Here is a 57,671-nt window from a genome sequence, read left to right on the forward strand (position 1 = left end):
ATTTGTTAAAGAGCGTTTGAGCCGTTGCTCAATCAGGAGGCGTATTCTACATCGTCTCGCCACCTTGTCAACCGTTTAATTAAAGAAACTTGAAACTCGTTTTCTTCAATACTTTCAAACAGTTGCCCTTCTCGTTCCAACCCGCCTCAGCGGTGTGTCCCTCGAAGGAGATGCGCATTCTACAGACACACGCAGATCTGTCAACGGGCATTTTGAAATAAATTCAAAATGCCCTGAAATCGATCAAGCAGTGATCAAAACCCGGGCTATTTTCTTCTTTCCAGCCTGAATCACGCAATTGTCTCCCTCTACAAACGCCCGATCGCCCTCAAACTTCTCGCCATCTACAAAAACGGCTCCACGACCAAGAACGTCCCGCGCTGCCGCGCCATTCTTTACGAGACCAGCCAGGCGCAACACTGATGCCATCAAAATCTCCGGCTGACCCTCCAGTGAAACTTCGACAACAGGCACATTCTCTGGAATTGCACCAAGTGCAACTCTGTTACCTGCTGACTTATGTGCCGTCTTGGCATCCTCTTCACTATGGAAGCGCGTGATAATCTCTTCTGCCAGCAGCTTTTTGTAGTCTTGGGGATTGCCTCCTTCGCCTACCGCTGCCCGAAATTCACTTACCTCCGCAAGGGGGCGGAAGCTCAAAAGCTCAAAGTAGCGCCACAGCAATTCATCCGGCACCGACAGAAGCTTGGTGTACATTTCGCCGGGCGAATCGTTAACACCTATATAGTTACCCAAAGACTTAGACATTTTCTGCACGCCATCCAACCCCTCCAGGATTGGCATGGTGAGCACCACCTGGGGCGACTGCCCATATTGCCTCTGCAGAATACGTCCCATAAGGAGATTGAACTTCTGATCGGTACCGCCACATTCAACGTCGGCCTCCAAGGCAACCGAGTCGTAACCTTGTATCAATGGGTAGAGAAACTCGTGAATGGCTATCGGCTGCTCTGCCCGGTAACGCTTGGTGAAGTCGTCCCGCTCCAGCATTCGCGCAACCGTATACTGACCCGCCAAACGAACCATGTCGGACGCGGCCATTTTGCTCATCCACTCGGAGTTGAATGCAACCCTGGTTTTCGCAGGGTCCAGGATCTTGAACACCTGCTCTTTATAGGTAATCGCGTTCTGCGCAACCTGCTCATCCGTCAGGGGTGGCCGGGTAGCGCTTTTGCCCGTGGGATCGCCGATTTTCCCGGTAAAATCACCAATCAGAAAAATCACCTCATGACCCAGATCCTGAAACTGGCGCAGCTTGTTTATAAGAACAGTATGCCCAAGGTGGAGGTCGGGAGCAGTCGGATCAAAACCGGCCTTGATGCGCAGGGGACGACCTTCCTTTAGCTTTGCAATCAGGTCATCTTCCGGAATCAGCTCGTCTACGCCTCGCTTTATTACCGCCAGCGCTTCATCAATAGGTGCCATGAATTACTTGTCCCCAATCAGTTTCACGAAATTATCTGTTACAGACTTCAACAAAAGAAATCTGTGAGTTACCCGGCGCCCTGCTAGAGTGTAAGTGTTCAGTTTTTAAACAAAACCTGACCATTAGGGCCGGCGCATTATAACAATGACGCCACAAGAAATCCGGCGGACAGCGCAACAACCGTAATGTTATGCGCTGTTCCACATGCTTTTTATACGGTAATCTGTTGGTTTATACCTGAACAACAGCTTTAATTAGATAGCTCAAGCTACCGGAATACCGATTAAAAACGGATGCAACACGTGCTGAAAACATTCCCAAAGACCCACATTACCATTGCTGCCACTGCAACCGTGGTGGTTACTGCTGCTATTCTGATGAGCCCCAGCGCAGATGTTGAGGCAAAACGAATGTCTTATGCCCTTGATCTGGAACAGGGCAGCGCATCAGAAATTATCTCCCAAAAACAGCAGCAAGAGCCCGAAGCATCTCCAAATAAGAGTGTTGTCGTTGTCGCCGACCAGCTGGATGCCACCCCTCAAGCCGAGAAACTTGTAGCGCCTGATTCGAAGCCACACCTGAACTGGCAAACATTTGACATCAAGTCTGGCGACACCTTGTCCTCCCTCTTCAAGATGGCGGGATTCAACGACGGCATCATGCTTTCTGTTATCCACGGAGAAGGTGAAGCCGATAAATTACAGCGCCTCTACGCCGGCGAGACCATTCGCTTCGCAACCGATAGCGAAGGTGAGCTTGCTGCAATAGAGCTTCAGCGCAGCTTGCTGGAATCATTAAAGATCGAAAGACAGGAAAATTCTTACGAAGGCCTGACAGAAATACGAGAGCCCGAATCCAAGCCTGCATTTGCTTCCGGCACAATTGATGGCTCTCTTTACCTTGCCGCTCGTGATGCAGGCCTTAACGACCGGCTGACGATGGAACTCGCCGGAATTTTCGGTTGGGACATCGATTTTGTATACGATGTTCGCAAGGGCGATCAGTTCGAGGTGGTCTATGAGGAACTGTATCTTGACGGAGAAAAGTTCAACACCGGCCGTATCCTGTCTGCCCGCTTCATAAACCGGGGCGAAGAAAATATTGCTCTGCTTTATACAGATAGCAACGGCGACAGCGATTACTACACGCCAGATGGAAAAAGTATGCGCAAGGCTTTTTTGCGCACACCGATAAGCGCGAGGGTTTCTTCCCCATTTAACCTTCAGCGCCGCCACCCTGTTCTCGACGTTGTTCGCCCGCACGAAGGCACAGATTACGCTGCGCCCCCGGGTACGCCGATCAAAGCCGCGGGCAATGGCAGAGTTCAGTTTTCGGGCTGGAAGGGTGGTTATGGCCGCACAGTCGTCCTGAAACACGGCGATAACATCACCACCCTATACGCCCATATGAGCAGAATTGGCAAAGGAATGAAAAATGGAGCGCGGGTAAAGCAGGGCGAAACGATCGGTTATGTCGGATCCTCTGGCATGGTAACCGGCCCCCACCTGCATTATGAATTCCGACTTAACGGGTCACCGCGGAATTCCAGAACCGTAAAACTCCCGGACGCTCAGCCCATTCCAGCCTCTGAAATGGCGCGGTTCAAAATGGCTACCGATAGGCAGGTTGCACAGTTTGAAACTTTCAGAACCAACTATCAGCAACTTGCTCTCGCGTCGGACGACTAAACAGCAATGGATACCTGGATAGGGCTGATGTCCGGCACCAGCATGGATGGCATAGATGCCGTGCTGGTGTCCTTCCAGGGTGAAACTGTCCACATCCACGAAACGCATTCCACCCCCTATCCGGAAGAGCTCCGTCAACGCCTGGTTCTCGCGAGCCAGAATCATGCGACACCCGATGAAGTGGGCGAACTTGATACGCTGACAGGCGTGCTATTCGCTGAGACCGCAGAACACCTGATACACAAGTCCAACCTGGATAAGTCATCAATTCGAGCGATCGGTAGCCATGGCCAGACTCTGCGTCACCAACCTTCAGGCCCGGGCCGGTTTTCCCTGCAGATCGGGAACGCTGCCATCATTGCAGAAAGGACCGGGATTACAACGGTAGGAGACTTCCGGAGTCGGGATATGGCAGCGGGAGGACAGGGAGCCCCGCTGGTTCCCGCATTTCATCAACATTTCTTTGGCTCTGAAACCGAGGACAGGTGCATTCTGAACCTTGGTGGCATCGCGAATATAACCTGGATTCCTTCCACCCCCGGCACTCCAGTAACCGGATTTGACACCGGGCCCGCCAACGCCTTGATGGATGCCTGGTGCCAAGATCAAACCGGGCGACCCTTTGATGCAGACGGGCATTGGGCACAGGAAGGGATCGTTGATCAGGCTCTGCTAACCGACATGCTCTCCGACGCTTACTTCGACCGCCCCGCTCCGAAAAGCACCGGGAAAGAGAAGTTCAATATCGAATGGGTTAAAACCCAGGTGAAGCGGCACGAAGAAACCCGACCTGAAGACGTTCAGCGCACACTGCTGCAGCTGACAGTGATAACGGCGATCCGGCAGATGCCTCAATCGCCCGCCATGACGGTATACGCTTGCGGAGGGGGGACGCGTAATAGATTGCTGATGCGGGAGCTTTCTCAGGCCCTCAGCCCGATCCGCATACTCGATACTGCGGAGCTGGGCCTCGACCCCCAGTGGGTAGAGCCAACTGCGTTTGCGTGGCTGGCTCGCCAAACGATGAAGCGAAAGCCCGGAAATCTCGCGGAAGTGACAGGAGCAAAAGGCCCCAGAATACTGGGCGCTATCTATCCCGCCTGAGCCAACAGTTCTTTTCACGAACAGCTGGCCATAATTCTTCGAGTATTTTTAGATCGTGAACGAACTGCCGCAGCCGCAGGTGGAACTGGCATTCGGGTTCTGCACTACAAACTGGGATCCCTGGAGACCTTCCTGGTAGTCAATAGTGGCTCCCACAAGATACTGATAGCTCATAGGATCGACTAGAAGAACAGCACCGTCCCGCTCCACAGCCGTGTCATCTTCATCCTGACTTTCGTCAAATGAGAACCCGTACTGAAATCCGGAACAGCCACCGCCCGTTACGAACACGCGCAGCCTGAGGTCGGAGTTTCCCTCTTCCTCAATCAGCTCACGTACTTTTTTGACTGCGCTATCGCTGAAAAACAGCGGCGCTGCCACTTGTTGCTGAACTACACTCAAGTTCGCCTCCGGATTACCTGATACAACTGGAGTGATTATGGTATTCCTGAGTAAAACAATCAACTATTCGGATTTTCCACCATCGCCTTCTGGCAGCTCGTCAACCTCAGCGCTAACCAAAGTGTCAGCAGTCGCAGAAGCGGGCGCCTTGTCCTGCGTTAGTAACCCGGAGGGCTCTCGCTGGTGAACAAGGTTGCCATTTACGGACGACCCCATGGCCATCTGGATCAGGTTATAGTAAACACTGCCATTAATAGCGGCCTTCTCTGCCAGCTCCAGATGAGCAAACGCGTAGACGTCACCATGAACTGTCCCGTTAACAATAACGTGGGGTGCCGCAATATCACCAGTAATCTCGCCCACCTCCGATACTCGTAAAACGGCATCACTGCCCTCCTCGGCCAGCACTTTGCCGCGAATATGGCCGTCGACGTGCAAACCACCGGAAAAGTGCACATCGCCCTCGATCGTCGTGCGCGATGAGATCAGTGTGTCAAAGTTGCCAGCAGGCCGGCGGGGTTTCTGTTTCTTTTTGCCAAGCATTCTAATTCTCCGTTAAATCATCCCAGTCGAATGTGCGTTCAGCCTGTGAGGATTTGCGTCCTTCAGCCTGAGCAACCACCTGCACTTCAAGTGGTTCGAAATCATCAGGCAGGGCCAGCTTACCCTCCACGTCCTGGAAATACCGAAAGCGGAATTTCACGCCAAGATCTTCAATCTCCTGAGAAAGATCGCGCAATGCGATGACTTCTTTTTCGTCATCCCGCATACCAATAATGTTAACGGCCACGAGACCCGAAATATAACTCTTGTTGTTGCCAACCTGAGTCAGTACCAGCTTGAAGTTATAAGCGCCGGCCTGGCGGTCGCTGGCTAGGGTAAAGCGATCGACCTGCAAGCCCTTGCTGGTCTCCGAGGGCGCCATGATGTTCTTGTAAAAGGTCAGGTCAGACTTCAGATCACCGACCCGGGTCTCCAGGTCAACGATGATTTTACGAGCCTGATTCAGCGCCTGCTCGTCAATCAACTTACCGCGTTCAAGGTTGACCAACTGCTGACGAGCTTCACGATAGTTCGACTCGAGCGCTGCAACCTTCACCTCTAGCTGCTCATTGGAGGCCTCTGCACTGGTGAAACGAAAACCTCCCTGCGCCAGCCCGGCTGCATAGCCGGCGGCCGCTGCCGCGAGCGTAAACACAGCCAGAATTACCGCCCGTTTGACCCGATATCCCGGCCGGTGGCGGATAACCACATATTCTTCGGCCGGTTTGCGTTGTTCGCTCACTCAGGTTCCTCAGGGCAGTAATGCTGGTGCTTCAAGACCCAGTGTTTCTTTAAGGCCGAACATAATGTTCATATTCTGAACGGCCTGGCCAGCCGCACCTTTAACAAGGTTATCAATAACAGAAGAGACAATAACGATATTGCTCTGCTCCTGCCGGTGCAGCGCCATGCGGCATACGTTCGCCCCCCGCACGCTGCGGGTTTCCGGGTGGCTGCCAAAAGGCATCACATCCACGAACGGCTCATCACGATAGCGCGCCTCAAACAACCCCTGCAGACGTTCGAAGTCAGCCGGATCCTTCAGTTCCGCATAAAGCGTCGCCTCAATACCCCGGATCATCGGAACAAGATGGGGGACAAATGTCACACCAGTGCCGACGCCTGCCGCTGCCGACAAACCCTGACGAATTTCGGGTAAATGCCGATGTCCCGAAGCGCCGTAGGCTTTGAAACTTTCACTTACTTCGCCGTGCAGCATACCAATTTTCGCCTGCCGACCACCGCCACTCGCACCGGATTTTGCGTCTGCAATCAACCGGGAGGAATCTACCAGCCCGTGTTCCAACAGCGGCAGGAAGCCGAGCTGAACCGCCGTAGGATAGCACCCCGGGTTCGCTACCAGCTGCGCTTTGGAGATTTCGCTGCGCATCAGTTCGGGCAGTCCGTAAACTGCCTTCTCGGCCCACTCCGGCGCTTCGTGAGGCATACCATACCACTCAGACCAGACCTTCAGATCCTTGAGACGGAAGTCCGCCGATAGATCAACAACTCGCACACCAGTGGCCATCAACTCCGGAATCATCCGCATTGCGACGCCGTGTGGTGTCGCAAAAAAGACCAGATCACACTCCGCCAGCACACCGGGACCCGGCTCGGAGAACACGAGATCAAAGTGTCCGCGAAGGTTCGGATACATATCGGCCACAGGCATGCCCGCCTCCGACCTGGAAGTAATGCAGTTCACCGTAACCTCCGGGTGAACTGCGAGAATTCTAAGCAGCTCGACGCCGGTGTACCCGGTGCCGCCAACGATACCTACTTTAATCACCATTCTCTCCAGCGACGTCGTATCAGGATTTAAAAGTTTAATGTCGAAGTCTACCATGATAAACCAAGGACTTATTGCAGCTTACGGGGCGACAGTTACAATGTTGTCAGAATCCCTTTGGCGGGCCACCCCACTTGTTCCGGAACACCGGCATCCATGAAAAAACTCTGGCATCAGCTTGGCGAAAAACTGGCCAGCGCGTTTCCGCGCAGGATGTCCGGCGTTGATTCGCTGCCCCAGCTGGCGATTCTCGGCCTGCTATCAGGATTGGTGACCGGGGGAGTGATTCTGGTTTTCCGCCTGGCTATTGAATGGCCCCTGGGGTATTTCCTGCCCGGCGACGGCTCTGAGGCGTTTCCATCTGAAGCCTTCGAGAACCTGGATATACTTACAAGAGGAATCCTTCCTTTTGCCGGCGCGCTTGGCCTGGGGTTCTTTTTACACCAACTGGCCACTCATGACCGCAAAGTCGGTGTGGCCCATGTCATGGAACGCCTTAACTACCACCAGGGTTACATTACCGCCAAAAGTGCTTTTATTCAGTTCATTGTTGGCGTCACAACAGTCGTTACGGGGCAGTCCGCTGGCCGAGAAGGCCCGGCAGTGCATCTGGGTGCAGCATTCTCCAGCCTGATGGGACAATGGATGAGGCTGCCGAATAACAGTATCCGTACTCTCGTCGCCTGCGGCTGCGCCGCTGCGATATCGGCTTCATTCAACACCCCTATATCCGGGGTCATTTTCGCTATGGAAGTGGTGATGATGGAATACACCATAGCGGGCTTTACCCCAATCATTCTTGCCTCGGTCAGCGCCGCTTTCGTAACGCAGTTTGTGTACGGTCCGGAGCCTGCTTTCAGTGTGCCGGCATTGACCATGAACTCATTGCTAGAGATACCCTGGATTCTGGTTATTGCCGTTATTATCGGCATCTCGGCAGCACTGTTTATCCACCTGGTCGACTCCATGGGCCGATTCAATCACCGGCCGATTCTACTTCGGGTGATCACAGCCGGGGCATTGATGGTGCCTGTTGCCATATTGGTACCTCAGACCATGGGAATCGGCTACGACACTGTTAACGAAACCATTAATGGAGAACTGGGCTTCTGGCTGCTCCTCAGTGTTGGGGTGGCTAAACTTGTAATTACCGCCCTGACCGTTGGACTGGGGATGCCCAGTAGCATTATCGGCCCAACGCTGTTCATGGGCGCAACGCTTGGCGGAGCCATGGGGCTGATCGGTGCCGAGATCATACCGAACCATGCATCATCCGTTGGTTTTTATGCGATGCTCGGCATGGGCGCCATGATGGGCGCAGTATTGCAAGCACCGCTGGCTGCGCTCATGGCACTCATGGAACTGACCCGAAACCCTCACATCATTCTCCCGGGCATGCTTATCATCACCATCTCGACCCTCATCACCAGCGAGGCTTTCGGAAAAAAATCCCTGTTCCTGACCGTGTTGAAAAGCCAGGGGCTGAGTTATCAGAGTTCACCGGTTATTCAGGCCTTGCGCAGGGTCTCTGTGGCCGCGATCATGGACAAGAGTATTCTGCGTATCGAGAGACACCTGACAGCCGAAGAAGCACGAAAAGCGCTTACTGCAGAACCGAAATGGCTGGTGGTTGAAGGCAGTAACGGACCAACTTCTCTGCTGCCGGCCGTCGACCTCGCGCGATATCTGGAAGACTCCGAGAAAACTCCGAGCGATGAGGAGACTGAGGCACCGAAATCCATTGATCTGATGGATATCCCTGCCAACCGGCGTGACATTGCGCCGGTGCAGTATCAGGCCACACTCGAAGAAGCACTGAATGAGTTTGAAACAACCAGCGCCGAAGCTCTTTACGTACAACGCCACGTGGCGCCAATGATTCAACGGATTTATGGCGTAGTGCTTAAATCCGACATCGAAAGCTATTATCAATATCGACGGAGCTGATCAATGCTGTGGGTTAAAGCCTTCCACATTATTTCCATGGTGTGCTGGTTCGCCGGCATCTTTTATCTACCGAGACTGTTTGTATATCATGCCGCCTGCGAGGATGAGCCGGGGCGTGAACGTTTCAAAGTCATGGAACGGAAACTCTATCGGGGCATTACGACACCTTCGATGATTGCCACTGTGATCTTTGGCCTGTGGCTACTTAGTTATAATGTAACCGGCTACTTCAGCCAGGGCTGGCTACACGCGAAACTGGTGCTTGTGGCCTTACTGATCGTTTATCACTTTTATTGCGGACACCTGGTAAAAGTGTTTCGTGATGATCTCAACACACGCGGCCATGTATTCTACCGCTGGTTCAATGAGTTGCCGGTATTCGTCTTGCTGGCAGTTGTTATTCTCGCCGTCGTCAGACCTTTCTAGGGAGTTTTAGCCATCAGATACTACACCCGCCCTCAGGTACTTGTTCTTTCGGGCCTGGACCCTTCCGGCGGCGCCGGCATCCAGGCGGACATTCAGGCCATTACTTCACTGGGGTGCCACCCGCTACCGGTGCTCAGCTGCCTGACTGTCCAGGACACCAGAAACGTGTACGGTGCCGAAGCTGTGGACCCCGAGCTGATTCGCCAGCAACTCCAATGCATTTCCAACGACGCCCCCATACACGCCATCAAAACCGGCGCCCTGGGAAACGCTGCGGTTGTTGATGTACTCGTAGAGTTCCTTGAAAAACACCCGGAAATTCCGGTTATTACCGACCCGGTAGTCAAGGCAGCTGGGGGAGGTGATCTTGCGGATGAAGATATTCTTGCCCGCATGAAAGGGCGGCTTTTCCCATTGGCCGAGATGATCACCCCGAACGGTGAAGAGCTTGCTCTGCTGGGCGAAAGCGCCAATCCGGACGAGGCTGCACGCAAATTGCTCGAGAAAGGCTGCGTGTCAGTACTTGCGACGGGCGGCCACGGCACCGGCATTCGCATTACAAATACCCTTTACAACCATTCACCGACGCCCATGACGTGGCATATCGAGCGCATTGGCGGCGAATACCACGGTACCGGTTGCACGCTTGCAGCCGCCATTGCAGCCGGGCGAGCTCAGGGGCTCTCACCCCGTGCAGCCATCTCTCAAGCCCAGAACTATGTGCACCGTACTATTTTGCACGCACTTGAGGTAGGCAAAGGCCAGCCGGTTCCCGACCGGGGCATTCTGTGGGAACGATGAATACACCCGTACCAATCGGCCTTTACGCGATTACCGACAGCCAGCTGACCTCGTCGGAAACGTTGATTGCTTCCGTGGAGGCGGCAATTCGCGGCGGCACAGTGATGGTCCAATACCGCGAGAAGTCCGCTTCGATGGCCGAACGCCTGGCACAAGCCAGAAATCTCCAATCAGTATGTGCTTCGGCCCAGGTTCCATTGCTTATAAACGATGATGCCGAGCTTGCTAAACGCGTGGGCGCTGCCGGCGTGCACCTTGGCCAGTCAGATGGATCCGCCGCGGAAGCGCGCCGCCTGCTTGGAGATAACGCGATTATCGGCATCACTTGCCATGCCGACCTCACGCTGGCCAAAAAGGCCGTGGAGGCTGGCGCGGACTATCTGGCTTTTGGTCGCTTCTTTACCTCAACAACCAAACCGGATGCTCCGGCAGCCGCAACCGACACACTGGCCAAAGCAAAACGCTTCAATCTGCCAGTCACCGCGATCGGCGGCATCACTACAGAAAATGGTGAGCGGCTTATTCGGGCAGGCGCCGACCTGTTGGCGGTCGTTGGAGGGCTCTTCGGGGGCAGCCCCGAAGACATCGAACAGAAAGCAAAAATGTTTCAGAGGCTGTTTGCCAGCCACCACCCACTCTTTCAATACCCCGATAACAGGAGCACTCTCAAATGACGCACTCCGAAACCCTGTTCGAACAGGCTCAGAAATACATTCCCGGTGGCGTTAACTCACCGGTCCGCGCGTTTCGCGGTGTGGGCGGCACCCCGATCTTTTTTAATCATGCCCAGGGCGCGTACCTTTACGACGAGGATGGTCAGAGGTACATCGATTATATCGGCTCCTGGGGCCCGATGATTATTGGCCATTCAGATCAGCGCATCAAAGATGCTTTGCATGCACAGGTAGATCTTGGTGTGGGCTATGGCGCGCCGACGGCAATTGAAACCGATATGGCCCGTAAAGTGTGCGAGTTGGTGCCCTCCATTGATCTTGTGCGCATGGTGAACTCCGGAACAGAAGCCACCATGAGCGCCATTCGCCTGGCCCGGGGCTATACCGGCCGCGACATCATCGTGAAATTTGAAGGTTGCTATCACGGCCATGTGGATTCGCTGCTTGTAAAAGCTGGCTCTGGCGCGCTAACTCTGGGTGTGCCTAACTCTCCCGGCATTCCATCCTGTCTGGCAGAACTCACGCTGACTCTCGATTTCAATGATATCGATGGGGTGCGTAAAACCTTTGCAGAAATGGGCGACCGGATTGCCGCCATTATCGTAGAGCCCGTCGCTGGCAACATGAACTGTATCCCCCCGGTCCCGGGGTTCCTGGAAGGCCTTCGGGAAGTCTGTGACGAGCACGGATCCGTGCTGATTTTTGATGAAGTAATGAGTGGTTTCCGGGTATCCCTGGGCGGCGCTCAAGGTCTCTACGGCGTAACCCCGGACCTGACAGCGCTTGGCAAGGTCATCGGCGGTGGACTGCCCGTTGGCGCGTTTGGCGGCAAGCGCGAGATAATGGAATACATTTCCCCACTCGGACCTGTTTACCAAGCTGGCACGCTGAGCGGGAACCCTCTGGCCATGAGCGCTGGCCTTGCGACCCTGAATGCTATTTCAGAGCCGGGCTTTCACGACCGCCTGACTGAAAAAACCCTCGCCCTACGGGACGGGTTGAAGGCTGCTGCGGACGCTACCGGGATTCCGCTGGCGGTTCAGGGCGCGGGCGCCATGTTTGGCTTTTTCTTCACAGAAGAACCAAGCATTACGCGCTTTGAGCAGGTCATGGCCTGCGACGTGGAACGCTTCAAGAAGTTCTTCCAGGGTATGCTGAAAGAGGGAATCTATCTTGCTCCATCAGCCTTTGAAGCTGGCTTCACCAGCGCCGCACTGACCGATGAGGATATTGCGGATACCATCAAAGCCGCGAAAAAAGTTATGGCGACGCTTTAAAACACCAGGCACGTAATTTTTCGGGCTGGCCCACGACAGAAACATGTCCTGTCGGGCCAGCTTCGCGAACATCGTCACACTTTAGCGCTAACACATCAGATTTGCCCCTCCCGCCGTTGACTTGACTCCCCTGCTGATCAAATTATGGCCACATCTCATTAGAGATGCTCTGACGGCACAAACTTAACAAGAACAATACGGAAATCAGCAAACAGAGGCCTCACCCCGCAACTTTGGCACGTTCGGCAAAGGTATGCAGTATCTGGAGCAACCCGTTAGGTTGAGCCGCAGTTTGAATAACAAACACAACATCAAACTGTAGGAAAAGACAATGAAACTCTGGATCAAAACATTAGCACTGGTCGTAACTATTGCCTGGTCAGCTCCCTCTGCCGCATGGTGGTGGAATCCGAATCCGTCAACCTATGCCGACACCCGCTATCCGGTAGTTCTGGTTCACGGCATGTTTGGCTTTGACGCTCTGATCGGCGTTGACTACTGGTATGGCATCGCAGAGGATCTCCGAAAAAATGGTGCCGACGTCTATACCACGCAGGTTCCCGCGCTGGACAGCACCATTGCCAGAGGCGAAGCCTTGTTGCCACAGGTCGAAGCCATTGCGGCCGTTCATGGCAAGGTGAACCTTATCGGCCATAGCCATGGGGGGCCAACCGCCCGTTATGTTGCCCGGGTTCGGCCAGACCTGGTGGCCTCTGTCACTTCCGTCGGCTCACCCCACAAAGGCTCTGCCGTCGCCGACCTGATTGTGGAGTCTCCCGCAAGCGGGCTCGCAGACAGTCTGGCCAATGCCCTTGGTGGCCTTATCGATCTGCTCTCGGGCGGGGGGTATGACCAGAACGCCCAGGCCAGCCTGCAATCACTCTCGGCTCAGGGCAGTGCGGAGTTCAATAGTTTTGCACCCGCCGGAATCCCTACCAGCGCCTGTGGAGAAGGAGCCAGCTCGGCAAACGGAGTAAGGTTTTACTCATGGGGCGGAACAGGTGTGATCACCAACGTTCTGGATCCGTCTGATGCCCTGCTAGGCACCACCAGCCTGGCATTTGGCTCCAGCCAGAATGATGGCCTGGTAGGGCGTTGCAGCAGCCACTTCGGCAAGATTATCCGGGACAATTACTTCATGAACCATCTTGATGAAGTAAACCAGGCACTGGGCCTGCACAGCTTGTTCGAAACCGACCCTAAAGCCGTTTACAAACAACACGCCAACCGGCTGAAAAACGCTGGATTGTAAGCACAACCGCCTCCTGCCCGGGGAGTTTCCGGGCAGGAGCATTCAAATATAAAGGCGTTACAGGGCAGAGGCCCGCTCTTCTGCCTGGCTGGCCCCAGCCACATTGCCCCGCGCCCGGCGAATATCCGCCAGCAGCAACCAACCTGCTCGTTGCAGCCGAGTATCGTTACCCGCCAAAGATAAACCCTTCAGGGTAAACTGCTCAGCCGGCCCCAGCTTATTATCAGCCACATAAGCTTCAGAAAGTTTGAAATAGACCTCTGCAGACCTGGGCGCGATACGCTGCGCTCGCTCCAAGCGAACAATGGCTGCCTGGGCATCACCACTTTGCAAAAGGTTGTCTGCATCGCGCACCAGGCTCAGGGCGGCAGGAGACAGTTCGTCCCCGGCGTCGCGGTAACTCGGTTTGTTACTGCGCTGCACCTGCTCCGGCTCACTGGTTTCAGGCTGTTCGCTTTTGCGCCAGACTTGCGGTTCATCTTTACTTTCCGTGGTGCGTGGTGGTTCCGGCGCAGATTCAGGGCCTCCTGCGGGCACATAAATACTCTCTCCCGGGCCGGTAGCGCACCCCGCCAGGCTTAAAAGCGCGGCCAACATACCTGCGTGAAAAACACCTTGCCTACTCATTGGAACAATCCTTCAAACCAGCCTCGAATTTTCCGTTCAAGGGTACCAGAACAGGACACTTTCTGTGTCGGCTCGCTACCCGATATAAACGGCAGAAGGCGCGCATTATCGCAATACTCGTCGGTTAATGCCTGCTTTTCAGGGTTGACCCAATGATAACTCACACCATCGGGCACCACTGGGGAAAACCCGTGTTGTGGCACCTGTGCCATAAAGCGCGACCATACGGGCAAAGCCCCGGTGGCGCCTGTCAGAACTGTCGGACCATTATCGTCGCGCCCTACCCAGGCAACTGCCAGCAAATCACCGCTGAACCCGGCAAACCATGAATCGCGACCGTCATCCGTTGTGCCGGTTTTGCCGGCGAGGGTCAGCTCCTTGGGGACCGAATAATAAGCCGAGCGACCCGTACCTTCCTGCATGGTTTCCTGCATTGCATACTGCAACAGATGCACAGCTGCCGGGTCTGCAACCTGATCCACTTCGAGACTGTAGCGGGAAAGTGCCTGCCCTCCGGCATCTGTTACTTCTCGGATTGTACGCAGCGGCGTGTTGAACCCTGATGTTGCCAACCCCTGATAGATCTGAGCGACGGTCACCGGGCTCATAGCAACAGATCCAAGTAGCATGGAAGGGTATTCAGAAATAGGCGAAACCACACCAAAGTCTTGCAGGGTCTTGCGAACAGCCGGGACACCAACATCCAGACCAACCCTGACCGCCGGAAGATTGTATGATTTTGAAAGGGCTCGATGCAGGGGGACTTCCCCACGCTCTTCACCATCGTAGTTTTTAGGTGTCCAGCGCTTTCCGTCGTCAAACTCCAGCGTGAAAGACTTGTCCAGTACTGGCGTCATCAGCGTATAGCGCTCCGGTTGCTCCAGCGCTGTCAGGTAGGTAAAAGGTTTGATCAGGGAACCAATCGGGCGATTGGCGTCCAGCGCCCGATTAAAGCCGGCGAACTGCGGGTCTTTTCCGCCAACGAGAGCCAACACTTCCCCCGTATCCTTGGCGGTCACCACAAGTGTTGCTTCCAGGGCCTTAGCTGTGTCGCCGCTGGCCAGTCTTGGCAAGGTGTCCGTAACTGCGTACTCAGCGGCGTATTGAATGGCTGGGTTAAGTGTAGTGAATATTCGTAGCCCTTCGCTGCGCAAGTCCTCTTCTTTGTAGTCCCGCGCCAGGTGCCTTCGAACAAGATCGATATAGGCAGGATAACGATTCTCCGAGTAAGAGGGCTTAGCACTGACACCTAATGGCAAGCCCCGGGCGCGGGCCGCTTTCGGCCCATCAACAAGGCCTGCATCTTCCATCTCACTGATAACCAGGTTCCGGCGCTGTGTGGCGCGCTCCGGATGGCGGCGAGGATTGTAGTAGCTCGGCCCTTTGACCATACCCACAAGCAAGGCGATCTGATGTACATCCAGATCTTTCAGTGATTCACCAAAATAGAACTGACTGGCAAGCCCGAATCCATTAATACTCCAGGTGCCGGCTTGTCCCAGGTACACTTCGTTCAGATAGGTCTCCAGTATGTCGTCTTTCTCGTAATGCAGTTCGAGCAGAATCGACATCAAGGCTTCATTGCCTTTGCGCAGCAGGGTCTGATCCCGAGTAAGAAAAAAGTTTTTTACCAGTTGCTGGGTAAGAGTACTGCCGCCCTGTACGATTTTCCCGGCGCGCATATTCGCCAGCATGGCGCGAGCGATAGAAACCGGAGCAATTCCGAAGTGGTCGTAGAACTTCCTGTCTTCAACCACCATCAGCGCAACAGGCAGCAGAGTTGGAACCTCATCCAGGCGCACAAGAATCCGGTCTTCTTTGTGAGCAGGATAAATTCCGCCGATACGCGCGGGTTCCAGCCTTACAATCGCCGCACTATCACCAGCTGAAACGGAAAAGTCCTGAACCCGGTCGCCATAGATATTCAACGAAAGCTTGCGCCGCGGCTCATCACCATCAGGAAAACGGAAGCCCCGGGTACTGATCGTAAAATGCCCGCCGTTGCGACGATAGCTTCCAGGTTTTGCGCCATCACCTTTTCTGTAGCCAGCCAACGCCAGCTCTCGCTCAAGTGCTCCGGAACTCACACCGGCGCCGTTGTAAAGTTCCAGAGGGCGAGCATAAACCCGCGAGGGCACTTCAAACCGCCGCCCCTCGAACCGGTCGGTTACCACCGCATCGAGATAGACCATCCAACCCGCCAGCAACACAAGGCCTATGGCGGACACACGGATAAACATTTTCCAGAACCAGGACCCTTGCCCCTTCCGGCTGTTTTTGTTTGGAGATTTTCTATTTGGCTTCGAAGATGATCTGCTTTTTTTCATGAGTAGATTATAACGAAGGCTGCAGGACATAAGGCAGGCCAACTATGTGTTATTTCTGTAACCTGCCCGTTATGATGGAACAATAGAAATCAATGAGTTCAGGGAAGCGAGGAGCACACCGTGAGTGAAACATCCCCAGGCAATCTGTTACTGGCACTGCAGAACCCCGAGCTGTACGACCACCCGGTTGACGGATTCCAGATAATCGAAACTCATATTTCTCAGGTAATCCTGACCGGCCAGTACGCCTATAAGATCAAAAAACCCATGGATTTCGGGTTTCTTGATTTCTCCACATTGGATCGTCGAAAGCACTTTTGTGAGGAAGAGCTGCGTTTGAACCGGCGCCTGGCGGAGCCACTTTATTTGGACGTTATCCCTGTTACCGGAAGCCCGGAACAGCCCGTTATTGGGGGCGAGGGCGAGCCATTTGAATACATGCTGAAAATGCGTCAATTCCGTCAGAATCAGCTTTTTGATCACATGCAGGAGACCGGGGTTCTGAAACCCGAGCTGCTGTCCAGCCTCGCACAACAGGTGGCCGCCTTCCACGACAGCCTGGAACCGATAGCAGACGAAAAACCTTTGGGCACGCCTGAAGCCGTTTACGAGGCCATGCAGGAAAACTTTGACCAGATCCGGCCGATGATTGACGACGGCGCCCTGCTGAGCCAACTCGATAATCTCGAAGCCTGGACAAAAACCACCTTCGAGCGCCAGCGCGACCTGATTGCCAAGCGGCGAGCTGATGGCCTGGTACGGGAGTGCCATGGCGATCTGCACCTGGCGAACATCACTGTATATGACGGCAAGGTAACGGTTTTCGACTGTATCGAATTCAACGAGCCGTTCCGCTGGATTGATGTGATCAACGACCTCGCATTTTTGTTGATGGATCTTGAATCGCGGCGCGAGCCTGCTCTTGCAAACCTCGTTCTCAATACCTACCTGGAGTATCGTGATGACTTCGAGGCTTTGCCTCTGTTGCCCCTCTACAAGGCTTATCGGGCACTGGTGCGCGCCAAAATTGCACTTTTCACTCTGGCCAACCCGGCCCTGAGTGAAGAGGAAAAAGCGTCCCTGATGCAGCGCTATCGCGATTACGCCCAACTGGCAGAAGATTACAGCAGCATTCCGAACCATTATCTGCTCGCCACAGTGGGCCTGTCTGCCAGCGGTAAAACCTGTGTGAGTGCCGCTTTAGCACATGAGCTTGACCTGATACGCCTGCGCTCCGATGTCGAACGCAAACGCCTGCATGGACTCGCACCGCTGGAAGACAGCAAATCACCCACCGGAGGAAATCTGTACACCTCCGAAGCCAATGAAAAAACCTATGAACGCCTGGCAGGGCTGGCCAGCGATATACTCGCTGCGGGGTTGCCGGTTATTGTTGACGCCGCCTGCCTGAAAGAACGAGAGCGCGCGCTGTTTGCCGCCGTTGCCGAAAGCCAGGGGGTGCCCTTTGCGCTGATTCATTGCGAGGCCCCGGAGGAATTACGCAAGGAATGGGTACGTAAGCGCAAGGGTGACGCCTCAGAAGCAACAGAGGAACTTTTGGATGCCCAGAAAGACTGGTTCGAACCCCTGACGGACGAAGAAAACACCTATACCGCTCACTTGCACACCGAACAGGAACACGTGGCGGAAGCAGTTGCCGATAGAATAAGGCAGCATTTTGGCCTACCTCCGAGGTAAGCATCTTGCGCCCAAGGCCGCAAAACAGCCCGGCAAACTACACTTGCTGAAGAACCTGAACAGAACGCCTTTAAGGACTTATCATGGAAACCGGCACCCTGCGCCATATCAATGATCCGCTCTACGACCTTCTTCGCAAAGAGGATGTTACCGCCTTCAATGCCGAAAAATCGGCACGAGGCGAGCTTCCCAGCTTTGCCCATGGCGATTTTCGGGGCTTGGAATTACGCGGACTGGATGCTGGTGGGCTTGATCTGCGCCACGCCTATTTTCGCGGTGCTGACCTCAGAGGCATTGATTTCAGCCAGGCAAATATGGAGGGGGCCAGCCTTGCCGGCGCAAAAATTTCCGGATGTTTCTTTCCTCAAAGGCTGAGAGCCGAAGAAATCCTAATGTCTCTGAACCACGGCACGCGGATGCGGTACAGCTCTGAGTAATGACAGATATCCAAGCAATCCTGTGGCAACCCGTGTGCTCCAGACAAACCCTGCAGGCGAGCCAGTTTGTTGAGTTTTCACTGGCCACTGTAGCGCAGGGCGAGGACACCCTGCCCCAGACGGGGTTCATCTTTCTGGACGGCTCTACTCCCAGAGCCTACCTGAACAGGTGCCCCCACAGGGGTGTCGAGCTTAACTGGATGCCGGGTCGGTTTATGGATACCGACAACTTGTTCCTCCAATGCTCCACTCACGGTGCCCTGTTCAAACCGGGAGACGGTGAGTGCATTGCCGGGCCTTGCCAGGGTGATGCACTTACCGCTCTGGATATACGGGAAACCGAAGAGTTCCTTGAAGTCAGACTTCCAGAATAACCGGCACAGCTTCTGTCAGAGCCATTTCGCCGGATGGTCTGCCATCATCCTGTGCCAACCTTGCCCTGTAGGCCATAACCTCAACCCCCGCATCACACGCCTGACGCAACAACTTACCGTAATGCGAGTCGATATGATCGGCAGGCCGCACAGTTTCAATACCCGTATGATTCACCACGAAAAGCAGCACTGCACGGTCGCCAAGTACCACCTGAGCCATGAGCTCACGCAGATGTTTTTGCCCGCGGGTTGTTACTGCATCCGGGAAGAAGCCCTGACCATTTTGCATAAGGGTGACGTTCTTTACCTCAACCCAGGCATCCGGCTCCGTTTCATGGCCGGAGAGTAGCAGATCAATCCGGCTTTTTTCTTCGCCATACTTTACCTCTGACCGGCAATCACTGTACCCGGCCAGTTCGCTGATGCGGCCGGCCTCGATCGCCTCACGCGCCTGCGCGTTGGGTCTTGCCGTGTTGACACAAGCCAGCGTGCCGGGCTCGGTTTCAACAAGTTCCCAGGTATACGGCAACTTGCGCGCAGGGTTGTCACTGCGGCTGAGCCACACTTTTCCATCGGTCGGCTGGCACCCCAGCATGGAGCCGGTGTTCGGACAATGGGCGGTTATCTCAGTACCATCCGGCAATCGTACATCTGCCAGAAAGCGTTTATAACGTCGAATCAGACGCCCCTCAATCAGGGGTTCAGGAAACTTCATGGGCTCTCCAAACTGCGAAGTGGTCATCACAAGGCTGGCACCTCCGTGACTAATCTGCTATTTTCCGCCAAATCCCGTTTCAGGACGACTGCTTCATCCAGGTTATAGCCGCGCCGCAGCGGGGGCTGGCGCGCAGGGAAGCAAAGCGTCCTTGTGAAGTATTAATAAGAGGCCGGGTTAAATGGCAAATACATCAAACGAACGTTTCACCAACTTCACCCCTTATGAAATGAAGAAGGGTGAAGAGTACATGAGTGCTGATATGCGGGAGCACTTCAAGGAACTACTGCGTCAGTGGAAGCAGGAGCTCATGGAAGAAGTAGACCGCACTATGCATCACATGCAGGAAGATGCTGCAAACTACGCGGATCCCAGTGACCGCGCAACTCAGGAAGAAGAATTCAGCCTGGAACTTCGCACCCGCGACCGCGAACGTAAACTGATCAAGAAAATCGATCAGACTATAGAGCGTATCGACAAAGACGATTACGGCTTTTGCGACCAGTGCGGGGTAGAAATCGGTACCCGTCGCCTGGAAGCACGCCCGACAGCGACGCTGTGCATTGATTGTAAAACACTGGCCGAAATCCGCGAACGCCAAACTGGCATCTGAGATAACAGGCCCGACCAGGCCGGCGCAGCCTTTTAAGGCGATGCCGGCCAATCAGCCTTATCCATGACCAGTCTTCGCACTTACCGGGGCCGCTTTGCCCCCTCACCCACTGGGCCACTTCACTTTGGCTCTCTGGTTACCGCTCTGGCGAGCTACCTGGAAGCGAAATCCCGTCAAGGGCTGTGGTTCATCCGGATTGAAGATCTGGATCCACTGCGGGAACCACCGGAAGCAACCGGCGAAATTCTTCACAGCCTTGAAACCCACCACTTGTTTCCTGACGCACCGGTACTGTTTCAGTCCCGACGTCACGAAGCCTATCACTCAGTCATTGATTACCTGTCAGGGATAGGCCGGGCCTACCGCTGCAGCTGCTCACGCAAACAGCTCCAGGCCAATCACGGCCGACACCCCTTGCGTTGCAGGGATGTCAGCAGCACCACATCCACCCAGCCCTATGCCATGCGCTTTGCACTCACTGATGAAGAATGTCACTGGCAAGATCAACTACTGGGGCCGCAGCATCAAACTGTTCGCGCAGAAATTCATGACCCGGTTATTATGCGAAAAGAAGGCTTTTTTGCCTATCAGCTTGCCGTAGTGGTTGACGATATCGAACAAGGTATTACCGATGTGGTTCGCGGCTCAGATCTACTGGACATGACTGCTCAACAATTGCAGATTTATCGTGCCTTGGGGGCAACGCCACCAAATTGGCTTCATATTCCGGTAATTGTTAACGATCAGGGACAAAAACTATCCAAACAGAACCGCGCCCCGGCGCTGGATAACCAGGCTCCTGTAGAAAATCTTTTCGCTGCATTAACCGCCCTGAACCAGCAACCACCGCAGCCATTGCTGACCGGCTCAGCGGCCGACCTTCTGAAATGGGCCTGCACCCATTGGAATCGCGGAGCCGTTCACCTGACATCCCGGTGACTGTCATGGTATAAAGCCTTTCACAAACTTCAGCGCGGATCGCATGCCTGATGTATATCTACCGTCTGGTTTTTCTGCTGGTTCTGGCCATTTATATCTTTTCACCCAACATACTTGATTGGTGGACCTCTCCCGGGAACGCCTGGTATAGCCCTTTCGTAGTCTGGGCAGGCCTTATAGCCATTGGTTTCTGGCTTGAATGGCGGCGAGATCCCAATGAGTTTTAGTGCTTCAGGGCTTCTGCTTGCCAGCTTGCTGTACCTGGTGATCCTGTTCGGTATTGCCTGGATGACAGAGCGTGGCATGGTACCCCGGCACTGGGTACGCCACCCGCTGGTTTACACTCTGAGCCTGGGCGTATACGCCGGAATCTGGGCCGTTTATGCTGCGGTCGGCATGGCGGCTGAATCCGGTTACGGCTTTCTTGCCTATTACCTCGGTATCAGCGGAGCTTTCCTACTGGCCCCCGTGCTCCTCAACCCCATCATGAGGATCGGCCGGGCCTATCAGCTGACCTCACTATCCGACCTCTTTGCCTATCGGTATCGCAGCCAGTGGGCAGGGACGCTGGTGACGCTGTGTTCTGGCGTAGCCATTCTTTCTCTACTGAGTATGCAGATAAAGGCCGTATCGACATCCGCCAGCATCCTCGCTCCGGATACCTCACCACGTCTGATCAGCATTATGTTCAGCCTTATCGTGGTGTTGTTTGCGATGCTGTTTGGCGCCCGCCGCAACCAAGGTGCAGAAAACCATCCAGGGCTGGTGCTCGCCATCGCTTTCGACTCACTGGTCAAACTTATTGCCCTTCTGGTCATTGGAGGCGTTGTTCTTTTCGGTGTATTTGACGGCATGAGCGGCCTGGAGACCTGGTTGGCCGGCAATACCGCCCCAGCCACAACCATGTCCCTGAGCGTTCACGACGGTAGCTGGCGCGCACTCATGCTGATGTCGTTTGCCGGTGCACTGGTATTGCCGCATATGTACCACATGACGTTCAGCGAAAATCCCTCACCCAAAGCTCTGGCAAAGGCCAGCTGGGGACTACCCTTCTACCTTCTGCTTCTGGGCATTCCCGTGCCGTTGATCCTGTGGGGCGGGCAGGCACTTGGGGTGACCACTGGCCCAAGTTTTTACTCTCTCGGTGTTGCCCAGGCATTGGAAAGCCCGGCACTTACTCTTCTCATGTACGTTGCCGGGCTCTCGGCCGCCAGCGGCCTGATGATTGTCAGCACACTGGCTCTTGCCGGAATGGTACTGAACCACGTGGTCTTGCCACTGAAGACCCCGAAGGATCAGGGAGATATTTATCGCTGGCTGCAATGGATCAAACGTCTGCTGATTGCCGCAATCATCCTGCTGGCGCTGCTATTCCACGAGACTGTTGGCAAAAATCTGGACTTATCCATTCTTGGGGCGATTTCGCTTTCCGGCACCCTGCAACTACTACCTGGCGCCCTGGGTGTCATTTACTGGCCTGAAGGCAACCGCCGCGGATTGATTTCGGGACTTGTTGTCGGTCTGCTGATTTGGGCAATAACACTGGTACTTCCCTTCTCCCACACAGCCAACCTGCTTGAATGGCTAGGCGCTCCTCTGGTTCCGGATTACAGCAACTGGCACATATTTACGTTTGTCAGCCTGACCGCAAACGTAACAGTGTTCGCACTGATTTCGGTACTGAGCTCAAGTACCAATGAGGAAACGAGCGCCGCTCAGGCTTGCTCTCTGGGTGCACTCTCACGCCCCCAGCGCCGAGAGCTGCTTGCAAGCTCCTCCGCTGACTTTGTCCGCCAGATGGCCGAGCCTCTTGGCTTGGGGGTTGCAAAACGGGAAGTAGAGCGAGCCCTCGGGCAACTGAAACTCCCCAGTGTCGAGTACCGCCCCTATCAACTAAGGCGGCTTCGCGATCAGGTTGAAATCAACCTCTCCGGCTTGCTGGGCCCATCAGTGGCCCGGGATATGGTTAAACGCCACCTGGGTTTCAAACCTATGACCCGAGGCGGTACCGCTCAGGATATCCGCTATGTAGAACGTACCCTGGGAGACTACCAGAACCGACTGACCGGCCTTGCAGGCGAGCTGGACAACCTTCGCAGACACTACCGTCAAACCCTGCAAAACCTGCCAATTCCCGCCTGCTCCGTTGGCGAGGACGGTGAAATCCTCATGTGGAACCACGCCATTGAGACACTCACGGGCATCACTGCAGACGATGTGGTAGGCGCTCGCCTGATGGCTCTGCCAGATCACTGGCACCACCTGCTGGACGACTTCAATAGCGGCAAAGATCTGCATCGTTACAAGCACCGGCTGGATCTCAAAGGGAGACCCCACTGGCTCAACCTTCACAAGGCTGCCCTCAGTGGCCCGGACCACCCGGATGGCGGGAGCATCATTCTGGTAGAAGACCAGACGGAAATCCGCTTGCTGGAAGATGAGTTGATGCACAGCGAACGTCTGGCATCGGTTGGGCGCCTGGCAGCAGGCGTAGCACACGAAATCGGAAACCCGGTGACAGGCATATCGTCGTTGGCACAGAACCTTAAACTGGAAACCGATAACCCCGACATTCTCGACACAGCCGGCCAGATTCAACAGCAGACACTTCGCATATCCACCATTCTGCAATCCTTAATGAATTTTTCCCGCACGGGAAACCATGCTCAGGCTAACCGGTATGAGCCCGTATGCATCCGTCGCTGTGTCGACGAATCCATCAACCTGCTCTCCCTGAGCGACAAAGGGCTTGGAATCCGGTACATAAACGATTGCCCGGAAACACTCCAGATCTTGGGCGATGAGCAACGGCTTGTGCAGGTTTTTGTCAATCTTTTGGCCAACGCCAGGGACGCGTCGCCCGAGGGAGGATCAATCCGGGTGACTGGCAAGGATGAGGGCTACTCGGCTATCATCGAAGTCGTTGATCAGGGCTCAGGAATACCTGTTGACCAGCTTGACCATGTATTTGAGCCCTTCTACACCACCAAAGCAACCAATGAAGGAACGGGTCTGGGCTTATCGCTGGTGTACAGCATTATCGAGGAACACTACGGAAACATTCAGGTTGAAAGCCCTGCTGATCCGGCAACCGGGCTTGGCACACGGGTAAGACTGAAACTGCCAGCTTATGAGCCGGAGACAGACAACTCCACCATCCGTCCGAATTAAAGGTTCTGAAACTGCCATGCCCCGAATTCTGATCGTGGAAGATGAAGATATTATTCGCTCCGCTGTTCGCAAGCTGTTGTTGCACGCTGGTTATGAGGTCGAAGATGTCGGCTCAGTGGAAGAAGCAGAGCAGGAACACGATCCGGACCAGTTCGACCTGATTATTTCTGATCTGCGCCTGCCTGGTGCCGCCGGCACGGAACTGATCGGCCGCGCACCGAATACACCGGTGCTGATCATGACCAGTTACGCCAGCCTGCGCTCCGCAGTGGACTCCATGAAGATGGGCGCCGTGGAATACATAGCCAAGCCGTTTGATCACGATGAAATGCTTGCGGCCGTAGAGAGTATCCTGGCCCGCACAATGTCATCAGCCCCGGAGCGTCAGGGAGACACCCCGGCGACTTCGGAAAGCGGCGACCCGGCCAGTATTATGTACGGCCATTGCGAGCCCATGCAGAGAGTGTTCACGCTCATTCGAAAAGTGGCACCGACGGAAACAACCGTGCTGGTTCAAGGGGAGTCTGGTACAGGTAAGGAGCTTATTGCACGGGCGCTGCACCTTTTAAGCCCGCGCGCCACAAAGCCGCTGATCTCGGTCAACTGCGCAGCCATTCCGGAAAGCCTGATCGAATCCGAACTGTTCGGACATGAGAAAGGCGCATTCACCGGCGCTGTATCTGCCAGAACCGGCCTGATTGAAGCCGCGGACGGTGGCAGCCTGTTTCTGGACGAGATTGGCGAACTGCCAGCCGAAGCTCAAGCGCGTCTGCTGCGAGTACTCCAGGAAAGTGAAATCCGCAAAGTGGGCTCAACACAGAGCCGGAAGGTCAACGTGCGAATGATCGCCGCGACCCACCGCAACCTTAAAGCGATGACCCGCACCGGCGGGTTCCGGGAAGATCTATACTACCGCCTGAACGTAATGCAGATACGGATTCCCCCCCTGCGGGACCGGCAAAGTGACATCCTCGGGTTGGCACGGCGCTTTCTTACTGCCCAGGGCGACAAAGTGGGCAAACCCAACCTGAACCTCAGCCCCGAAGCAATGCGGGTGCTTGAACGACATCGGTGGCCCGGTAACGTGAGGGAGCTGGAAAACGCCATCGAACGGGCCAGCATCCTGTGCGACGGAGACATCATCACACCCTCGCTGCTGGATCTCGACGGTGAGGGTGGCGACGAGTACATTCCTGAAACGCTGGTGGAAGGCAACAATGAGCCACTACGCTCCCGTGATGTAGACAACGCCAGCGACCTTTCTCTGGAAGACTACTTCCAGCACTTTGTGCTGGAAAATCAGGACCGTATGAGTGAGACCGAGCTGGCGCAAAAACTGGGCATCAGCCGAAAATCACTCTGGGAGCGCAGGCAGCGGCTCGGCATCCCCCGAAAGAAAACTTCAGGAAACTGAAATTTCGTATCGACGACGATCCAACTCTCCATCTAAAAGTATGAACCTATGCTCAGTTGTTACCGCATGTTCCCCTTGGTAACACTCCAAAGAAAAAGACTGATTACGGGTAACACTTATACAAGGTACGGGGTAACACTTACGCGACCAAAAATTCTAACCATCTGTTTACAAAGAGTTTTCAAAACCTGGCACACCAACTGCAATCTATTAAGCGCACAACAACAAAAACAATAGTGACAAAGCAGCGCTTCAACAAAAACAAAAAGCTGCGGGAATACGTTCAGCAACAAAAACAAAAATAGAACGTGAGCGAATTGAGTGTTTTGGGTACTTTGCTTTTTTGGTAGTCCCTTGGCACGTGCGAGTTGTAGAGATGCAAAGAAGAATCACCCCTGAGGTGACGCAGCACCTACCAATAACTTGTTCGATGTCTTTGATTACTGATTGTGTTCAAAGCTTTCCGTTTGCACTGCTGAGAAGCCTCAATTTTGAGGATATACAGTGGGGTACAAAAACGAAGAAAAATCCCGGCAAAAAATAAAAACAATGCAGATAGTCAACGTTTTGAGGGCGGATTCGTGAGAGCGGATCCGCCTTTTGATTATCTGGCGATCGCAAGATTCCGAGGCAAACGTGTGCAAATCCTGCTCAAACCGTTAAACTCTCGGTTTTTGCTCAACGCAACCACGGATTTCAATGCCAAAAACACTTTCCTCCATCTTCGAACAATCCGTCGGCAAGCTCCGTTCTTTCATTCCCGGTAAAGGGAACAAAAAAGTACGAGCCTATCAGCGACAGGAAATCCCCAGGGACCAGCACAACGTCTCACGCTCTGCTATAAGCGAGCCTGCCAAGAAAGTTCTTAGCCGACTCAACAAGTCCGGCTATGAGGCTTACCTTGTGGGCGGCGGCGTGCGCGACATCCTTTTGGGACAACAGCCCAAAGATTTCGACATCGCCACCAACGCCACTCCGGAAGAAGTTCACGATCTGTTTCGCAACTCCCGTCTTATTGGCCGGCGCTTCCGGATTGTTCACGTGGTATTCGGGCGCGAAGTCATTGAGGTAACGACCTTCCGCGGAAACGCCGTCGAAACCGATGACGACAACACCGACGATGACAGGAAAACCAGCGAACACGGCTTGCTATTGCGTGACAACGTTTATGGCAACCAGGAAGAGGACGCCCTGCGCCGGGACTTTACAGTCAATGCGCTCTACTACTGCATCCGCGATTTTACGGTCATTGACTTTGCCAACGGCATTGAAGATCTGCGCAACCGGCAACTTCGCCTGATTGGTGACCCGGAAACACGCTACCGTGAAGACCCGGTTCGTATGCTGCGCGCGATTCGTTTTGCCGCCAAGCTGGGCTTTGACATAGAGCCAGAAACCGAAGCCCCCATCCAGAATCTGGCACCGCTACTGACACATATCCCGGCCGCCCGTCTGTTCGAGGAAGTGCTGAAGCTGTTTTCTGCCGGGTACGGTGAAGCCACCTATGATCTACTTACCCGCTACAACCTTCTGGCGCCATTATTCCCTGAAACCGTCAAGGCCATCGAGGCTGGCGAGCCGGACGAGCTGATTCGCCAGGCATTGCGCAACACCGATGCCCGGATCGCGCAAGGGAAGTCCGTTACGCCCTACTTCCTGTTTGCAGCCATGCTCTGGCCCGCACTACAAAGGGAGTGGAACCAGCGCCAGGACAACGGCGACCCGGTACAGCCAGCACTTCACGGTGCAATCGGCAAAGTAATTGGTCGCCAGGTGCAGGCAACCTCGATACCCAAGCGCTTCTCAGGCCCCATGAAAGAAATCTGGGAACTGCAGATGCGCCTGCCTCGTCGCCAGGGAAAACGAGCCTTTGTAGCCATGAGCCACCCAAGGTTCCGTGCAGCCTACGATTTTCTGCTGGTCCGGGAAGCCTGTGGTGAAATCGAGCCAGGGCTGGGCGCATGGTGGACGGAGTTTCAGCGCATGGATGAGCGCGGGCAAGAGCGCATGCTTTCAGAGCTCAGCAGTGACGCACCAAAAAAACGCCGTCGCCGCAAACCGGTAAAGCGGCCAGCGCCCTGATGAAAACTGATGCCTTCATTGGCCTGGGCAGCAATCTGAAAGATCCCGCAGCCCAGTTGGCAATGGCAGTAGCCGAGCTGTCCGCCTTACCCGACACCACGCTTGTTGCGCAGTCGCCTTTTTACGCCAGCAGCCCGGTCGGCCCTCAGGATCAGCCGGATTTTGTGAATGGTGCGGTATGGCTCAGCACCGGGCTTGCCCCGCATACTCTACTCGACCAGCTTCAGGCCATCGAACACGCCCACGGGCGCGAACGCCTCAAGCGCTGGGGCCCACGCACCCTTGATCTTGATCTGCTCGTATTCGGCAACCTGGTACTGAATGACAACCGACTTACCGTTCCCCACCTGGAGCTCCCGAACCGGGATTTTGTGCTTCAGCCGCTGCTGGATCTGAAACCTGATCTGGCACTGCCTGACGGCACCTCAATCGCGACCCTGAGGGAACAATGCCCGGACAACCGGTTGCGCAAACTTCCACCTCCGGATTACCCTTAGCATCTGAACGCCGGTTATCCTCGGCACGGTCTTGGCCCACCTACCCAAAAGGCAAGGATTTTATGGCTGTTACCATCAACACCCTGCGGGAATATAAACAAAAGGGCGAAGCCTTTTCTGCTCTCACATCCTATGACGCCACCTTTGCCCAGGTCGTCAGCGAAGCCGGGGTGGACGTTATTCTGATTGGCGACTCGCTGGGCATGGTGCTTCAGGGCCACGACAGTACCCTGCCAGTCACTATGGAGCAGATCGTTTACCACGTTAGCTGTGTAGCCAAAGGCAACCACGGCTCGCTGATCATGGCCGACATGCCTTTCATGAGCTATGGAACCGTAGACGCAGCGCTGGAGAATGCCGCCAAGCTCATGCGGGCAGGTGCCCACATGGTAAAACTGGAAGGCACCGACTGGATGAAAGATACCATTACCGCGCTCTCAGAGAGAGCCGTTCCGGTATGCGCCCACTTGGGCCTGACCCCACAATTTGTCAACAAGTTTGGCGGTTACAAGGTTCAGGGGCGCGATGAAAAGTCGGCGGAAATAATGATCGACCACGCCTGTGAGCTCGTGGCTGCAGGTGCAGACATAATCCTTCTGGAGTGCGTTCCTGCGCCTTTGGCCGCGCGAATTGCCAAAGCTGTGACAGCCCCTGTTATCGGCATTGGTGCCGGCTCCGATACCGATGGCCAGATTCTGGTGCTGCACGACATGCTGGGCATTACCACGGGCCGAAAACCACGCTTTGTGAAAAACTTCCTGGCAGAAAACAACTCCATTCAGGAAGCCATTGCCGCCTACGCAAAAGCCGTTAGTGAGCGCAAATTCCCGGCCGAGGAGCATACGTTCAAGGCATGAGAACCGTCCATTCACTAAAAGAGCTGCGTGCCATTCTCCGCGGCTACCGCCAGCAGGAAAAGACCATCGGCCTGGTTCCGACTATGGGGAACCTGCATGAGGGGCATATTTCGCTGGTTCGCAAGGCTGCCGAAGCCGCAGATATTGTGGTTACCAGCATTTTCGTCAACCCGATGCAATTCGGTGCCAACGAGGATCTCGACACCTATCCTCGCACCTTGATCGAAGATCAGGAAAAACTCAGCGCTGCGGGGAACACGCTGGTATTTGCCCCCTCCGCCGACGAAGTCTATCCAGAGGGCCTCGCCCGTCATACCCGGATTGTAGTGCCTGAGGTGAGTGATGGGCACTGCGGTGCAAGCCGTCCAGGGCACTTCGAGGGTGTCGCAACGGTGGTCTCTGTTCTGTTCAATATGATCCAGCCCGACTTCGCTGTATTCGGTGAAAAAGACTTCCAGCAACTGGCTGTCATCCGCAAGATGACACGGGATCTGATGATGCCGGTTGAAGTCATTGGGGCGCCAACCGTTCGGGAAGAGGACGGCCTGGCCAAGAGCTCACGCAACGGCTACCTCTCAGAGCAGGAGCGCATCATTGCTCCCGCCATCTACCAGGCACTCCAAACCACCTCGGAAAAAATTGCCAACGGGCGCGATGATTTTCTGGTGCTCGCTCAGGAGGCCGGGGACAGCTTGCGCGAAGCCGGCTTGCGTCTTGATTATTTCAACATTGCAAACAGCCAGACTCTGAAGCCCGCCGCACCAGAGGATCGGGAAGTTACGCTGTTGGCAGCTGCGTTTCTTGGCACCACCCGGTTAATTGACAATATCTCAGTAACCCGCTGAGCCACTACACCAATACATCAGGAAAGGACTCTTAGATGACCACGCCAACCCCAGCACTGACACAAAAGCCGGAGTGGAAGGAGCTGGAGGCCTGCAGAGAACGCCTGCAGCACAGCACAATGAAAGTACTGTTTGCAGACGACCCTGCGCGGGCACAACGTTATTTTGTTGAAGGCGCCGGCTTGTCGTTGGATTTCTCCCGAAACCGGCTTACAGATGAGGTGCTCTCGGGATTGATGGCCCTTGCTCGCAGCTTCAAACTGGAAGATCGCAGAGCAGCCCTGCTGCGCGGGGACAAGGTGAACGTTACAGAAAACCGCCCTGCACTTCACACGGCTTTGCGCAACCCGGGGACCGACACCATCATGATTGATGGTGTGGATGTAATTGCAGAAGTAGGCGCCACGCTGGCACGCATGGAGACCTTCGTACAAGAGGTACTCAGCCATTCTCGCTGCGGCTATACCGGCAAGGTATTTACCGATGTGGTCAGCATTGGTATTGGCGGCTCTTTTCTTGGACCGAAACTGGTGACCGAGGCCCTTCAGCCTTTCCGCGCGCCCGGCCTGCGTTGCCACTATGTGGCCAACATCGACGGCACGGAAATCTGCGAGACCCTGGCGACAGTAGACCCGGAAACCACGCTGTTCCTGGTCCAGTCGAAGTCATTCGGCACGCGAGAGACTCTGGAAAACAGTAAAGTTGCCCGCCAATGGTTCATAGATCGCAGCGGCAACAAACAAGCAGTTGCCAACCATTTCATAGCGGTCACCGCCAACCCGGCAGCTGCGAAGGAGTTCGGCATTGATCCCGCCAACGTATTCCCGATGTGGGACTGGGTAGGCGGGCGATACTCTCTCTGGTCGGCCATTGGCCTCCCCATCGCACTGACGGTCGGCATGGAGAATTTCCGCGCTTTGCTTGCCGGAGCCCACGCCATGGACAAGCATTTCCGCGACACGCCTCTGGAAAAAAACCTGCCGGTTATCATGGCCATGCTGGGCATCTGGTACAGCAACATCTGGGGCGCCGAAACCCACGCCATACTGCCGTACGATCATTACCTCCGCAGCTTGCCAGCTCATCTTCAGCAACTGGACATGGAAAGCAGCGGCAAACGCGTGAATCAACACGGAGAAGCGCTGGAATATAATTCAGGCCCGGTTATCTGGGGTGGGGTCGGTGCGAATGGCCAGCACGCCTATCACCAGCTGATTCACCAGGGCACGCGCCTCATTCCCGCAGACTTCATCATTCCCCTGCAAACCCACAACCCGGTTGCAACACACCACGCGGATCTTTTTGCCAACTGTCTGGCTCAGTCCCGCGCGATGATGACAGGAAAGACTCTGGAAGAGGCCAGAGCCGAGTTGGCGGCGAGCGGCATGAACGAGGCGGACATAGCAAAACTGGCGCCGCACAAGGTCATCCCCGGAAATCAGCCGAGCAATATGCTGATGATGAAAAAAGTAACACCGGAAACGGTCGGAGCGCTGATCGCGCTCTATGAACACCGCACCTTTGTGCAAGGCGTTATCTGGGATATTGATTCGTTTGATCAGTGGGGCGTTGAGCTGGGCAAGAAACTGGGCGAGAACATTCTGCCGAAACTGCTGGGACCGGCAAAATCTGACGACGCAAGTGACAGCACGACAGATAACCTGGTTGCGCTGTTCCGCTCAGCAAACGGCCTTTGAAATCACTCGCCCCTGCCAGCTGAAGTTCACCGGCCAGAGTTTCTGGTCAACGTTATAGGCTTGCCAGAGTTCAAGGTAACTCATCCGGCATACCGGGTGCTTCACGGTAGGTGCAATGTCTGCCAGAGGGCGCAGGACAAAAGCATTCTTGAGAATCTCGCTTCTGGGCAGCTCCACTCCATCCATCCGGCCCACGGCCTCGCCGTAGGTCAGAATATCCAGATCCAGCGTTCTTGCGCTGAACTTCGGTGCGTCTCTGCGCCGGCCGTTTTCTGCTTCCAGTTGTTTGAAATTCTGTGAAAGCTCGCCGACTGACAGATGGGTCCAGACACCCACAACCAGATTCAAGAACGGGGAACCATCAAAACCAACCGCTTCACTTTCGTATACCGGAGAGATTTCGAGTTCGCCAAACCAGCCTGAAAGTGCATCAAGAGACGCACACACATAACGTTCCCTGTCGATATTACTACCAATACTGATATAAACCGGAACCTGATCAGGCATTACCGAGCTCTCCTTCACGAGCTGACCTTTCAATGCAGACGCCCACAGACTTGGCCGCTGGAACCGCTCCGGGCTTGCGCAACGTCAGACGCAGCCAGCTAATACCAAACTCCCGCTGCAAAACTTCCGCCAGAACCTCTGCACCGTGCTCAAGCAACCTTGGTTTGAGCTCTTGAAGGCATTGCCCTACCCGCTCGCTGACTGCGGCATAATCAAGCGCATCCGCTACATCATCAGACTGGCCGGGAATGCGGTTATCCCAAGCCATGTCAAGATCTACAACCAGCGCCTGGGTCACTTCCCTCTCCCAGTCGTATACACCCACCACAGTTTCTACAACCAGGTTTTCGATCAATACACTATCTGCCAAGAGGGCTCCCTGGGTTATCCCACATACTGCTGATTGAATAACGTACAGACTGCGGATACTGTAACAACACCGGCCTGCAAACTGAGGGCCGGCATTTTCGCACATATTACCCTGATACGTCTTTGTCCCTGAGCTCGCAACATGGCCTTGAGTGATCCGCTATTAACTGTTCTGTTGTGTATGACTGCCTATCTGGCCGGGTCGGTGCTCTTTGCTCTTCCGGTTTGCAGGATTTGGGGGCTGCCCGATCCTCGGGCTCAGGGCTCGGGAAACCCCGGGGCAACAAACGTATACCGGGCCGGCGGCTGGCTACCGGCTCTGATCACCCTGGTACTGGATGCGGCTAAAGGTTGGCTGCCCGTCTGGCTGGCGCACAACGCGGGCTTATCGGCTCTGGTGCAGGCCATGGTGGCGCTGTTTGCCGTTACCGGGCACATGATCCCGGCGTTCTATCGATTCAAAGGCGGCAAAGGGGTTGCTACAGCCCTCGGCGCAGGCCTTGCGCTGGCGCCAGTTACAACGCTCGCAATGGCATTTCTATGGCTACTCGTGCTTTGGCGCTGGAAAATCTCGGCACTGGCATCTGTAATAGCCATCATCAGCGGGCCGCTAATCAGCGCATTTATTGAGCCAGAGAATCTTCCCTTATTTGGTCTCCTGGCCATTCTCATTGTCGTGCGTCACCGCAACAATCTGATTCGCCTCGCCCAAGGAAGGGAAATCGGCTTTTAACGCTCCTCTGGCTCAATCCACCAGCCCTTGCAGCCGCGCCTCAGCTAACGACGGCAACTGATTCATCGGCCACCTGGGTACAGCGACAATCCGCTCCCCATCACATTGCCCCGCCTTCATACGCTGGGCACCGGCGTAGGCGATCATCGCCCCGTTATCGGTGCAAAACTCCGGGCGGGCATAAAATACCTGGGCGGACAGCTTTGCTGCCATCTTCTCAAGGCCGGCTCTCAGCCGTTTGTTGGCGCTGACCCCCCCGGCAATAACGAGGCGATCGCAGCCTGCCTGCTCGAGTGCTCGCCGGCACTTTATTACCAGTGTGTCCACAGCAGCCGTTTCAAAAGCCAGAGCAATATCAGCACGCACCTGATCACTGAGGGCCCCTGTTGCCTTTTTCTCGGCATTGACGGTGTTCAGCGTGTAGGTCTTCAAACCACTAAAGCTGAAATCCAAGCCGGGCCGGTCTGTCATCGGTCGTGGGAACTTATATTTTCCTGGCACACCCTGTTCAGCCAGCGCTGCTACCCTGGGCCCCCCGGGGTAATCCAGCCCTAACATCTTGGCAGTTTTGTCAAATGCCTCACCGGCTGCGTCGTCAACTGACTCTCCGAGCATTTCATACTCACCGATGCCATCCACTCGAACCAGTTGTGTGTGCCCACCGGAAACCAGCAGAGCCACAAAGGGAAACGCCGGCGGATTGTCTTCCAGCATGGGCGCCAGCAGGTGGCCCTCCATGTGATGCACGCCAAGTACAGGTATATCGAGGGCAAATCCCAGGGCGTGGGCTACCGCCCCACCCACCATAAGAGCCCCAATCAATCCCGGGCCCGCCGTATAAGCAATCCCCTCGATATCCTTTCGCGAGCGACCTGCGTCTGCAAGCACCTGATCACACAACGGCAAAAGTTTGCGAACATGATCACGGGACGCAAGCTCTGGCACGACACCGCCATAATCTGCATGCATGTCAACCTGACTGAACAGCGCGTGACTTAAAAGCCCCTTGTCGGTGTCAAACAAGGCGACGCCGGTTTCATCACAGGAAGTCTCAATACCCAGGATCAGCATATAATCTGGCCACATCGGTTAGCGAAAAATGGATAAGTGACGCGCATTTTAGCAGAAACCCGAAACTCACTGGCAGTTTCATCCAACAAACATTGACCTTGCCACGATCCAGGCGCTATCATTGCCGCCCTAAATTACGAACTGGTCGCATTTTAGCCAATCTGACCAGAAATCGAGAGAATCGAGCCGGTCTGGCACAGCCAGATGCGCATCAAAATGAAACCGAATCTATCAGGTAGGTGATTGTCGAATGCCAGCTGTTAAAGTGAAAGAGAATGAACCGTTTGACGTAGCACTGCGTCGCTTCAAGCGTTCTTGCGAAAAAGCGGGTGTACTTTCAGAAGTACGTCGTCGTGAGCACTATGAAAAGCCGACTTCCGTTCGTAAGCGCAAAGCAGCAGCTGCCGTTAAGCGCCATCTCAAGAAGCTTCAGCGGGAACAGCGCAAGTTCGAGCGTCTGTACTGAGTTACCGCAGACGCCGCTTGACTGCAAAGCACTGATTGCCTGTACAGCCACAGGCTGCACAGAGCGACCAAAAAATGCCGCCGGGGCCTGGCTTCGGCGGCATTTTTGGCTATTGGCCAAATGCGTGAAGTGCCTGATGTGGAGCCTCTATGAGCGGACTGATCCCCCAACGCTTTGTTGAAGACCTGCTCGACCGGGTAGACCTGGCAGAGCTGATCGGATCGCGCATAACTCTTAAAAAGGCCGGCGCCAATTACAAGGCGTGCTGCCCGTTTCACGATGAAAAAACGCCATCGTTCAATGTAAGACCGGATAAAGGCTTCTATCATTGTTTTGGCTGCGGTGCTCATGGCGATGCTATCAGCTTCGTACGTGAATTTGAGGGCCTGGGCTTTACTGAGGCCGTTGAAGAGTTGGCTCGCAGGGCTGGACTGGAAGTGCCGTACGATCAGGCTGCGAAGCAGGAAATCCAGCAGGCTCGAACGTTGACCGATGCGCTGGATTTTGCCAGTCGCTTCTATCAGTCATCGCTGCATAGTCAGCAAGGCGCTTTCGCCCGTGACTACCTGAAGCAGCGCGGGCTGGATGAGAGCATTATTCAACAGTACCAGGTGGGCTTTGCGCCTGCCGCAGGCACGTCGCTGTTTGATGCCGCGAGCAAGGATCTTCAGGGGCCGCTGATTGAAACAGGCACAGTTTCTGATAAATATGGCCGGCCCCGGGACCTGTTCCGCAACAGGATCATGTTCCCGATCCGCAACAGCCGCGGAAAAACCATTGCCTTCGGCGGGCGGACGCTTGGGGACGACAAGGCCAAGTACATCAACTCTCCGGAGTCGGATGTATTTCACAAAAGCCGGCAGATTTACGGCCTGTTTGAAGCAAAGCAGGCACTGAAACAGCTCGACAAGCTGCTCGTAGTAGAAGGCTACATGGACGTGATTGCCCTGGCCCAGCATGGCATTCATTACGCGGTTGCGACCCTCGGCACAGCAACAAATCAGGACAGCCTGACGGCCTTGTTGAAACAGGTACGTCATGTCGTTTTCTGCTTTGACGGTGATCAGGCCGGTTTCAGAGCCGCTGACCGGGCAATGGACAACGCTCTTGAACTGATGGCAGACGGGCTTCACCTGCAATTCCTGATGCTTCCGGAGGGCGAAGATCCGGATACGCTGGTACGCAAAGAGGGCGCAGAGGCTTTTCAGAAGCGTATTGATGGCGCCACCCCGCTCTCACGGTATCTGTTTGACCGACAGAGCGAGGGTCTGGACCTCCAGCTACCGGAGAACCGGGGCGAGCTCAGAGCCAGAACCGAGCCGCTGCTGAACAAAATGCCCAGAAGCACCCTGCGGGATGCCATGTGGCACGAAATGCTGCGTCTGTGCGGAGGCCGAAACCAATGGCAGAACCGCCCTCCCCAGCAGTGGGGCAAAGGGAAAGGTGAGCGACGGGATCGCATCACCGAAGAGCGTATCGACGTAAAGTTGAGCAAAGACAGCATTCTGTGTCTGGCGCTGCTGGAAGCACCGGATATGGCAAGTGAGATTACCGAACTGGCACTCCATTCCCGCCAGTACAATCAGGCCCGGAATTTTGCGGGTTTTATTCTGGAGCACGAAATCCGGAATCGAAAAGCATTGATAACAACGCTGGCTTTGAACAGCCAGGCGCGTGAACGGTTCTACCATCTGTTCGACGGCATAGAGCATATCCCTGCACGGGAAAGCACTCTGGCCGCTGCAAGAGAGATGCTGAGCCCGAACGAAGAAGCATCAAGGCAGCAAAAGCTGGCCACTTTATTGCGCAACTTCGCAAACCTTACCGCCGAGGAACGGCAAGAGCTGCGAGAGCTAAGCGGGGGAAGCCCGGATTAGCAGCACTTGAAACTTGGCGTACTGATCACCATCTAACCATTCGGTGGCAGAGCATTAGAGCGACAGCTATAATGGCTGTTTAATTTTCTCTTTATTTAAGCGAGTTCACAGGGTGTCTATGTCAGGCAATTCGCAGAAATCACGTTTGAAAGACCTCATCGCACGAGGCAAGGAACAAGGCTACCTGACTTACGCCGAGGTAAACGACCACCTCCCGGAAGACATTGCCGATCCGGATCAGGTCGAAGACATTATTCGCATGATCAACGATATGGGCATTCAGGTGTCTGAAGTGGCACCGGACGCCGATACTCTGTTGATGACCGACGGCGACTCCACCGCCGACGAAGCAGCCGCTGCTGAAGCCGCTGCTGCCCTCGCCGCCGTAGAATCTGACGCCGGTCGTACTACTGACCCCGTGCGCATGTACATGCGTGAAATGGGCACAGTGGAACTGCTGACCCGCGAAGGCGAAATTGTCATCGCCAAACGCATCGAAGAAGGTATCCGCGATGTCATGGCAGCGGTTTCTCACTTCCCCGGCACCGTAGGCACTGTGATCCAGGCCTATGATCGCATCATCGAGAATGAAGGCCGTATCAGCGATATAGTGACGGGCTTCCTTGATCCTGATGGCGCTGAGCCGTTCATGCCGGAAGAGCCCGCCAAAGCCGAAACCCCCGACTCGGAATCTGATGACGATGATTCAGACGATGAGGAAGAGGAAGAAACCGAGAGCGGACCAGATCCTGAAGAGACCCGCCTGCGTTTTGAACTTCTCAGGGAGAAGTTGACCGAAGCCGAGGCATTGCTTGCCAAACACGGTCGCGCTGACAAGAAAACCCAGGCAGCCCTTAATGAGCTGGGCCAGGTCTTTGCCCCATTCAAGCTGGGTAATAAAGCATTCGATGAGCTGGTCAATGTAGTTCGCTCCACCAACGACCTAGTGCGCCAGAATGAGCGAGCGATACTGCAAATCTGCGTCCGCGACTGCAAAATGCCGCGCAAGGATTTCATCAAATCCTTCCCGGGCAACGAAGCAAATCAGGATTGGGCAGAAAAAACCATCAAGAGCAAAAAGCCTTACGCTGCGGCTATGGGCGAGCGCATTGATGAAATCATCCGGCTTCAGAAGCGCATACAGAATGTGCAGACCGAAGTGGATCTGGATGTTGTCGACATCAAGGAAATCAACCGCCGCGTTTCCATTGGTGAGGCGAGAGCTCGTCGTGCCAAGAAAGAAATGGTTGAGGCCAACCTGCGACTGGTGATTTCTATCGCGAAGAAATACACCAACCGCGGCCTACAGTTCCTCGACCTGATTCAGGAAGGCAACATCGGCCTTATGAAGGCCGTCGATAAGTTTGAATATCGCCGTGGCTATAAATTCTCTACTTATGCCACCTGGTGGATTCGTCAGGCCATCACCCGCTCCATTGCGGATCAGGCGCGCACCATCCGTATTCCGGTGCATATGATTGAGACCATTAATAAGCTCAACCGTATTTCTCGCCAAATGCTTCAGGAAATGGGCCGCGAGCCTACTCCGGAGGAGCTCGGCGAGCGCATGGAAATGCCTGAAGACAAGATTCGTAAGGTACTGAAGATCGCCAAAGAGCCAATCTCCATGGAGACACCGATTGGTGACGATGAAGACAGTCACCTTGGTGACTTCATTGAAGACATACAGGCGCTCTCGCCAGTGGATTCGGCAACTGCTGAAGGCCTGCGCGAAGCTACCCGCTCCGTTCTGTCAGGCTTGACGGCTCGTGAGTCCAAGGTACTGCGCATGCGCTTTGGTATCGAAATGAACACGGATCACACATTGGAAGAAGTCGGCAAACAGTTCGACGTAACCCGTGAGCGTATCCGTCAGATCGAAGCCAAGGCACTGCGCAAACTGCGTCATCCTTCCCGTTCCGATCATCTGCGCGGATTTATTGACGATCAAGGCAACGGATAAGCTTCACAACAGTAGCGGGCGCCGCACCTCCCCGGTATAATGGCGCCCGCTTTGTTTCCCTAAGGGGAAACACTTTCCTGACAGCGTTCGCTGAACGGGCCTATAGCTCAGTTGGTTAGAGCAGAGGACTCATAATCCTTTGGTCCCTGGTTCGAGTCCAGGTGGGCCCACCATTACTCGAAAATATCTTGCCAGCTCCACCCGGCAACTCTCACAGCCCCATTCACTTGACCCCGACCTCCCATGACAGCTTGTTCACTGCCCTGCCGACCAATTTAATCTTTTTTTTCAAAAACTTATATTCTGCATGCGCAATCATGCCAAGCGTTCAGCGGCTTATCACTCCGGGTTTGTTGCGAATCAGTCATGGTCGATTGCCTGCTGCCTGCTAGAGTTATGGTGTGGTGAGCATGGCATTCCGTCGTTTTACGGCACATCTCGCCGTTCATAAAAGTCCGTCAACCCCGACGGCAGGATGATTTCGTGCGTAAAACACGTTCCTGCATAGCTTACATATTGCTGAAAGGAGATCGTGCATGAACAAATTCAAGTCGATGTTATACACCGCCGGGATTACTGGCGTCGCTCTTACTATCGGTGGTTGCGCCAGTTCTGGCGAACGGCCCGATTCAGACCTTCAGTCTGCGGAGAGTTCTCTTCAGCAGGCCGTTGCCGCAGATGCCCGGAAGTTCCAACCGGTGCTGCTCAACAACGCGCAGAATAAGGTCGCCGATGCGAAAAACCTGATCGAACAAGAGCGGTACATCGAGGCCGAACGCCTTCTGGAACAGGCTTCCGTCGATGCTCAGCTAGCAGGCGCGCGCGCTGATACTGAAAAAGCACGCCAGGCTGTTGAGGAAATCAACCAAAACATTGAATCAATGCGCAACCAAATCAATCAAGACCAGTAATCGCCATATCTGGAAAGGAGACTGTTATGAACAAACGCAACATAACACTGGGCGTGGCTGTGGGCTTGTCAGTGCTGGTCGCCGGCTGCTCTTCAACCCCGACGGAAAACGCGATGGTCGATGAAGCGCGCGCCTCTTACACCAAAATCAAAGATGATCCGGATGTCGCACGCAGTGGCGATCGCCAACTCAGAAGTGCGAGAGATGAGCTGAGCCGCGCCGAGTCTTTGCTGGAAGACGGCAAGGACACGGTTCTTATTGAGCATGCAGCCTATCTTGCCAATCGCCATGCACAGATCGCCAGCGAGCAGGGTGAGCGCGCACGCTTGCAGGAAGAAATAGACTCGGCTGAAGAGCGCCGTCGCGAATTAATGCTCAACCAACGCTCCAGTGAAGCCGAGCAGGCCCGCAAAGAAGCTGAAATGCTGCGACAAAGAATGGAAGAGTTGCAAGCAGAGCGCACTGATCGTGGAATGGTTCTGACACTGGGCGATGTTCTGTTCGACCTTAACAAGGCCGACCTGAAGTCATCAGGGGAACGAACCATAGGCCGCCTCGCACAATTCATGCGGGAGTATGAAGACCGTAGAGTCAGCGTGGAAGGTTATACCGACAGCACTGGCGAAGAATCTTACAACCAGCAACTGTCTGAACGCCGCGCCGAAGCTGTCCGTGATGAGCTGATCTCTCAGGGCATTGAGCGGCGCCGTATAGAGACAAGAGGCTACGGCGAGCAGTATCCCGTCGCCGGCAATGACACTTCCTCTGGTCGGCAACAGAACCGCCGCGTAGAGATCGTCATCTCGGATGAAGACGGACAGATCGAGACTCGGCAAGACTGAGTGTCACCGAGCATGATAGAAACAAGGAAGTGAGTGCCCGGCGGCGCTCTTCCTTGTTTCCGTCAACCGGGCAGAATTCCGGCGCATTGACGAGGATCAAGCATGCCCGTGTGAAACGGCCTAAACTGAATTTGGTTAATGTGGTTACACACCTGAGGAGAACTAACGAATGCCACTAGAAAAACACGATCTTCTACGTGAACTGCCGGAGTCTAAAGACGCCATTCATAAACTGAAAACGACAGACCAGCATTTTGCGAAGTTGTTCGAAACTTATCACGACACTGATCATGAGATACATCGCATTGAACAGGGTGTCGAGACCACCTCCGATGAGTATCTGGAAGAGCAGAAGAAAAAGCGGCTGAGCCTCAAAGACGAGCTTTACGGCATGATCCGCGATTATGAAGCTTCGATGGCAAGCTGAGCCAGATAAGTCGCAAAGAACCCCGCAATTGCCTGCGGGGTTCGCTTCGACCTCCTAGCGTTTCCTTACCCCCCCCGATTTTCCCTGGAGCCGCCCCGGCTCACAAATGGCACCAGCATGTTACCTACCATCGCGCAAATTAATTATTTGCATAACCAATTGTATTAAATATGATTTTTGGTAATTTCTCCCGCACATGGTCATTCCGACAGGATATCGTGTCAAAAGTGCCAAGGCCCTAGAAAGACAAGCCCCCTACACTTCCGGGTGTAAAGAATTACCAGCCGTATCCAGTCCTACTCTGGGGCGCTGAATTACGGCAAGAGTATAAAAACAATGAGATAATGGAGTGTATCAATGGTCCCCACCTCCCGGTTTCCAGCACGGGCGCTGAGCCTAGCGGTTGCAGCAGTATCCACAGCTCTCTCTATGTCGGCGTCAGCCAGCATGGGCAATATCGGTACAACTTATGGTGTCATGCCCATAGACGTTGCTACCGCCCAGTCTCTCTCCATGTTTAATGACCAGGTGTCCGCCACTTATTATAACCCGGCGGCTCTCACCCGGGATGAGCGAGGCGAGCTGACATCTGGCATTCTGCACGCTGATCAGGAACTGCGGTCGGCAAACCCTAATGCCAATGGGGATGTGGTTTCCAGCTCTCCCAGCCAACACGTACTGGTCGGAATGAAAACCAACCTGGGTTCTCTTACACGCTTTGACCACCCCCTTTACCTTGGTTTCATTGCCGGCGTGGAAAAGTACGGGAAAGAAATGCTGGCATTTGATTCCCAGACCTCATCCAATGGCCAGTTCCTGCAATATGGGAAAGAGCCTCTGTTCCTGAACCTTGGCGGTGCCACCCCTATATGGCGCGGTATTTCGGTGGGCGTATCCGCACGCATAACCCTGGATGCAACCGCTGATCTCGATGCAGTATCCACACTCGGCGGGGAAACCAGCCGCGAGCGCCTGGCAGTGAATGCCAAGCCACAGGTTAAAACCATTATTGGCACCACCGTCGATCTCGGTAGCACTTTTTGCCCGGAAAACAGCTGCTTCCTGCAAGGCTGGGAAGCAGCGTTCACTTATCGAACCAAGTCATCAGCTTCAACCGCTGTTGATTCAAACGTTATCGTTACGCAAACGATTCCCGATCCGGGCCTCAGCCTTGTCGTATCCACAATCGATTCATTCCAACCGGAAACCTTCGGATTCGGGACGCAATACCGAGGTGAAAACTGGCGCATTGGCGGCAGCATCGAACAGCAGAACTGGTCTGAGCTGTCGGATGAATTCAAAGACGATACGATCAAAGATCAGGCCACTATCCCCGCCGCCAGCCGCATTCAGTTCAACGATACGATAATTCCACGTATTGGTGCTGAGTACGACCTCAACAAAAACTTTTCCATACGGGGCGGATTGGCCTACGAAGAGTCGCCTCTGAAAACAACTCGCAACCCGGAAATCAACTACCTGGATACCGACAAAATTGTCGTTGGCCTTGGCGTTAGCGCCACCTACGACCACACTCGCCTTCTGGCCTTTCCTGTACGTTTTGACCTGGGCTATCAATACCAGCAGCTGCAAGAACGGGATTTCACCCTGGTCGACTACGAGGGTACGGAAACCGACGTAACAGCAGACGGCGATGTCCACATTATCAGTGGCTCAGTAACCCTGAAGTTCTGAGGAGAAGGTTGCCATGAAGTACAACAAGATCCTGGCATTGATTCCCGCCCTGCTACTCGCAGCCTGTGGCGGAGATGAACAGACAACGAACCAGAAAGTTACACCTGGCTCAGTCATTTACTCATACCCCGCAGATGGGCAGTCTGATGTCAGCCCTGAAGCAGATATTGTTATCAGGTTTTCACACGCCATAACTGAAGATATCACCGATCTTTCCAGCAAAATTGAAGTAAATTCAGCTGGTGCCTCTGCAGTGTTCGATGTTGAAAAAGTCGATGAAGGCAGGAGTCTGAAGCTCTCCGTTAACAACTCCCTGAACAGAGCTGCAAACTACTCCGTCACTTTTAACGAGCCACTTCTTGCTGAGGGTGGACGTTTGATCGAAACGCCGGAGGGTCTCGGCGATCGGGGCGTTCAGTTCCAGACCCGGGGCAGCCTCTCAGGGTCTGCGGGCCTGGCGAACACCTCTGATCGCTTTGGCGTTGCCTGGAAGGTACCGGCGAGCGATGACCAAACCGATAAGAGCTTTCAAGCGCTAAACTTTTCCACGTTCCGCCTCGCCATGACCCAGCCAGTACATCCGGACTGGAAAGGGCTCGGCGGCTCGATTGAAATGCTGGACCAGAATGAACAGCCTGTGCCTGCCACCATTCTGGTCAAAGGCAATCGCATTACGGTCGACCCTTGCGTCACACCGGATCTGCAGCAGTGTGGCGGCAAACGAGACGTCCTTAACAGTGGTGAAACCTATACGCTCAAATTAACCAACCTGGCGAGTCTGACAGACTCCGGCGAGGGTAATCGGCTAACCCGGAGCTTCAGCTTTACCCCCCGAGACACCGGCCCGACAGTCGTCTTGAAGCAAAGCGCAACGGATTCGGGTCTGGCTGCCGGCGAAGCTGAAGGAGATGTAACAAGGTCCATTCTGAACAACCAGATCATCAATGGAGTCACACTGAATTCGGTGCTTCAGGGTATCGCCGGCCCTTCCCAGCAAACCGGTGACTTATTTGCAGAGCTGGCATTCGCACCCTCATTTGAAGCAACAGAAGCACTCCCTCTGCGTATAGCCAAGGGCAGCATTCTTCGCAGTACCAGCCTGGATGTTCTGGTTGGTGGTGTTGTGCCGGTCACAGAAGCGGTAAACCCTGGCGAACCTGTTGGTCCCTTACAGAAAACAGGTGACATCAAAGTAACGATGACTTCTGATGCATCCGGTTACCTGAGCCCGAACCTCTATACCGATGACATCAACGCTCCCCGGCAAATCACATTGTTCATGGATGTATCCATGAACACCGCGGAGGCCCAACCAAACGCCTCTCTATCCCAGGATCTGATGGGCGTGGAGCTGCGGGGCATCGCGATCGTGAAGGACGGCGTACTCACTATCGATGCCATTGGCATGGTGGAACCTAATTTGCTTGGGCAGGAATTCACAGACTCAACCATTGCCTTTCACCTTAAGGCCGCCACAGATGCAGAGTCTGCTCTGGATGCAGAGTTGGATCGCGAACTGGACAACACCTCGCCGAAACTGCTGAGCTGGACGCCAGGTGCCGCTGACGCAATTCCCGCCACCAGGCAGTCCATGCACCGCCCCGGCGACCCGGTGATCCTGTTCTTTGATGAGCCTCTGGACCCTGCATCCATCAGGAATGGCGTCAGCCTGTATGCAAACGGGCAGCATGAGAAAGACCTTCATGCCAGGCTTGATGGCACAACCCTCATACTCAACCCTGAGGGCGGTTTGAAGCAGGGTGTTTCCTATCTGGTATCGGCTCGAGGTGTGGCCGACCTTGCCGGAAATACTGCAATGGTAGAGGATTTGAGCTTTGAACTTGACCCGACAGATACTGCCGCACCCTCCGTAACCCAGGCCCCGCCTCTCGCACTGACAACTTATCCGGGATTTCCTTGCGAAACGACCTATGACGCCATTGATCTTGCCGCAGGGGTACACGGCCAGTGCTGGGACGCCACCTCCGGTGGACAGGAGGGCGACGTGCTTCCTGTGCCGGAAATGCCTGAAAATCGCCCTATTGTTGTCATTTTCTCTCAGCCGATGAAGCTGGCCTCAATTCGGCCTGAGGAAACCTTCGTTGTTGAGAAAGTCGCTGCCGACAAAACCCCGATTGAGACGGTAGCCGGTCGTCTGGAGAAAAATAACCAGCGTATCCGTTTCTTTCCAGACCAGCCCTGGGAGCGCGATGCGTTCTATCGTTACACCATGAAAGTTAACCGAGCGGCACCCAATTGCGCCCAGGAAAATCCGACATCGATCTGTGGCGCGAACATGCTACCCCTGAAAACAGATCTGCTTGAGGGGCTGAATGGTGGTGGTAGCGGTGACAACTCAATGTCCATCTACTTTAAAGGCGTGGCAGGGCAGGAATCGGTATTTACCCCGCTACGAAATCTGCCTATTCGCGACACCAATGCCAACTTCCGCATTGATTGCAGCTCGAACGATGATACCAGCTGCATCGAACCTTTCGCCCATGAAGGCAGCGATGAAGATGGCTGGTCGCCCTCCGCCAACACAACGAAACTGAGCGTCAAAAACAACCAGGCCTCTGCCACACCTGGACTGGTTTCCGGAAAGGCGGAGGCCCGCGTAGGTTGTGAAACGGGGGAGCGTTGCCCTAGAAACAAGTTTATCTATCAAACATATGCACTGAACACGGAAGTAAAGGGCCCGGGCATATACAAGCCAACTGGAGAGAAGGGCATACTGGTGGATCTCTACCCCACCATGCTCGCAACAACGTCGGTCAGTGTGTTCGTAGAACTCAAGGTTCTTGGCTTTATCCCACTTATGGAAGAATCCATCACCAATACGCAAATCATTCGTATGCGCTACACCCAAGACCCAAGCTGTGCGGGTGATGCCGGCTGCCCACGAAACCAGCTTATACCCGGAGCCATTATTGAGGGCGATAACGGACAGCCGGTGTTCAAAACACAAGTTGAGTTGATGCTGGATGCGCCAGATATGGAAATCCCCCTGGGTGGCACCCATGACCTTTACGCTCGGGAATTTATTTTTGACCTCGAGGGCGATATCACATTCTTCGATGATGGCCGCATGCAGATAGAGCAACGCAATATCAACCTGGTCGATATCAACGTGAGCGCAAATACCCTGGGGATACCCAATGCAGGCCTGATAACTATAAATCTACCCCTGCAGATACCGGTTGGAGGCACCTACCTTAATTTCATAACCAATCCCGTAAAGGACCTCCCCGCAGAGGAATGAACCCGCTGCAACGTTTATCAGGCCAGTCTCCGGACTGGCCTCTTTTATAGCGGAAACAACGACTGACCGTTTCCTACCCCAACGTTTCCCTACACCAGCGTTTTCCTGCTAATCTGGTTGCACAATGAAACCCAACCTGTCACAACAAAAAATATCAGGAGAGATCTTCATGGATAACGGCACCCATTACCGCACCTGTCATCTGTGCGAAGCCATGTGCGGCGTTGCCATTGAAGTGAAAGGAGGCCGCATTGCATCCATTCGCGGAGATGACAAGGACCCGCTGAGCCACGGACACATTTGCCCCAAGGCCGTCGCTCTGCAAGATCTCCAAGAGGACCCAGAGCGTTTGCGCAAGCCGGTTCGCAAAACCTCCACCGGATGGCAGGAAATGGAATGGGATGAGGCTTTCAGCCGGGTCGCCGAAAAACTCCATAGCACGCGCACAACCCATGGTCGCAACAGTATCGGCGTGTACCTCGGCAACCCGAATGTACACAACCACGGCTCGCTAATCGCCACCATGCCCTTTCTACGTGCCATCGGCACCCAGAACCGGTTTTCAGCAACGTCTAATGACCAGCTGCCACACATGCTTGCAAGCCTGGAGATGTTCGGTCACCAGGTTCTGTTCCCCATACCTGACATAGATAACACTGACCTGTTTATCTGTATTGGCGGGAACCCGATGGCATCCAATGGCAGCCTGATGAGCGTTCCGGACTTCCGTGGCCGCCTGAAAGCGCTGAAGCAGCGTGGTGGCAAAATGATTGTTGTGGATCCACGACGCACGGAAACGGCCCGACAAGCAGAGGAATTTTATTTCGTTCGACCCGGTACCGACGCCTTCCTGCTGATGGCCATGGTGAACACTCTGTTTACCGACGGGCTGATCCACCCGGGACCTGCTGAGCACCTTATAAAAGACATCGACCTTTTACGGCTGGCATCCCTGCCCTTCACTCCTGAAACTGCGGCTGAGCGTACAGGTATTCCCGCCGAGACCATACGTAATCTCGCGCACCAGTTGGCAAGCACTCCCAAGGCTGCTCTCTATACCCGAATGGGTACGAGTACACAGACATTTGGCAGCACAGCTACCTGGCTGGCCTACTGCCTGAATATTCTGACCGGGAAGCTGGACTCCATCGGCGGTGTCATGTTCACGCAGCCGGCAATTGATCTGATCGCTCTGGGCGCCATGTCTGGCCAGCGAGGCCATTTCGGCAAGCGTCACAGCCGCGTTAAAGGGCTTCCAGAATTTGCCGGTGAATACCCTGCCAGCACCATGGCAGATGAAATACTCACCCCAGGCGAGGGGCAGGTTCGTGCCTTTGTGACTGTCGCCGGAAACCCGGTGCTCTCCAGTCCCAATGGGCGCCGGCTGGACGAGGCGCTGAGCGGCCTGGATTTTATGGTGTCGGTAGATTATTACATCAACGAAACCACACGCCACGCGGACATCATTCTGCCCCCGACCGCCGCTCTTGAGCGCAGCCATTACGATATCATTTTCAATATGCTCGCAGTGCGTAACCTGGCCAAATACAGCGAAGCGCTGTTTGATGCCGGACCCGACAGCCGGCACGACTGGCAGATCCTTCTTGAACTGGCCCACAAGCTGGAGAAGTTACGCAAAGGTGGAAAGCTTCCTGTACGTTCCGAGTTGGGCTGGCGGGCATTCAAGCAGCTAGGCCCTGACCCCATTGTTGACCTGCTTCTGCGAACTGGCCCCTATGGCACGGATACGGGTCGCGTTCGTGGGATATTGGAGCCGGCCATGAGTCTGCTGCAGGGGCTGTTGCCCAAAAAACACGCGTTGCGAAGTCTCTCTCAGCTAAGTTCACTCAATCCGCAATGGCAGGAACTGCCCAAAGGCCTGTCTCTCAAACGCCTCAAGGAACATCCCAGCGGGATTGATTTGGGCGCTCTCAGGCCAGCCCTGCCAAATCGCCTATTCACACGGGACGGTAAAATAAATCTGGCTCCACGCCGTTACCTCGAAGACGTAGAACGCCTCCATCAGCAGCTTTCAGCGCCACAGCCATCAGGTGAATTGCTCCTCGTAGGAAGGCGCCATGTGCGTAGCAACAACTCTTGGATGCACAATAGCCAGAGGCTAGTGAAAGGCAAGGAGCGCTGTACGTTGCTGGTGCACCCGCAAGATGCAAGTAGACTGGGCCTTCACGAAGGCGGCCAGGCGGAAATCAGCACTGCTGGCCAGCAGATCGTCTTACCTGTAGAGATTACAGAAGACATGATGCAGGGTGTGGTTTCTATCCCCCATGGTTGGGGACATAACCGCGAGGGCACCAAGCAATCCACCGCGTCCCGACACCCTGGAGCAAGCATCAACGATGTATTAAGTGATGATCATACCGATCCGGTTGCGGGCACTTCCGTATTGAATGGTCAGCCAGTAACTGTCAAAGTCTGGCAGCCGAAACAGCAACGTAAATCGGCCTGACTAAAACAGGGAGAACAGAATGCCTGAGTGGCTGAAGTGGGGCCTGATTATTGCCGGTGCTATCGTCATCATTGTGTTGTTGGGCTTTATCCGACGGCAAATGCTTGTATTGTCTGAGAGCCGTAAACGCCAGCAAAAGGCAGAGGCTTTTCAGACAAAGCGGCGTCAGGAAATGATCGACAGCATTCGCGTTATCGCAATGGCAATAGAAGAGGATCAGGTCGAATATTCGGAGGCTTGCCTGCGCATCAAAGGCCTCCTCGACCATGTTGCGCCCCAGCTTATGGAAAAACCGCCCTTTCGGGTCTTTATAGAGGTGTATGACCAACTTCGGCATATGCCCACCCACCAGGCGCGCCAGGATACGGAAGCACGTTTTGTCGAGAAAATGGATAAGGAAAGATTCGAGGTAGAAAAGCGCCACGCCGATGAAATACGCCGTGCTGCGACCGCCATTCGAAATCACTCGTTCTAATCAGCACCAAGGTTTGTGTTTTTTTGTAACGGAAAGAATTGCAGAGGCTATTTTTACTAATTCAATATCAACAGCTTGCTCATAGCAGAGAAAGTGACAAGGCGCTCAGGTTCAATTTTCCACCTCAAACACCTTTTCTTTTTGCAGGCGTTGTCTAAATTGAAAACAGGACGGTACTTTTCTTCTGCATCAATTTACCGCCCCGCGTTGTTTCTCCTGAAACGTTCGGACGACTCTGCTATGAGCGAAAACCTCGCCGGCCTTATTCCAGGGGCCGGCTTTTTTGTTACTGACCCATCATGCCGGCCATTGCCATAATATCGTCTTTACCAGCTACCAATTCATCAAATTGCTCTTCTACCTGCTTGCGATCCAGCCCGAGCTCTTCAAAAACCTCCTCGCCAATGCTTTCGCTGGCGCCCAGAGCTATGCCTCTCTCCGTTAATAGTTGCCTACCCAACCATAAAAGCCTGGCATAAACCCAGTGATCGCCTTTGTAACCACGGTGTTTTTGATACCGGAGCGCCAGAGTGACCTCTTCCGGCATACTCCAGTTCTCCATAAGCTGCGCGGCAATCTGCTCGCGGGTGATACCCAGCAGATAATGCTCGGTTACCGAAGAATCAATGGTCGAGTTCACTTCCAGGGAACGGCATACCAGCTTGAAGTGGGGAGGAAAAACCTGAGCCAGCAAAAGATAGCCAAAGTTATGCAGCAAGCCAGCAAGGTAGGCCAACCCGAATACAGGCCTCTCGCCTCGAGGCATCATGCTCGCCAGAACACCTGCCGACTGGGCCTGCCAGATTGCTTGCTGCCAATAATCCACATAGCCATCCGGATGATCCTGAGGCGGCTTGAGCGTGCGCCCGAGGGACAGCCCCATAGCCAGGTTCATGACCATATCAAACCCGAGCACTCGGGATACCGCATCGTGAACCGATCGAACCTGCCCGGCAGCCGCATAAAAAGAAGAGGATGCCCAGCTGACTACCTGCGCAGCCAGGCTGGGGTCACTCTCAACAATATCCACGAGATCGCCCATCACAGCATTCGGATTCACCCGCAAGTGAATAATGCGCTGGGCGGTTTCCGGAAGCGGCGGAAGCTCCAGCGTATCCTCCAGTCGCTGCTGAATACGCAGGCTGGTGAATTTCTTTATCGCAAAAGTCAGCTGACTGCGATCACTGGCCGGGTCATCCAGGTTTACCGCAATATTTTCCGAGGCCACTGTAAAAGGCCGGCGATCAGCATTCGACGTCAGCGCACGAAAATCTTCAGCAGGCATTACCATGGCGAGATTCTGTTCGCCCAGCTCCAACGCTACTGAGGGCAAGTCATCGACCCGGCGATCGACTATGGTCGGCCAGCCTGTTAGTGAAGGCAGTGCTGGAAGCTCCCTGAGCCCGGCTCGCTCTTTCGCGCGAACCTGCTCCCGGGGCTTCATAAGGCGAAATTCCTGCTCCAGCTGTTTGTTCAAACGCTCCAGGTCAATCAGATCCTCTTTGCAGCAAATAGCCTGAAGGTTCTCTGGCCCATCTTCGAGCAACACCATTCGCAACAGCTCGTGCCTGTTAGCCTGACGTGCGTCCCTCAGCGATACACCCTTGGCTGCATCGCCCAGAGCTTGCTGAACCGTGACAGGTAGTTCCATCGTCTTCTCCCGAAGTGTCGCTGCTTGCCATCCGGCCTTCAATTCTGCCGAAAGGTCTTCAGTATAAGCCATGGCGTCAGGCTAAACGTTGACATAGAGCCAGTTAGTGCAGTTGCACTAAAGGCTGTCCATGCGCGCCGAATCGGTTCATACATCGCCATAACGTGTTTTTTCACCCAGCCAACGCCTGATCAGAGCCTGCACCAGCTGTGGGTATTGCATCAGTTCGGGTGCCATTTCACGCACCGGTTCAATCCAGCCCTTATCTCGCTCAAAGTCTGCCAGCCGGAACTGCATCATGCCAGTTTGCCGGGTGCCCAGGACTTCACCAGGCCCTCGTATTTCCAGGTCTTTTTCAGCAATAACAAATCCATCCTGACTGTCACGCAAGGCCTGCAATCGAGCTTTGCCGTTGGCAGACAAAGGAGGATGGTACATGAGCACGCAGAAGCTGGCCTGTTCGCCGCGGCCAACCCGCCCCCGTAACTGATGAAGCTGGGCCAAGCCCAGGCGCTCGGGGTTTTCGATAATGATCAATGACGCATTGGGTACATCCACGCCCACTTCTATTACGGTTGTAGCAACCAGAAGGTCCAGTTCGCCTTGCTTGAACCGCGCCATTACGGCTGCTTTTTCTGACGATTTCAGTCGCCCGTGCACCAACCCGATCTTCAGCCCCGGCAACCGATCTTCCAACTCCCGAGCCGTCACTTCTGCCGCCTGGCACTGCAAGGCTTCGGATTCCTCAATCAGTGTACATACCCAATAAGCCTGGCGACCTTCTGTGCAAGCGCTGCGTACGCGTTCAATAACATCGTCTCGACGGCTGTCCGGGATTACAATGGTCTCAATCGGTTTGCGGCCTGGCGGTAGCTCGTCTATCACCGAGGTATCAAGATCCGCATAGGCGCTCATGGCAAGAGTGCGCGGAATAGGCGTCGCCGTCATGATCAACTGATGCGGCGCAAGGGTTCCGCCTACACCCTTCTCTCGCAGAGCCAGGCGTTGGTGCACACCAAACCGGTGCTGCTCATCCACGATAACCAACGCCAAACGATGAAACAACACGTCATCCTGAAACAGTGCATGAGTGCCAATCACCACGCTGGCAGCACCAGAATGTACAGCTTCCAGAGCGTCTTTCCGGGCTTTACCTTTGACCTTGCCGGAAAGCCAGGCCAGCTGGATGCCTAGTGGCTCAAGCCACCCGCAGAAATTTTGATAATGCTGCTCGGCGAGTATTTCTGTTGGCGCCATAAGAGCCACCTGTGCGCCTGCCCCGATGGTCTGAATGGCTGCGAGCGCAGCTACCACGGTTTTCCCGGAACCCACATCGCCCTGAACGAGCCGAAGCATGGGCAGTGGCTGGCTGAGATCCTGCCGAATATCGCTCATAACGTGTTTCTGGGCGCCCGTCAGCGAAAACGGCAACTCATCAAGAAAGCGCTCAGCCAGGTTCCCGACTGGCAGCAGCGGCAGAGCCTGGCGCGCCAGGATCTGTGCGCGAACCTGCAGCATGCTCAGCTGGTGGGCAAGCAGCTCTTCCATAACCAGCCGCTGCTGTGCCGGGTGGCGCCCTTCCATCAACAGGTGAACCGGAGCATTGGCTGGCGGTGAATGTACCAACTGGACAGCATCACTGATTCCAGGGAGTTGATAGCCAGCCAGAAGCTCAGCAGGCAACCAGTCACGAATCGGATGACGCTGAAGATACCCTAGAGCCTGCTGACACAGGCCTCTCACCCTGGGTTGCTGTATCCCTTCTGTCAGCGGGTAAACCGGCGTGAGAGTCGCCTGGGCCTCTGGGGGCATGGGTGGTGGGTTGGTCTGGTATTCGGGGTGATAGAACTCATAGCCGGCGCGACCGGGGCGGACCTCGCCGAAACAGCGAACACGGGCGCCTTCCGCAAGCTGGTTTTTCTGGGCTGCGTTAAAATGGAAAAACCGCATGACCAGAAAGCCGCTGTCATCTTTCAGCGTAACCTGTAGGCTGCGGCGACGCCCCATTACCAGGTCCGCCTTCATCACCTCGCCCTCTACAACGGCTACATCGCCGACTCTCAAACTACCCATGGGTATGATTCGGGTACGGTCTTCGTAACGATGGGGAAGATGGAACAGCAAATCCTGCAGCGAGGCGATGCCCAGCCGCGCAAGCTTCTCAGCAAGGGCGCTTCCTACGCCCTTAAGCTCTGTAACCGGTATATCGTCCAATGCGGCCATGGTTGAGGTCAGTCCGTTGCGACTGCAACCGGAGTGTCCACTTTCGCTTTCTCAATCACCCGGCACTGGCCGGCCGCAAGCGAGAGCACATCGATAGCTTTGGGCCGCGGGAAGGTTACCCTCCAGGCCAGAGCCACCGTGCGGGATGGCACAGGCGGGGCAAAGGGCCGGGTTACAAGTACGTCCTTTTGATACTGCATGCCGGTAGCGGCAGAAAGCGGCAGTACCGTAATTCCCAAACCAGAGGCAACCATATGGCGAATGGTTTCCAGAGAGCTGCCCTCAGTTACAAGTGATGGTGAGCCAAGATCGGCACGCCGCGTAACCGCTTCAACCAGGGGCGGGCAAGATTCCAGCACTTGATCCCGAAAGCAATGCCCGGGGCCAAGCAGGAGCAGCTGTTCATGGGCGAGTTCATCGCCAGTAATCTGTTCCTTTTGCGCCAAGGGGTGATCTGCAGGCAGAAGCACAACAAATGGCTCATCGTAGAGCGGCAAGGTGAGGACTTCTGACTCTTCAAATGGCAAGGCGATAATAATAGCGTCCAGCTCGGACTGGCGCAGTTTCTGCCGCAGGTTGGCAGTATAATTTTCTTCAATATACAGCGGCATTTCTGGTGCCGCACGGCGCAGCTCCGGCAAAAGGTGCGGAAAAAGATAGGGGCCGATCGTATAGATTGCCCCGACCTTCAACGGCGAATTCAGCTGACTTTTGCCATCCTGAGCCATATCCCGGATCACGCCTACCTGATCCAGAACACGCTGGGCCTGCTCCACAATACGCTGACCCGTTTCTGTTACGCGGATACTGCTTTTGCTGCGCTCGAATAACGAGATACCCAGCTCGTCTTCCAGCTTTTTGACCGCAACACTGAGTGTTGGTTGGCTGACGTGACAGCGCTCAGCGGCCCGGCCAAAATGCCTTTCCCGTGCAAGCGTAACGACGTATCGTAACTCCGTAAGAGTCATGGTGATCTCCGGTCAAATGGATACGGGTCAAAGTTTCACTGATTTATCGTCTAAAGGATAAGGATTGATATTGTCTATGGCAATCACTGAACGTAATAGCATGCCAGGAATTCTCATTGCTGGTTGTGGCAAGCTCGGAGGCGCCATCGCCAGCAGTCTGAAAGGCTCGGCACAGGTCTATGGACTCCGCCGCAATCCGGATAAGGTTCCAGAAGGCATAAATGCTATTGGCGCCGATTTGACTTGGCCGGAGTCCTTGACTGGCAAGCTTCCGGAGAACCTGGATAGCGTGATCTACTGCCTGACCCCTTCCAGTTACGACGAGCAGGGTTATAGAGATGCCTATGTTAACGGCCTCTCTAATTTGCTTGCGGCATTAGGCGACCGGAAACTCAAGCGGCTCTTTTTTATCAGCAGCACAAGCGTTTATGCCCAGGATGATGACAGCTGGGTTGATGAAACCAGCGCGGCCTCACCCGCCCGCCTTACGGGTCAACAAATACTGGCAGGTGAACAAACGGCACTGGAGAGCGGTCATCCCGCCACCATTATCCGTTTCAGTGGAATTTATGGGCCGTCAAGAAGACGCTTCCTGGAGGAGGTTATTGAAGGCCGCATGAATCCGGTAAAGCCTGCACCGTTCAGCAACCGTATTCACGAGGAAGATGCTGCTGCAGCTGTTTCTTACCTCAACGGGCTGGCGTTTGCAGATAAGCCTCTGGATACATGCTATGTGGCCAGTGATTGCGAACCGGTTCGTCTTGATGACGTAGTTGATTGGGTTCGGCAACAGGTTCCTTGCGCTGAGCCTGTTGCCGATGCCCGAAAAGGTGGCCGGGCGGGCAGCAAGCGCTGCAATAACCACCGGCTTCTGCAAACGGGATTTACCTTTCGATACCCGGATTATCGGGCTGGGTATCGCGCAATGATCGATGAAAGCCAGGCACTGAAACGAACAAAGACGGCCTGAGCCGCCTTTGTTCCTGCCTGAGAAATCCGTCCGGTATCAGCTAAGCACCATCACAGCTTCCACTTCTACTGGAACACCCTTGGGCAACGCTGAAACCTCAACGGCCGCGCGGGCCGGATAAGGCTCAGGAAAGTATGTAGCCATAATTTCATTCACCGTGGCGAAGTTGGCCAGGTCGGTGACATAGATATTCGCCTTGACGATATCCTTAAGCTCTCCACCAGCTGCTTCACACACCGCTTTAAGGTTTTCGAAAACCTGGCGGGTTTTGGCTGAAAAATCCCCGGCAACCACTTCCATGGTTTCAGGATCCAGCGGAATCTGACCAGAGATGTAAACCGTGTCACCTGCCTTTACGGCCTGAGAATAGGGACCAATTGCCTTAGGGGCATTTTCAGTCTGGATTACGGATTTATTGGTCATACCGTTCAACTTCCTCTCGTCTAAAACGCTAATCGTCGCCCTTCGGTGCCGGAGCTGTCAACTACCACAAGGCGCTGCGGCTCAGTATTTCACACGGTTGATCGAGGTAACGGCCCTGATGTTACGAACCCTGCGCATGACACGGGCCAGATGCTTACGGCCTTGAACCTTGACGACCAGGCTAACCACACCGAAGCGAGCATTCTGCTCGTCCACATTAATGCGCTCAATATTACCATCGGCCATCGCTACCGCGTTGGCGACTTCCGCAATCACCCCTCGCTGGCGCTCAAGCTCAACGCGCAGCTCTACAGAGAATTCATCGGTAATGTCCTTGGCCCAGGTAAGATTGGTCAGGCGGGACCGACCTTCATTATCTTCCGGCAGGCGAGAGCAGGTATCGGAATGAATCACCATACCACTTCCGGAATCCATCACCCCGACAACAGGATCCCCGGGGATCGGCTTGCAGCAAGTGGCAAAGTGAACCAGCATGCCTTCCGTCCCGCGTATGGTTACAGGCGCAGCTTCACCACTCTTGATGTCGGTTTGCGAGTCCCCGGGCTCAGTACTTTCAGCGCCACTGACAAGCTGACGCGCAACCAGGTAGGCCATACGGTTGCCCAAACCAATCTCACTGACCAGGTCATCAAAACTGTTAACCTGGTTATGGTTAACAACCGCTTGTTTCTGGGTATCGTCAATGTCGGCCAAACGAACACCAAAACCTTTGAGAGACTTTTTCAGCAAAGCGCGACCCAGATCAAGCGACTCGGCCTGCTTTTGACTGTTAAGGGTGTGACGGATGCTGCTGCGCGCTTTGCCAGTTACCACGAAACTGAGCCATGCAGGATTCGGGCGGGCACCCGGCGCTGTAATAACCTCGACAGTCTGGCCACTCTGCAGGGGCCTGCTGAGAGAGCCCAGATTCCGGTTTATCCGACAGGCCACCGTCGCATTGCCTATGTCCGTATGAATTGAATACGCGAAATCCACAGGCGTTGCGCCTCTTGGCAACTCCATGATTTTACCCTTTGGAGTAAATACATAGATTTCATCCGGGAAAAGATCCACCTTCACGTGCTCGATAAACTCAAGGGAGTCATCTGCGCGCTCACGCATTTCCATCAAACCCTTAACCCAACGGTCTACCCTCGCCTGGTTCACACTGGTTACGCTGGTCGGCTCGTTTTTATACATCCAGTGCGCAGCGATTCCGTCGTTGGCGATATGCTCCATTTCCTCGGTACGGATCTGGACTTCGATATTCACATGCATGCCAAACAGGGTCGTGTGCAGTGACTGGTAGCCGTTGGCCTTTGGCATCGCGATGTAGTCTTTGAACCGGCCAGGCATTGGTTTATACAGACTGTGAACCGCCCCCAGAACCCGATAGCAGTCGTCTTCGTTATCCGTAATGATGCGGAAGGCGTAAACGTCCATGATTTCATAGAAGGATTTCTGCTTGAGCTTCATCTTGTTATAGATGCTGTTCAGATGCTTCTCACGCCCGAGAATGCGCCCCGGAAGGCCTCTTTCTTCAAGCTTTTCCTGCAACCGGCCTCGAATTTCCTCAATGATCTCGCGGTGACTTCCACGAAGCTTGTCTACAGCCTTGGATATATAGCGAGAGCGCATGGGATGCAGAGATGAAAACCCCAAGTCCTCCAGCTCAGTGGAGATCGCATGCATACCAAGGCGGTTAGCGATCGGGGCATATATATCGAGGGTTTCTGTGGCAATACGCTGACGCTTTTCGTAGGGCATGGGACCCAGCGTGCGCATGTTGTGCAAGCGATCGGCGAGCTTCACCAGGATAACCCGGATGTCCCTGGCCATCGCCAGGGTCATTTTCTGAAAGTTCTCTGCCTGGGCTTCTGCCCGGCTGCGAAACTCTATCTGGGTCAGCTTACTGACGCCATCTACCAGTTCTGCCACATCATCGCCAAACTGCTCTGCCAGAGCATCTTTGGGAATACCGGTATCTTCTATAACATCGTGGAGCATCGCTGCCATCAGGCTTTGATGGTCGAGCTTCAGGCCGGCAAGAATATGAGCGACAGCAAGGGGGTGTGTTATATAACGGTCACCGCTTTTGCGCATCTGGCCTTCGTGGGCCTGCTCGGCGTAATAGTAAGCCCTTCGCACCTGATTAATGCGATTGGTATCCAGATAGGTACTTAGCTCAGTTGCCAGTCCTTCTACCGTAGCATTTAGCGACACCACACCTCCATAACCTTCCGACTCCAAACATTGCCGGCCCAGAGACAAAAAAACCCGAATGCATGCATCCGGGTCTTCCTTCTGTCCTTCCAGCAACCATCTATAGCTACACTATAAAACTGCGGAGACAGATTTCAATGCTTTCCTTTGTTGCCGGGCCAAATATGCCCGTGCAACCTCAATCTTCTTCGATTTCGGTCAGCAGATCACGACTGACCAGACCGCCAGCAATTTCGCGCAATGCGATTACCGTGGGCTTGTCGTTTTCTTCTGCAACCATCGGCTCGGCACCTTTGGTGGCAAGCTGACGGGAACGCTTGGTAGCCAGCATGACCAGCTGGAAGCGGTTATCAACGTGTTCCAGACAATCTTCAACGGTAACTCGTGCCATAACTTCCCCGACAAAATAAAAATGACTGATTTAGCAGACCGCGTAGTTTACTGCCAGCGGCACAATTTGTATACAGCAAAAGCCCGTATCAGGCTTTCCTTTCGGGTAGCTCTG

General features: G+C 54.6%; 51 protein-coding genes and 1 tRNA gene (1 of these 52 running past the window's edge). 34 read left to right on the forward strand and 18 right to left on the reverse strand.

Annotated features, from left to right (window positions below; all coding sequences use genetic code 11):
* Nucleotides 1-243: 243 nt before the first annotated feature.
* Nucleotides 244-1,446: a tyrosine--tRNA ligase gene (gene tyrS, locus Q4606_RS09440; protein WP_303607371.1), complete on the reverse strand. Its 1,203-nt coding sequence runs from the start codon at nucleotides 1,444-1,446 to the stop codon at nucleotides 244-246.
* A gap of 303 nt (nucleotides 1,447-1,749) precedes the next feature.
* Between tyrS and Q4606_RS09445 the strand changes: the two genes are divergently transcribed.
* Entirely contained in the window at nucleotides 1,750-3,135 is a 1,386-nt protein-coding gene (locus tag Q4606_RS09445; protein WP_303597691.1) for a peptidoglycan DD-metalloendopeptidase family protein, read from the forward strand.
* A 6-nt stretch (nucleotides 3,136-3,141) separates the two neighbouring features.
* Entirely contained in the window at nucleotides 3,142-4,239 is a 1,098-nt protein-coding gene (locus Q4606_RS09450; RefSeq protein ID WP_303597690.1) for an anhydro-N-acetylmuramic acid kinase, read from the forward strand.
* A 48-nt stretch (nucleotides 4,240-4,287) separates the two neighbouring features.
* Here the strand turns inward: Q4606_RS09450 and erpA are convergent, their stop codons facing one another.
* The 4 genes from erpA to argC all read right to left on the reverse strand — a co-directional run bounded on the left by erpA (nucleotide 4,288) and on the right by argC (nucleotide 6,973).
* Nucleotides 4,288-4,641: an iron-sulfur cluster insertion protein ErpA gene (gene erpA / locus Q4606_RS09455; RefSeq protein WP_303597689.1), complete on the reverse strand. Its 354-nt coding sequence runs from the start codon at nucleotides 4,639-4,641 to the stop codon at nucleotides 4,288-4,290.
* Nucleotides 4,642-4,704: 63 nt separating this feature from the next.
* The gene (locus tag Q4606_RS09460; RefSeq protein ID WP_303597688.1) at nucleotides 4,705-5,184 is read right to left on the reverse strand and encodes a polymer-forming cytoskeletal protein; all 480 of its coding nucleotides are present in this window, start codon (nucleotides 5,182-5,184) and stop codon (nucleotides 4,705-4,707) included.
* A gap of 1 nt (nucleotide 5,185) precedes the next feature.
* Nucleotides 5,186-5,926, reverse strand: coding sequence for a DUF6776 family protein (locus tag Q4606_RS09465; protein ID WP_303597687.1), 741 nt, complete (start codon nucleotides 5,924-5,926; stop codon nucleotides 5,186-5,188).
* A gap of 9 nt (nucleotides 5,927-5,935) precedes the next feature.
* Nucleotides 5,936-6,973: an N-acetyl-gamma-glutamyl-phosphate reductase gene (gene argC, locus Q4606_RS09470; protein WP_303607585.1), complete on the reverse strand. Its 1,038-nt coding sequence runs from the start codon at nucleotides 6,971-6,973 to the stop codon at nucleotides 5,936-5,938.
* A 156-nt stretch (nucleotides 6,974-7,129) separates the two neighbouring features.
* Between argC and Q4606_RS09475 the strand changes: the two genes are divergently transcribed.
* The 6 genes from Q4606_RS09475 (at nucleotide 7,130) to Q4606_RS09500 (ending at nucleotide 13,350) form a co-directional block, all read left to right on the forward strand.
* On the forward strand, nucleotides 7,130-8,920 hold the full coding sequence (locus Q4606_RS09475) for a chloride channel protein (RefSeq protein WP_303607372.1): 1,791 nt from the start codon (nucleotides 7,130-7,132) through the stop codon (nucleotides 8,918-8,920).
* Nucleotides 8,921-8,923: 3 nt separating this feature from the next.
* On the forward strand, nucleotides 8,924-9,346 hold the full coding sequence (gene hemJ / locus Q4606_RS09480; protein ID WP_303607373.1) for a protoporphyrinogen oxidase HemJ: 423 nt from the start codon (nucleotides 8,924-8,926) through the stop codon (nucleotides 9,344-9,346).
* A 12-nt stretch (nucleotides 9,347-9,358) separates the two neighbouring features.
* The gene (locus tag Q4606_RS09485) at nucleotides 9,359-10,147 is read left to right on the forward strand and encodes a hydroxymethylpyrimidine/phosphomethylpyrimidine kinase (protein ID WP_368502312.1); all 789 of its coding nucleotides are present in this window, start codon (nucleotides 9,359-9,361) and stop codon (nucleotides 10,145-10,147) included.
* Nucleotides 10,135-10,821 (forward strand): thiamine phosphate synthase, encoded by a 687-nt coding sequence (gene thiE / locus Q4606_RS09490; RefSeq protein ID WP_303607374.1) that lies wholly within the window; start codon nucleotides 10,135-10,137, stop codon nucleotides 10,819-10,821. Before Q4606_RS09485 ends, thiE begins: the two co-directional genes overlap by 13 nt.
* On the forward strand, nucleotides 10,818-12,098 hold the full coding sequence (hemL, locus tag Q4606_RS09495; RefSeq protein ID WP_303597683.1) for a glutamate-1-semialdehyde 2,1-aminomutase: 1,281 nt from the start codon (nucleotides 10,818-10,820) through the stop codon (nucleotides 12,096-12,098). The genes thiE and hemL overlap by 4 nt, the downstream gene beginning before the upstream one ends.
* Nucleotides 12,099-12,429: 331 nt before the next feature.
* A complete protein-coding gene (locus Q4606_RS09500) occupies nucleotides 12,430-13,350 on the forward strand; it encodes a triacylglycerol lipase (RefSeq protein WP_303607375.1) in 921 nt (306 codons plus the stop codon).
* Between the two features lie 57 nt (nucleotides 13,351-13,407).
* Here the strand turns inward: Q4606_RS09500 and Q4606_RS09505 are convergent, their stop codons facing one another.
* A complete protein-coding gene (locus Q4606_RS09505) occupies nucleotides 13,408-13,977 on the reverse strand; it encodes a tetratricopeptide repeat protein (RefSeq protein WP_303607376.1) in 570 nt (189 codons plus the stop codon).
* The gene (mrcB, locus tag Q4606_RS09510; protein WP_368502311.1) at nucleotides 13,974-16,304 is read right to left on the reverse strand and encodes a penicillin-binding protein 1B; all 2,331 of its coding nucleotides are present in this window, start codon (nucleotides 16,302-16,304) and stop codon (nucleotides 13,974-13,976) included. Before mrcB ends, Q4606_RS09505 begins: the two co-directional genes overlap by 4 nt.
* A 120-nt stretch (nucleotides 16,305-16,424) precedes the next feature.
* Here mrcB and Q4606_RS09515 point away from each other — a divergent pair, with 120 nt between their 5' ends.
* The 3 genes from Q4606_RS09515 to Q4606_RS09525 all read left to right on the forward strand — a co-directional run bounded on the left by Q4606_RS09515 (nucleotide 16,425) and on the right by Q4606_RS09525 (nucleotide 18,813).
* Nucleotides 16,425-18,002 (forward strand): bifunctional aminoglycoside phosphotransferase/ATP-binding protein, encoded by a 1,578-nt coding sequence (locus Q4606_RS09515; protein WP_303607378.1) that lies wholly within the window; start codon nucleotides 16,425-16,427, stop codon nucleotides 18,000-18,002.
* Between the two features lie 83 nt (nucleotides 18,003-18,085).
* Nucleotides 18,086-18,439 (forward strand): pentapeptide repeat-containing protein, encoded by a 354-nt coding sequence (locus Q4606_RS09520; RefSeq protein WP_303597678.1) that lies wholly within the window; start codon nucleotides 18,086-18,088, stop codon nucleotides 18,437-18,439.
* Nucleotides 18,439-18,813 (forward strand): Rieske 2Fe-2S domain-containing protein, encoded by a 375-nt coding sequence (locus Q4606_RS09525; RefSeq protein ID WP_303607379.1) that lies wholly within the window; start codon nucleotides 18,439-18,441, stop codon nucleotides 18,811-18,813. The genes Q4606_RS09520 and Q4606_RS09525 overlap by 1 nt, the downstream gene beginning before the upstream one ends.
* Here the strand turns inward: Q4606_RS09525 and sfsA are convergent.
* Complete coding sequence (gene sfsA, locus Q4606_RS09530; protein WP_303597676.1) at nucleotides 18,797-19,528, reverse strand: DNA/RNA nuclease SfsA; 732 nt, start codon at nucleotides 19,526-19,528, stop codon at nucleotides 18,797-18,799. The genes Q4606_RS09525 and sfsA overlap by 17 nt on opposite strands.
* A gap of 181 nt (nucleotides 19,529-19,709) precedes the next feature.
* On the opposite strand from sfsA, the gene dksA reads away from it, so the two are divergent.
* The 10 genes from dksA to pgi all read left to right on the forward strand — a co-directional run bounded on the left by dksA (nucleotide 19,710) and on the right by pgi (nucleotide 31,643).
* Entirely contained in the window at nucleotides 19,710-20,141 is a 432-nt protein-coding gene (gene dksA, locus Q4606_RS09535) for an RNA polymerase-binding protein DksA (protein WP_303597675.1), read from the forward strand.
* Between the two features lie 63 nt (nucleotides 20,142-20,204).
* Nucleotides 20,205-21,080 (forward strand): tRNA glutamyl-Q(34) synthetase GluQRS, encoded by an 876-nt coding sequence (gene gluQRS / locus Q4606_RS09540; protein WP_303607380.1) that lies wholly within the window; start codon nucleotides 20,205-20,207, stop codon nucleotides 21,078-21,080.
* A 50-nt stretch (nucleotides 21,081-21,130) separates the two neighbouring features.
* Complete coding sequence (locus Q4606_RS09545; protein WP_291946205.1) at nucleotides 21,131-21,307, forward strand: hypothetical protein; 177 nt, start codon at nucleotides 21,131-21,133, stop codon at nucleotides 21,305-21,307.
* Nucleotides 21,297-24,251 (forward strand): ATP-binding protein, encoded by a 2,955-nt coding sequence (locus Q4606_RS09550; RefSeq protein WP_303607381.1) that lies wholly within the window; start codon nucleotides 21,297-21,299, stop codon nucleotides 24,249-24,251. Before Q4606_RS09545 ends, Q4606_RS09550 begins: the two co-directional genes overlap by 11 nt.
* A 16-nt stretch (nucleotides 24,252-24,267) precedes the next feature.
* On the forward strand, nucleotides 24,268-25,665 hold the full coding sequence (locus tag Q4606_RS09555; protein WP_303597671.1) for a sigma-54 dependent transcriptional regulator: 1,398 nt from the start codon (nucleotides 24,268-24,270) through the stop codon (nucleotides 25,663-25,665).
* A 699-nt stretch (nucleotides 25,666-26,364) separates the two neighbouring features.
* Nucleotides 26,365-27,747, forward strand: coding sequence for a polynucleotide adenylyltransferase PcnB (pcnB, locus tag Q4606_RS09560; RefSeq protein WP_303607382.1), 1,383 nt, complete (start codon nucleotides 26,365-26,367; stop codon nucleotides 27,745-27,747).
* Nucleotides 27,747-28,244, forward strand: coding sequence for a 2-amino-4-hydroxy-6-hydroxymethyldihydropteridine diphosphokinase (folK, locus tag Q4606_RS09565; RefSeq protein WP_303607383.1), 498 nt, complete (start codon nucleotides 27,747-27,749; stop codon nucleotides 28,242-28,244). Before pcnB ends, folK (Q4606_RS09565) begins: the two co-directional genes overlap by 1 nt.
* Nucleotides 28,245-28,306: 62 nt before the next feature.
* Complete coding sequence (gene panB / locus Q4606_RS09570; protein WP_303597668.1) at nucleotides 28,307-29,101, forward strand: 3-methyl-2-oxobutanoate hydroxymethyltransferase; 795 nt, start codon at nucleotides 28,307-28,309, stop codon at nucleotides 29,099-29,101.
* Nucleotides 29,098-29,946: a pantoate--beta-alanine ligase gene (panC, locus tag Q4606_RS09575; RefSeq protein WP_303607384.1), complete on the forward strand. Its 849-nt coding sequence runs from the start codon at nucleotides 29,098-29,100 to the stop codon at nucleotides 29,944-29,946. The genes panB and panC overlap by 4 nt, the downstream gene beginning before the upstream one ends.
* A 35-nt stretch (nucleotides 29,947-29,981) precedes the next feature.
* Nucleotides 29,982-31,643, forward strand: a complete 1,662-nt coding sequence (gene pgi / locus Q4606_RS09580) for a glucose-6-phosphate isomerase (protein ID WP_303607385.1) — start codon at nucleotides 29,982-29,984, stop codon at nucleotides 31,641-31,643.
* Here the strand turns inward: pgi and folK (Q4606_RS09585) are convergent.
* Both folK (Q4606_RS09585) and Q4606_RS09590 read right to left on the reverse strand, forming a co-directional pair.
* Nucleotides 31,626-32,150, reverse strand: a complete 525-nt coding sequence (gene folK, locus Q4606_RS09585) for a 2-amino-4-hydroxy-6-hydroxymethyldihydropteridine diphosphokinase (RefSeq protein WP_303597665.1) — start codon at nucleotides 32,148-32,150, stop codon at nucleotides 31,626-31,628. The genes pgi and folK (Q4606_RS09585) overlap by 18 nt on opposite strands.
* The gene (locus tag Q4606_RS09590; RefSeq protein ID WP_303607386.1) at nucleotides 32,143-32,520 is read right to left on the reverse strand and encodes a dihydroneopterin aldolase; all 378 of its coding nucleotides are present in this window, start codon (nucleotides 32,518-32,520) and stop codon (nucleotides 32,143-32,145) included. Before Q4606_RS09590 ends, folK (Q4606_RS09585) begins: the two co-directional genes overlap by 8 nt.
* A gap of 141 nt (nucleotides 32,521-32,661) precedes the next feature.
* On the opposite strand from Q4606_RS09590, the gene plsY reads away from it, so the two are divergent.
* Nucleotides 32,662-33,252: a glycerol-3-phosphate 1-O-acyltransferase PlsY gene (gene plsY / locus Q4606_RS09595; RefSeq protein ID WP_303597663.1), complete on the forward strand. Its 591-nt coding sequence runs from the start codon at nucleotides 32,662-32,664 to the stop codon at nucleotides 33,250-33,252.
* A gap of 12 nt (nucleotides 33,253-33,264) precedes the next feature.
* On the opposite strand, the gene tsaD is transcribed toward plsY, so the two are convergent.
* Nucleotides 33,265-34,323 carry a tRNA (adenosine(37)-N6)-threonylcarbamoyltransferase complex transferase subunit TsaD gene (gene tsaD / locus Q4606_RS09600; RefSeq protein WP_303607387.1) on the reverse strand — a complete coding sequence of 353 codons (1,059 nt, stop codon included), beginning with the start codon at nucleotides 34,321-34,323 and terminating at the stop codon, nucleotides 33,265-33,267.
* 250 nt (nucleotides 34,324-34,573) lie between these two features.
* On the opposite strand from tsaD, the gene rpsU reads away from it, so the two are divergent.
* The 11 genes from rpsU to Q4606_RS09655 all read left to right on the forward strand — a co-directional run bounded on the left by rpsU (nucleotide 34,574) and on the right by Q4606_RS09655 (nucleotide 48,708).
* Nucleotides 34,574-34,789, forward strand: a complete 216-nt coding sequence (rpsU, locus tag Q4606_RS09605) for a 30S ribosomal protein S21 (RefSeq protein ID WP_072794797.1) — start codon at nucleotides 34,574-34,576, stop codon at nucleotides 34,787-34,789.
* Between the two features lie 149 nt (nucleotides 34,790-34,938).
* Nucleotides 34,939-36,666 (forward strand): DNA primase, encoded by a 1,728-nt coding sequence (dnaG, locus tag Q4606_RS09610; protein WP_303597661.1) that lies wholly within the window; start codon nucleotides 34,939-34,941, stop codon nucleotides 36,664-36,666.
* 118 nt (nucleotides 36,667-36,784) lie between these two features.
* Nucleotides 36,785-38,629, forward strand: coding sequence for an RNA polymerase sigma factor RpoD (rpoD, locus tag Q4606_RS09615; protein ID WP_303597660.1), 1,845 nt, complete (start codon nucleotides 36,785-36,787; stop codon nucleotides 38,627-38,629).
* A 96-nt stretch (nucleotides 38,630-38,725) separates the two neighbouring features.
* Nucleotides 38,726-38,802: transfer RNA gene (locus tag Q4606_RS09620), tRNA-Ile, on the forward strand.
* Nucleotides 38,803-39,165: 363 nt separating this feature from the next.
* Nucleotides 39,166-39,540 (forward strand): DUF4398 domain-containing protein, encoded by a 375-nt coding sequence (locus Q4606_RS09625; RefSeq protein ID WP_303597659.1) that lies wholly within the window; start codon nucleotides 39,166-39,168, stop codon nucleotides 39,538-39,540.
* Between the two features lie 26 nt (nucleotides 39,541-39,566).
* Entirely contained in the window at nucleotides 39,567-40,382 is an 816-nt protein-coding gene (locus tag Q4606_RS09630) for an OmpA family protein (RefSeq protein ID WP_303597658.1), read from the forward strand.
* A 169-nt stretch (nucleotides 40,383-40,551) separates the two neighbouring features.
* Nucleotides 40,552-40,809 (forward strand): YdcH family protein, encoded by a 258-nt coding sequence (locus Q4606_RS09635; protein ID WP_303597657.1) that lies wholly within the window; start codon nucleotides 40,552-40,554, stop codon nucleotides 40,807-40,809.
* Nucleotides 40,810-41,166: 357 nt separating this feature from the next.
* Entirely contained in the window at nucleotides 41,167-42,504 is a 1,338-nt protein-coding gene (aupA, locus tag Q4606_RS09640) for an alkane uptake protein AupA (RefSeq protein ID WP_303607388.1), read from the forward strand.
* Between the two features lie 13 nt (nucleotides 42,505-42,517).
* A complete protein-coding gene (locus tag Q4606_RS09645; protein ID WP_303607389.1) occupies nucleotides 42,518-45,766 on the forward strand; it encodes an Ig-like domain-containing protein in 3,249 nt (1,082 codons plus the stop codon).
* A 169-nt stretch (nucleotides 45,767-45,935) separates the two neighbouring features.
* Complete coding sequence (locus tag Q4606_RS09650) at nucleotides 45,936-48,233, forward strand: molybdopterin oxidoreductase family protein (RefSeq protein ID WP_303607390.1); 2,298 nt, start codon at nucleotides 45,936-45,938, stop codon at nucleotides 48,231-48,233.
* A gap of 19 nt (nucleotides 48,234-48,252) precedes the next feature.
* The gene (locus Q4606_RS09655) at nucleotides 48,253-48,708 is read left to right on the forward strand and encodes a DUF2489 domain-containing protein (RefSeq protein ID WP_303597653.1); all 456 of its coding nucleotides are present in this window, start codon (nucleotides 48,253-48,255) and stop codon (nucleotides 48,706-48,708) included.
* 286 nt (nucleotides 48,709-48,994) lie between these two features.
* On the opposite strand, the gene Q4606_RS09660 is transcribed toward Q4606_RS09655, so the two are convergent.
* The 3 genes from Q4606_RS09660 to Q4606_RS09670 form a co-directional block, all read right to left on the reverse strand.
* The gene (locus tag Q4606_RS09660) at nucleotides 48,995-50,359 is read right to left on the reverse strand and encodes an aminoacyl-tRNA deacylase and HDOD domain-containing protein (RefSeq protein WP_303607391.1); all 1,365 of its coding nucleotides are present in this window, start codon (nucleotides 50,357-50,359) and stop codon (nucleotides 48,995-48,997) included.
* Nucleotides 50,360-50,506: 147 nt separating this feature from the next.
* Nucleotides 50,507-52,582 (reverse strand): ATP-dependent DNA helicase RecG, encoded by a 2,076-nt coding sequence (gene recG, locus Q4606_RS09665; RefSeq protein WP_303607392.1) that lies wholly within the window; start codon nucleotides 52,580-52,582, stop codon nucleotides 50,507-50,509.
* 8 nt (nucleotides 52,583-52,590) lie between these two features.
* A complete protein-coding gene (locus Q4606_RS09670) occupies nucleotides 52,591-53,550 on the reverse strand; it encodes a hydrogen peroxide-inducible genes activator (RefSeq protein WP_303597650.1) in 960 nt (319 codons plus the stop codon).
* 76 nt (nucleotides 53,551-53,626) lie between these two features.
* On the opposite strand from Q4606_RS09670, the gene Q4606_RS09675 reads away from it, so the two are divergent.
* Nucleotides 53,627-54,520 carry an NAD-dependent epimerase/dehydratase family protein gene (locus tag Q4606_RS09675; protein ID WP_303607393.1) on the forward strand — a complete coding sequence of 298 codons (894 nt, stop codon included), beginning with the start codon at nucleotides 53,627-53,629 and terminating at the stop codon, nucleotides 54,518-54,520.
* 36 nt (nucleotides 54,521-54,556) lie between these two features.
* Here the strand turns inward: Q4606_RS09675 and Q4606_RS09680 are convergent, their stop codons facing one another.
* The 4 genes from Q4606_RS09680 to gmk form a co-directional block, all read right to left on the reverse strand.
* A complete protein-coding gene (locus Q4606_RS09680) occupies nucleotides 54,557-54,943 on the reverse strand; it encodes a RidA family protein (RefSeq protein ID WP_303597648.1) in 387 nt (128 codons plus the stop codon).
* Nucleotides 54,944-55,024: 81 nt separating this feature from the next.
* The gene (locus Q4606_RS09685; RefSeq protein WP_303597647.1) at nucleotides 55,025-57,166 is read right to left on the reverse strand and encodes a bifunctional (p)ppGpp synthetase/guanosine-3',5'-bis(diphosphate) 3'-pyrophosphohydrolase; all 2,142 of its coding nucleotides are present in this window, start codon (nucleotides 57,164-57,166) and stop codon (nucleotides 55,025-55,027) included.
* Between the two features lie 178 nt (nucleotides 57,167-57,344).
* Nucleotides 57,345-57,557, reverse strand: a complete 213-nt coding sequence (rpoZ, locus tag Q4606_RS09690; RefSeq protein ID WP_303597646.1) for a DNA-directed RNA polymerase subunit omega — start codon at nucleotides 57,555-57,557, stop codon at nucleotides 57,345-57,347.
* An 88-nt stretch (nucleotides 57,558-57,645) separates the two neighbouring features.
* Nucleotides 57,646-57,671 carry the 3' end of a guanylate kinase gene (gmk, locus tag Q4606_RS09695; protein WP_303607394.1) on the reverse strand. The gene runs 619 nt beyond the window's last position, so only the last 26 of its 645 coding nucleotides appear in the window; the start codon falls outside the window, past its right edge — the gene reads right to left on this strand; its stop codon occupies nucleotides 57,646-57,648.

This window comes from Marinobacter sp. 1_MG-2023, assembly GCF_030549045.1.
Lineage (GTDB): Bacteria > Pseudomonadota > Gammaproteobacteria > Pseudomonadales > Oleiphilaceae > Marinobacter.

What these genes read in the sequence shown, in the direction of transcription:
- tyrS (WP_303607371.1), bottom strand. Translation starts at nt 1,446, where the DNA reads ATGGCACCTATTGATGAAGCGCTGGCGGTAATAAAGCGAGGCGTAGAC.
- Q4606_RS09450 (WP_303597690.1), top strand. Translation starts at nt 3,142, where the DNA reads ATGGATACCTGGATAGGGCTGATGTCCGGCACCAGCATGGATGGCATA.
- Q4606_RS09460 (WP_303597688.1), bottom strand. Translation starts at nt 5,184, where the DNA reads ATGCTTGGCAAAAAGAAACAGAAACCCCGCCGGCCTGCTGGCAACTTT.
- Q4606_RS09475 (WP_303607372.1), top strand. Translation starts at nt 7,130, where the DNA reads ATGAAAAAACTCTGGCATCAGCTTGGCGAAAAACTGGCCAGCGCGTTT.
- hemJ (WP_303607373.1), top strand. Translation starts at nt 8,924, where the DNA reads ATGCTGTGGGTTAAAGCCTTCCACATTATTTCCATGGTGTGCTGGTTC.
- hemL (WP_303597683.1), top strand. Translation starts at nt 10,818, where the DNA reads ATGACGCACTCCGAAACCCTGTTCGAACAGGCTCAGAAATACATTCCC.
- Q4606_RS09500 (WP_303607375.1), top strand. Translation starts at nt 12,430, where the DNA reads ATGAAACTCTGGATCAAAACATTAGCACTGGTCGTAACTATTGCCTGG.
- Q4606_RS09505 (WP_303607376.1), bottom strand. Translation starts at nt 13,977, where the DNA reads ATGAGTAGGCAAGGTGTTTTTCACGCAGGTATGTTGGCCGCGCTTTTA.
- mrcB (WP_368502311.1), bottom strand. Translation starts at nt 16,304, where the DNA reads ATGAAAAAAAGCAGATCATCTTCGAAGCCAAATAGAAAATCTCCAAAC.
- Q4606_RS09520 (WP_303597678.1), top strand. Translation starts at nt 18,086, where the DNA reads ATGGAAACCGGCACCCTGCGCCATATCAATGATCCGCTCTACGACCTT.
- Q4606_RS09525 (WP_303607379.1), top strand. Translation starts at nt 18,439, where the DNA reads ATGACAGATATCCAAGCAATCCTGTGGCAACCCGTGTGCTCCAGACAA.
- sfsA (WP_303597676.1), bottom strand. Translation starts at nt 19,528, where the DNA reads ATGAAGTTTCCTGAACCCCTGATTGAGGGGCGTCTGATTCGACGTTAT.
- dksA (WP_303597675.1), top strand. Translation starts at nt 19,710, where the DNA reads ATGGCAAATACATCAAACGAACGTTTCACCAACTTCACCCCTTATGAA.
- gluQRS (WP_303607380.1), top strand. Translation starts at nt 20,205, where the DNA reads ATGACCAGTCTTCGCACTTACCGGGGCCGCTTTGCCCCCTCACCCACT.
- Q4606_RS09545 (WP_291946205.1), top strand. Translation starts at nt 21,131, where the DNA reads ATGTATATCTACCGTCTGGTTTTTCTGCTGGTTCTGGCCATTTATATC.
- Q4606_RS09550 (WP_303607381.1), top strand. Translation starts at nt 21,297, where the DNA reads ATGAGTTTTAGTGCTTCAGGGCTTCTGCTTGCCAGCTTGCTGTACCTG.
- Q4606_RS09555 (WP_303597671.1), top strand. Translation starts at nt 24,268, where the DNA reads ATGCCCCGAATTCTGATCGTGGAAGATGAAGATATTATTCGCTCCGCT.
- pcnB (WP_303607382.1), top strand. Translation starts at nt 26,365, where the DNA reads ATGCCAAAAACACTTTCCTCCATCTTCGAACAATCCGTCGGCAAGCTC.
- folK (WP_303607383.1), top strand. Translation starts at nt 27,747, where the DNA reads ATGAAAACTGATGCCTTCATTGGCCTGGGCAGCAATCTGAAAGATCCC.
- panB (WP_303597668.1), top strand. Translation starts at nt 28,307, where the DNA reads ATGGCTGTTACCATCAACACCCTGCGGGAATATAAACAAAAGGGCGAA.
- panC (WP_303607384.1), top strand. Translation starts at nt 29,098, where the DNA reads ATGAGAACCGTCCATTCACTAAAAGAGCTGCGTGCCATTCTCCGCGGC.
- pgi (WP_303607385.1), top strand. Translation starts at nt 29,982, where the DNA reads ATGACCACGCCAACCCCAGCACTGACACAAAAGCCGGAGTGGAAGGAG.
- folK (WP_303597665.1), bottom strand. Translation starts at nt 32,150, where the DNA reads ATGCCTGATCAGGTTCCGGTTTATATCAGTATTGGTAGTAATATCGAC.
- plsY (WP_303597663.1), top strand. Translation starts at nt 32,662, where the DNA reads ATGGCCTTGAGTGATCCGCTATTAACTGTTCTGTTGTGTATGACTGCC.
- tsaD (WP_303607387.1), bottom strand. Translation starts at nt 34,323, where the DNA reads ATGCTGATCCTGGGTATTGAGACTTCCTGTGATGAAACCGGCGTCGCC.
- rpsU (WP_072794797.1), top strand. Translation starts at nt 34,574, where the DNA reads ATGCCAGCTGTTAAAGTGAAAGAGAATGAACCGTTTGACGTAGCACTG.
- dnaG (WP_303597661.1), top strand. Translation starts at nt 34,939, where the DNA reads ATGAGCGGACTGATCCCCCAACGCTTTGTTGAAGACCTGCTCGACCGG.
- rpoD (WP_303597660.1), top strand. Translation starts at nt 36,785, where the DNA reads ATGTCAGGCAATTCGCAGAAATCACGTTTGAAAGACCTCATCGCACGA.
- Q4606_RS09625 (WP_303597659.1), top strand. Translation starts at nt 39,166, where the DNA reads ATGAACAAATTCAAGTCGATGTTATACACCGCCGGGATTACTGGCGTC.
- Q4606_RS09630 (WP_303597658.1), top strand. Translation starts at nt 39,567, where the DNA reads ATGAACAAACGCAACATAACACTGGGCGTGGCTGTGGGCTTGTCAGTG.
- Q4606_RS09635 (WP_303597657.1), top strand. Translation starts at nt 40,552, where the DNA reads ATGCCACTAGAAAAACACGATCTTCTACGTGAACTGCCGGAGTCTAAA.
- aupA (WP_303607388.1), top strand. Translation starts at nt 41,167, where the DNA reads ATGGTCCCCACCTCCCGGTTTCCAGCACGGGCGCTGAGCCTAGCGGTT.
- Q4606_RS09645 (WP_303607389.1), top strand. Translation starts at nt 42,518, where the DNA reads ATGAAGTACAACAAGATCCTGGCATTGATTCCCGCCCTGCTACTCGCA.
- Q4606_RS09650 (WP_303607390.1), top strand. Translation starts at nt 45,936, where the DNA reads ATGGATAACGGCACCCATTACCGCACCTGTCATCTGTGCGAAGCCATG.
- Q4606_RS09655 (WP_303597653.1), top strand. Translation starts at nt 48,253, where the DNA reads ATGCCTGAGTGGCTGAAGTGGGGCCTGATTATTGCCGGTGCTATCGTC.
- Q4606_RS09660 (WP_303607391.1), bottom strand. Translation starts at nt 50,359, where the DNA reads ATGGAACTACCTGTCACGGTTCAGCAAGCTCTGGGCGATGCAGCCAAG.
- recG (WP_303607392.1), bottom strand. Translation starts at nt 52,582, where the DNA reads ATGGCCGCATTGGACGATATACCGGTTACAGAGCTTAAGGGCGTAGGA.
- Q4606_RS09670 (WP_303597650.1), bottom strand. Translation starts at nt 53,550, where the DNA reads ATGACTCTTACGGAGTTACGATACGTCGTTACGCTTGCACGGGAAAGG.
- Q4606_RS09675 (WP_303607393.1), top strand. Translation starts at nt 53,627, where the DNA reads ATGGCAATCACTGAACGTAATAGCATGCCAGGAATTCTCATTGCTGGT.
- Q4606_RS09680 (WP_303597648.1), bottom strand. Translation starts at nt 54,943, where the DNA reads ATGACCAATAAATCCGTAATCCAGACTGAAAATGCCCCTAAGGCAATT.
- rpoZ (WP_303597646.1), bottom strand. Translation starts at nt 57,557, where the DNA reads ATGGCACGAGTTACCGTTGAAGATTGTCTGGAACACGTTGATAACCGC.